This is a genomic window from uncultured Arthrobacter sp. (assembly GCF_947495145.1).
In the GTDB taxonomy this organism is placed as follows: domain Bacteria; phylum Actinomycetota; class Actinomycetes; order Actinomycetales; family Micrococcaceae; genus Arthrobacter_D.
Window position 1 is genome coordinate 1 of sequence record NZ_CANLXP010000011.1, and the last position, 57671, is coordinate 57671.

The 57671-nt window shown below is 64.0% G+C and carries 54 protein-coding genes (1 of these 54 running past the window's edge); 30 read left to right on the plus strand and 24 right to left on the minus strand.

Annotated features, from left to right (window positions below):
* Positions 1-279: 279 nt before the first annotated feature.
* Positions 280-1191, plus strand: a complete 912-nt coding sequence (locus Q0877_RS09935) for a phosphodiesterase (RefSeq protein ID WP_299167350.1) — start codon at positions 280-282, stop codon at positions 1189-1191.
* A gap of 10 nt (positions 1192-1201) precedes the next feature.
* On the opposite strand, the gene Q0877_RS09940 is transcribed toward Q0877_RS09935, so the two are convergent.
* Complete coding sequence (locus Q0877_RS09940) at positions 1202-2770, minus strand: stealth conserved region 3 domain-containing protein (RefSeq protein ID WP_299167464.1); 1569 nt, start codon at positions 2768-2770, stop codon at positions 1202-1204.
* 194 nt (positions 2771-2964) lie between these two features.
* Here Q0877_RS09940 and Q0877_RS09945 point away from each other — a divergent pair, with 194 nt between their 5' ends.
* Together Q0877_RS09945 and Q0877_RS09950 are read left to right on the plus strand one after the other, a co-directional pair.
* Positions 2965-3495 carry a ferritin gene (locus tag Q0877_RS09945; RefSeq protein ID WP_299167351.1) on the plus strand — a complete coding sequence of 177 codons (531 nt, stop codon included), beginning with the start codon at positions 2965-2967 and terminating at the stop codon, positions 3493-3495.
* Positions 3492-4202: a PIG-L deacetylase family protein gene (locus Q0877_RS09950; protein WP_299167352.1), complete on the plus strand. Its 711-nt coding sequence runs from the start codon at positions 3492-3494 to the stop codon at positions 4200-4202. The genes Q0877_RS09945 and Q0877_RS09950 overlap by 4 nt, the downstream gene beginning before the upstream one ends.
* Here the strand turns inward: Q0877_RS09950 and Q0877_RS09955 are convergent.
* The 3 genes from Q0877_RS09955 to Q0877_RS09965 form a co-directional block, all read right to left on the minus strand.
* Entirely contained in the window at positions 4199-5035 is an 837-nt protein-coding gene (locus Q0877_RS09955) for an MSMEG_6728 family protein (RefSeq protein ID WP_299167353.1), read from the minus strand. The genes Q0877_RS09950 and Q0877_RS09955 overlap by 4 nt on opposite strands.
* A 54-nt stretch (positions 5036-5089) precedes the next feature.
* Entirely contained in the window at positions 5090-6271 is a 1182-nt protein-coding gene (locus Q0877_RS09960) for a glycosyltransferase family 1 protein (protein ID WP_299167354.1), read from the minus strand.
* Positions 6272-6358: 87 nt separating this feature from the next.
* Positions 6359-7003: a DUF1684 domain-containing protein gene (locus Q0877_RS09965; RefSeq protein WP_299167356.1), complete on the minus strand. Its 645-nt coding sequence runs from the start codon at positions 7001-7003 to the stop codon at positions 6359-6361.
* 61 nt (positions 7004-7064) lie between these two features.
* Between Q0877_RS09965 and Q0877_RS09970 the strand changes: the two genes are divergently transcribed.
* Together Q0877_RS09970 and Q0877_RS09975 are read left to right on the plus strand one after the other, a co-directional pair.
* The gene (locus Q0877_RS09970; RefSeq protein ID WP_299167357.1) at positions 7065-7817 is read left to right on the plus strand and encodes a sulfite exporter TauE/SafE family protein; all 753 of its coding nucleotides are present in this window, start codon (positions 7065-7067) and stop codon (positions 7815-7817) included.
* Between the two features lie 91 nt (positions 7818-7908).
* On the plus strand, positions 7909-9165 hold the full coding sequence (locus Q0877_RS09975; protein WP_299167359.1) for a DUF6350 family protein: 1257 nt from the start codon (positions 7909-7911) through the stop codon (positions 9163-9165).
* Positions 9166-9169: 4 nt separating this feature from the next.
* Here Q0877_RS09975 and Q0877_RS09980 read toward each other — a convergent pair whose 3' ends face one another.
* Positions 9170-9613: a hypothetical protein gene (locus Q0877_RS09980; protein ID WP_299167361.1), complete on the minus strand. Its 444-nt coding sequence runs from the start codon at positions 9611-9613 to the stop codon at positions 9170-9172.
* 62 nt (positions 9614-9675) lie between these two features.
* Here Q0877_RS09980 and purN point away from each other — a divergent pair, with 62 nt between their 5' ends.
* Entirely contained in the window at positions 9676-10239 is a 564-nt protein-coding gene (gene purN, locus Q0877_RS09985) for a phosphoribosylglycinamide formyltransferase (RefSeq protein WP_299167362.1), read from the plus strand.
* 125 nt (positions 10240-10364) lie between these two features.
* Here the strand turns inward: purN and Q0877_RS09990 are convergent, their stop codons facing one another.
* Together Q0877_RS09990 and Q0877_RS09995 are read right to left on the minus strand one after the other, a co-directional pair.
* Entirely contained in the window at positions 10365-13079 is a 2715-nt protein-coding gene (locus Q0877_RS09990; RefSeq protein WP_367182161.1) for an alpha-amylase family glycosyl hydrolase, read from the minus strand.
* 61 nt (positions 13080-13140) lie between these two features.
* Entirely contained in the window at positions 13141-14490 is a 1350-nt protein-coding gene (locus Q0877_RS09995) for an MFS transporter (protein ID WP_299167364.1), read from the minus strand.
* 116 nt (positions 14491-14606) lie between these two features.
* Here Q0877_RS09995 and purH point away from each other — a divergent pair, with 116 nt between their 5' ends.
* The 5 genes from purH to Q0877_RS10020 all read left to right on the plus strand — a co-directional run bounded on the left by purH (position 14607) and on the right by Q0877_RS10020 (position 22719).
* A complete protein-coding gene (gene purH / locus Q0877_RS10000; protein WP_299167366.1) occupies positions 14607-16223 on the plus strand; it encodes a bifunctional phosphoribosylaminoimidazolecarboxamide formyltransferase/IMP cyclohydrolase in 1617 nt (538 codons plus the stop codon).
* Positions 16224-16294: 71 nt separating this feature from the next.
* Complete coding sequence (locus tag Q0877_RS10005; protein WP_299167367.1) at positions 16295-18514, plus strand: NADP-dependent isocitrate dehydrogenase; 2220 nt, start codon at positions 16295-16297, stop codon at positions 18512-18514.
* A gap of 156 nt (positions 18515-18670) precedes the next feature.
* Positions 18671-19825, plus strand: coding sequence for a hypothetical protein (locus Q0877_RS10010; protein ID WP_299167368.1), 1155 nt, complete (start codon positions 18671-18673; stop codon positions 19823-19825).
* 87 nt (positions 19826-19912) lie between these two features.
* A complete protein-coding gene (locus Q0877_RS10015; protein WP_299167369.1) occupies positions 19913-21601 on the plus strand; it encodes an LPXTG cell wall anchor domain-containing protein in 1689 nt (562 codons plus the stop codon).
* A gap of 125 nt (positions 21602-21726) precedes the next feature.
* The gene (locus Q0877_RS10020; RefSeq protein ID WP_299167371.1) at positions 21727-22719 is read left to right on the plus strand and encodes a bile acid:sodium symporter family protein; all 993 of its coding nucleotides are present in this window, start codon (positions 21727-21729) and stop codon (positions 22717-22719) included.
* Between the two features lie 82 nt (positions 22720-22801).
* On the opposite strand, the gene Q0877_RS10025 is transcribed toward Q0877_RS10020, so the two are convergent.
* The 9 genes from Q0877_RS10025 to Q0877_RS10065 all read right to left on the minus strand — a co-directional run bounded on the left by Q0877_RS10025 (position 22802) and on the right by Q0877_RS10065 (position 31848).
* Positions 22802-23878 (minus strand): Gfo/Idh/MocA family protein, encoded by a 1077-nt coding sequence (locus Q0877_RS10025; protein WP_299167372.1) that lies wholly within the window; start codon positions 23876-23878, stop codon positions 22802-22804.
* Positions 23879-23917: 39 nt separating this feature from the next.
* A complete protein-coding gene (locus Q0877_RS10030) occupies positions 23918-24142 on the minus strand; it encodes a hypothetical protein (RefSeq protein WP_299167373.1) in 225 nt (74 codons plus the stop codon).
* Between the two features lie 15 nt (positions 24143-24157).
* On the minus strand, positions 24158-25153 hold the full coding sequence (locus Q0877_RS10035; protein ID WP_299167374.1) for an MFS transporter: 996 nt from the start codon (positions 25151-25153) through the stop codon (positions 24158-24160).
* The gene (locus Q0877_RS10040) at positions 25150-25881 is read right to left on the minus strand and encodes a helix-turn-helix domain-containing protein (RefSeq protein WP_299167375.1); all 732 of its coding nucleotides are present in this window, start codon (positions 25879-25881) and stop codon (positions 25150-25152) included. Before Q0877_RS10040 ends, Q0877_RS10035 begins: the two co-directional genes overlap by 4 nt.
* Before the next feature lie 116 nt (positions 25882-25997).
* A complete protein-coding gene (locus Q0877_RS10045; protein WP_299167376.1) occupies positions 25998-27083 on the minus strand; it encodes a sugar-binding protein in 1086 nt (361 codons plus the stop codon).
* Positions 27084-27126: 43 nt separating this feature from the next.
* Positions 27127-28398, minus strand: a complete 1272-nt coding sequence (mmsB, locus tag Q0877_RS10050; RefSeq protein ID WP_299167377.1) for a multiple monosaccharide ABC transporter permease — start codon at positions 28396-28398, stop codon at positions 27127-27129.
* Positions 28399-28416: 18 nt separating this feature from the next.
* Complete coding sequence (gene mmsA / locus Q0877_RS10055) at positions 28417-29955, minus strand: multiple monosaccharide ABC transporter ATP-binding protein (RefSeq protein ID WP_299167378.1); 1539 nt, start codon at positions 29953-29955, stop codon at positions 28417-28419.
* 130 nt (positions 29956-30085) lie between these two features.
* The gene (locus Q0877_RS10060) at positions 30086-31294 is read right to left on the minus strand and encodes an ROK family transcriptional regulator (RefSeq protein ID WP_299167379.1); all 1209 of its coding nucleotides are present in this window, start codon (positions 31292-31294) and stop codon (positions 30086-30088) included.
* 32 nt (positions 31295-31326) lie between these two features.
* Entirely contained in the window at positions 31327-31848 is a 522-nt protein-coding gene (locus tag Q0877_RS10065; RefSeq protein WP_299167381.1) for a gamma carbonic anhydrase family protein, read from the minus strand.
* 468 nt (positions 31849-32316) lie between these two features.
* Between Q0877_RS10065 and Q0877_RS10070 the strand changes: the two genes are divergently transcribed.
* The gene (locus Q0877_RS10070) at positions 32317-33093 is read left to right on the plus strand and encodes a hypothetical protein (protein WP_299167382.1); all 777 of its coding nucleotides are present in this window, start codon (positions 32317-32319) and stop codon (positions 33091-33093) included.
* 237 nt (positions 33094-33330) lie between these two features.
* Here Q0877_RS10070 and Q0877_RS10075 read toward each other — a convergent pair whose 3' ends face one another.
* Both Q0877_RS10075 and purU read right to left on the minus strand, forming a co-directional pair.
* Positions 33331-33504, minus strand: coding sequence for a DUF1737 domain-containing protein (locus Q0877_RS10075; RefSeq protein WP_299167383.1), 174 nt, complete (start codon positions 33502-33504; stop codon positions 33331-33333).
* Positions 33505-33523: 19 nt separating this feature from the next.
* Positions 33524-34405: a formyltetrahydrofolate deformylase gene (gene purU / locus Q0877_RS10080; RefSeq protein WP_299167384.1), complete on the minus strand. Its 882-nt coding sequence runs from the start codon at positions 34403-34405 to the stop codon at positions 33524-33526.
* 152 nt (positions 34406-34557) lie between these two features.
* On the opposite strand from purU, the gene glyA reads away from it, so the two are divergent.
* The 7 genes from glyA to map all read left to right on the plus strand — a co-directional run bounded on the left by glyA (position 34558) and on the right by map (position 40956).
* A complete protein-coding gene (gene glyA / locus Q0877_RS10085) occupies positions 34558-35853 on the plus strand; it encodes a serine hydroxymethyltransferase (RefSeq protein WP_299167385.1) in 1296 nt (431 codons plus the stop codon).
* A gap of 158 nt (positions 35854-36011) precedes the next feature.
* Positions 36012-36893, plus strand: a complete 882-nt coding sequence (locus tag Q0877_RS10090; protein WP_299167386.1) for a bifunctional methylenetetrahydrofolate dehydrogenase/methenyltetrahydrofolate cyclohydrolase — start codon at positions 36012-36014, stop codon at positions 36891-36893.
* Between the two features lie 95 nt (positions 36894-36988).
* Positions 36989-37930, plus strand: coding sequence for an ABC transporter ATP-binding protein (locus Q0877_RS10095; protein WP_299167387.1), 942 nt, complete (start codon positions 36989-36991; stop codon positions 37928-37930).
* Between the two features lie 115 nt (positions 37931-38045).
* Entirely contained in the window at positions 38046-38846 is an 801-nt protein-coding gene (locus Q0877_RS10100; protein WP_299167468.1) for an ABC transporter permease, read from the plus strand.
* 5 nt (positions 38847-38851) lie between these two features.
* The gene (locus tag Q0877_RS10105) at positions 38852-39676 is read left to right on the plus strand and encodes an ABC transporter permease (RefSeq protein ID WP_299167470.1); all 825 of its coding nucleotides are present in this window, start codon (positions 38852-38854) and stop codon (positions 39674-39676) included.
* A gap of 69 nt (positions 39677-39745) precedes the next feature.
* Positions 39746-40105: a VOC family protein gene (locus Q0877_RS10110; protein ID WP_299167388.1), complete on the plus strand. Its 360-nt coding sequence runs from the start codon at positions 39746-39748 to the stop codon at positions 40103-40105.
* 77 nt (positions 40106-40182) lie between these two features.
* On the plus strand, positions 40183-40956 hold the full coding sequence (gene map, locus Q0877_RS10115) for a type I methionyl aminopeptidase (RefSeq protein ID WP_299167389.1): 774 nt from the start codon (positions 40183-40185) through the stop codon (positions 40954-40956).
* Between the two features lie 56 nt (positions 40957-41012).
* Here the strand turns inward: map and Q0877_RS10120 are convergent, their stop codons facing one another.
* Both Q0877_RS10120 and Q0877_RS10125 read right to left on the minus strand, forming a co-directional pair.
* Complete coding sequence (locus tag Q0877_RS10120; RefSeq protein ID WP_299167390.1) at positions 41013-41696, minus strand: class F sortase; 684 nt, start codon at positions 41694-41696, stop codon at positions 41013-41015.
* Positions 41697-41712: 16 nt separating this feature from the next.
* Complete coding sequence (locus Q0877_RS10125; RefSeq protein WP_299167391.1) at positions 41713-42486, minus strand: CHRD domain-containing protein; 774 nt, start codon at positions 42484-42486, stop codon at positions 41713-41715.
* Positions 42487-42677: 191 nt separating this feature from the next.
* On the opposite strand from Q0877_RS10125, the gene Q0877_RS10130 reads away from it, so the two are divergent.
* The 5 genes from Q0877_RS10130 to Q0877_RS10150 are packed head-to-tail and all read left to right on the plus strand — an operon-like array spanning position 42678 to position 46772.
* On the plus strand, positions 42678-43169 hold the full coding sequence (locus tag Q0877_RS10130) for a hypothetical protein (RefSeq protein WP_299167392.1): 492 nt from the start codon (positions 42678-42680) through the stop codon (positions 43167-43169).
* 39 nt (positions 43170-43208) lie between these two features.
* Positions 43209-44042, plus strand: coding sequence for an exodeoxyribonuclease III (locus tag Q0877_RS10135; protein ID WP_299167472.1), 834 nt, complete (start codon positions 43209-43211; stop codon positions 44040-44042).
* Position 44043: 1 nt separating this feature from the next.
* The gene (gene trpS / locus Q0877_RS10140) at positions 44044-45087 is read left to right on the plus strand and encodes a tryptophan--tRNA ligase (RefSeq protein ID WP_299167394.1); all 1044 of its coding nucleotides are present in this window, start codon (positions 44044-44046) and stop codon (positions 45085-45087) included.
* Positions 45088-45091: 4 nt separating this feature from the next.
* On the plus strand, positions 45092-45697 hold the full coding sequence (locus Q0877_RS10145) for a 2'-5' RNA ligase family protein (protein WP_299167395.1): 606 nt from the start codon (positions 45092-45094) through the stop codon (positions 45695-45697).
* 22 nt (positions 45698-45719) lie between these two features.
* Complete coding sequence (locus Q0877_RS10150; protein WP_299167396.1) at positions 45720-46772, plus strand: YihY/virulence factor BrkB family protein; 1053 nt, start codon at positions 45720-45722, stop codon at positions 46770-46772.
* A gap of 124 nt (positions 46773-46896) precedes the next feature.
* Here the strand turns inward: Q0877_RS10150 and Q0877_RS10155 are convergent, their stop codons facing one another.
* From Q0877_RS10155 to sdhC, 4 genes are all read right to left on the minus strand, one after another.
* Positions 46897-47685: a succinate dehydrogenase iron-sulfur subunit gene (locus Q0877_RS10155; RefSeq protein WP_299167397.1), complete on the minus strand. Its 789-nt coding sequence runs from the start codon at positions 47683-47685 to the stop codon at positions 46897-46899.
* On the minus strand, positions 47685-49463 hold the full coding sequence (gene sdhA, locus Q0877_RS10160) for a succinate dehydrogenase flavoprotein subunit (RefSeq protein ID WP_299167399.1): 1779 nt from the start codon (positions 49461-49463) through the stop codon (positions 47685-47687). The genes Q0877_RS10155 and sdhA overlap by 1 nt, the downstream gene beginning before the upstream one ends.
* Positions 49464-49551: 88 nt before the next feature.
* Positions 49552-50019, minus strand: coding sequence for a succinate dehydrogenase hydrophobic membrane anchor subunit (locus Q0877_RS10165; RefSeq protein WP_299167400.1), 468 nt, complete (start codon positions 50017-50019; stop codon positions 49552-49554).
* A 3-nt stretch (positions 50020-50022) separates the two neighbouring features.
* The gene (sdhC, locus tag Q0877_RS10170) at positions 50023-50403 is read right to left on the minus strand and encodes a succinate dehydrogenase, cytochrome b556 subunit (RefSeq protein ID WP_299167401.1); all 381 of its coding nucleotides are present in this window, start codon (positions 50401-50403) and stop codon (positions 50023-50025) included.
* 203 nt (positions 50404-50606) lie between these two features.
* Between sdhC and Q0877_RS10175 the strand changes: the two genes are divergently transcribed.
* The 6 genes from Q0877_RS10175 to Q0877_RS10200 form a co-directional block, all read left to right on the plus strand.
* Positions 50607-51728: a mannose-1-phosphate guanylyltransferase gene (locus tag Q0877_RS10175; protein WP_299167402.1), complete on the plus strand. Its 1122-nt coding sequence runs from the start codon at positions 50607-50609 to the stop codon at positions 51726-51728.
* Positions 51729-51825: 97 nt separating this feature from the next.
* The gene (locus tag Q0877_RS10180; protein WP_299167404.1) at positions 51826-53031 is read left to right on the plus strand and encodes an amidohydrolase; all 1206 of its coding nucleotides are present in this window, start codon (positions 51826-51828) and stop codon (positions 53029-53031) included.
* A gap of 39 nt (positions 53032-53070) precedes the next feature.
* Positions 53071-54129, plus strand: coding sequence for an LLM class flavin-dependent oxidoreductase (locus Q0877_RS10185; RefSeq protein WP_299167406.1), 1059 nt, complete (start codon positions 53071-53073; stop codon positions 54127-54129).
* Between the two features lie 232 nt (positions 54130-54361).
* Positions 54362-55474 (plus strand): BMP family protein, encoded by a 1113-nt coding sequence (locus Q0877_RS10190; RefSeq protein ID WP_299167407.1) that lies wholly within the window; start codon positions 54362-54364, stop codon positions 55472-55474.
* 178 nt (positions 55475-55652) lie between these two features.
* A complete protein-coding gene (locus Q0877_RS10195; RefSeq protein ID WP_299167409.1) occupies positions 55653-57239 on the plus strand; it encodes an ABC transporter ATP-binding protein in 1587 nt (528 codons plus the stop codon).
* Positions 57236-57671: the 5' end (the start) of an ABC transporter permease gene (locus Q0877_RS10200; RefSeq protein ID WP_299167410.1), read on the plus strand. The gene runs 878 nt beyond the window's last position; 436 of the gene's 1314 nt are visible here — the first part of the coding sequence; it begins with the start codon at positions 57236-57238; the stop codon falls past the right edge of the window. Before Q0877_RS10195 ends, Q0877_RS10200 begins: the two co-directional genes overlap by 4 nt.

A 57671-nucleotide genomic window follows, 5' to 3' on the forward strand; every position in this document is an offset into this window, starting at 1 on the left:
CGCGCATTCACAGGAAACAACTTGACCATCAAACGCTCCATCAATCAGAGCGTTGCTTCGACCATATGACTTTGCCCGGTGCATAAGGGGCGCGTCCTGCCAACTCGACGGGGTGAGGGGGAGCAATCCTTCAAGGCACCGGGTCCGAATGCCTCTCACCACGGACGGGAAAGTATTAACGGACTCGCCGTGTGACGTTCATCCCTTGGCAGGAATGCCTCTGCTTTGATGAAGGTTAAATGAAGTGAAAGCTATTCGAGCTCTATCGAGAAGGCGATCATGAACTTCCGGACGGCCGAGCACCCACGGCCGCAACACTTTGTCCTGCACATGAGCGACACCCACCTGGTGGGTGGCCCGGAACCCCTGTACGGGTCGGTGGACAGCGAGGCACGCCTCCGTCAGATCTTCACCGACCTGGAAGCCTCAGGATCCCGGCCGGAGGCAATCGTCTTCACCGGCGACCTGGCTGACAAGGGTGAGGCGGAGGCATACGCGAAACTCCGCAACATCGTTGAACCCGCCGCCCACAAGCTGGGCGCCGAGGTCATCTGGGCGATGGGCAACCACGACGACCGCGCCACCCTCCGCAGCGAACTCCTGAATGAGCCCGCCGACACCGCCCCGCTTGACCGCAGCTATCTGATCAACGGCCTGCGGATCATCACTCTGGACTCCACGGTGCCCGGCCACCACTACGGCGAGATCAGCCACGAGCAGCTCGTCTGGCTGGCCAACGAACTCCTCACGCCGGCTCCCTACGGAACCATTCTCGCCCTCCACCACCCGCCGGTTCCGTGCATTCAGGACCTGTCGGTTTTGGTGGAGCTACGCGACCAAAGCCGGCTTGCCGACGTCGTTCGCGGCACGGATGTTCGCGCGATCCTGGCGGGCCACCTGCATTACTCAACCAGCGCGCTGTTCGCAGGCATCCCGGTGTCGGTGGCGTCCGCCACCTGCTACACGCAGGACCTCACGTACGACGACGGCGGCACCCGCGGTCGCGACGGAGCCCAGGCCTACAACCTGGTCCACGTGTACGAAGACACCGTGGTGCACTCAGTGGTGCCCATCGGCACCCATACGGCGGTGGGCGAGACCGTTCCCCGTGAGGAGACCCGCCGCCGGCTGGAGGCAGCCGGTGTGCAGATCGCTGAAGCAGCACCTGTGAGGGCTCTCACCGCCGTCTGATCTGTCCCGCCTACTTCTCCCAGGGCGCCTTGACGGGGAAGTACTTCTCCAGGAAGTCGGTCACTGCGCGGGCGCGTTCTTCCGCCGGAATCTCCGGGAAGCTGCCGTCATTGAGGCAGAACAGATCCATGTTGCGCTTGTCCAGCAGCTTGTGAAGCTTGCGCAGCCCGGAGCGCATGGTGGTGTCGATGTACTTCACCCTCGCGGACTCCTGCGTCACCGCGCGGCCGGTCAGCAGCGCGTAGTAGTGATACAGCGAGTTGGTAACGGAGATGTTGTCCTTGGCGCGGAACTTCGATGCTGCCGTCGCCGCGAACTCCTCCGCAAACTCGTTCTCCATCTCCTCCATGACGCTCTTGCGCAGCGGCGCCGCCGTGTGCTCGAGGTGGCGGGTGGTGATGCGGCCGAAGCGCTCGTGAAGAAGGCGGCGGTTCACTCGAGCGGCATTTTCGAAGCCGCTGCGTTCCGCATCGTTCTCACCGAGCCCGATGCGCGTGTCCGCCTGAATGAACTTCGTGATCCCACCGGGCGAGAAGAACATGTCCGGTCCCACCGGTCGGCCGAAGAACATGTCGTCATTCGAATAGAGGAAGTACTCGGAAAGGTCGGGAATGTGGTGCAGCTGGCACTCGACGGCCTGCGAGTTGTAGGTCGGCAGCACGGACGGGTCCTTGAAGTGCTCCTCGGAGCGAACCAGGGTGACCGACGGATGATCGGCCAGCCACTCGGGACGTTCAGAGTCGGTGGCGATGAAGATGCGGCGGATCCACGGCGCAAACATGTAGACGGAGCGCAATGCGTACTTCAGCTCGTCAATCTGGCGGTACCGGGCCTCATGGTCGTCGCCCTCGCCGATGACGACGTTCTTCATGCGTGCAGCCCGGGCTGCCAGGTACTCCGGCGAGCTTCCGTCCACCCAGGTGAAGACCAGGTCGATTTCGAAGTCGATGTCCGTTGCGTGGTCCGCAAACATGTTGTCGATGGTCGGCCACACCAGGCCATGGCGGGTGACGGAGCCACGTACCACTTCATTCGACGGGAGAGTCCGCCTGGTCAGTGAGTTCTCCATCGGGAGCTCAATGCGGTCGCCATCAAGTGACCACAGCTCGATCTGCACACCGGCTGAGGGGCCGAACGTCAGCCCACCGATCGGTTCGATACGGGGGCGGAACAACCGGAAGATCCGCGCTTTCTCACTGGGGGAGAGGGCGCCGTCGGCCACCAGCAGCGTAGTCCGCCGTTTGGTGTCCACCGTCCGGGAGTAGAACGGCTCATTGCGGCACGCTTCGACCAGCGCCTCGCGCAGCTGCTCCCGATACTTCAAATCGACCGCGACGACGGGACGCTCATCATTGCCGCGGACCAGCAGATACTCGATACCGGCAAGCTCAAGCGCCTCGCGGATGAACAACAGATCCTCCACCATTGCCTGGTGCGGTGTCGTATCGGTATTGATCAGGGCGAACCGACGCTTGACCGTGGTGATGTCATCGCGGTCGTTCAGTCTGGCAACGGCGGCACTGGACGCGGACTCGAGCAGTTCGGTGTCGTTCTCCACTTCGGGTGCGCCGAAGTACACATCATGCTGGGCGGCAGTATCTGTAATGGGATCCTCCAACGGTTGCTCGAAAAGACGGTGTGGCCGGTGCGCTCGCAGATTGCTTGCACGGCTGCTGCTCCAATGATAAGCCTGCCTACAAGCAGCCCCGCCGGATGCGCTCCCGGCCGACGGCAACGCGTACAGGGACGGCACGCATCAAGGGAAGGGACACTATGGCCGAGAGAAGCTTCACCGGTCTGTTGAGCCGACAGGTTGGAAACGAACTCGCAGCCTCGCAGCAGTATCTGGCGATCGCCGTGTGGTTCGACAGCCAGGATCTGCCCCGCCTCGCTGCCCACTTCTACCGGCAGTCGCTCGAGGAGCGAAACCATGGCCTGATGATGGTCCAGTACATGCTTGACCGGGGACACAGGGTGCAGATCCCCGGCGTCGAACCGGTGCGGAACGACTTCACCGCGGTGGTGGAGCCGGTGTCCCTCGCTCTCACCCAGGAGAAGCAGGTCACGGCGGATATCGAGGCGATGTTCGCCCAGGCCAGGGTGGAGAACGACGCGCTCGGCGAACAGTTCATGCTGTGGTTTCTGAAGGAACAGGTGGAGGAAGTCGCGTCCATGTCCACGCTCCTCACCATTGTAGAACGTGCCGACAACCTGTTCGACGTCGAGAACTTCCTTGCGCGTGAGGCCGTTGGCGACGCCGGCAGCGACCCCAACATGCCGGCCACCGCAGGAGGTGCACTGTGACGCTTGAGTCGTTTCCGACTGACTGGCAGCGTGTGCTGGTACTCATGGCGCACCCGGATGATCCTGAGTACGGCACATCCGCTGCGGTGGCCGAGTGGATCGCGCAGGGCAAGGAGGTCCACTACGTGCTGGCTACGCGTGGCGAAGCCGGGATTGCTGGGCTCCCGCCGCAGGAAAGCGGCCCACTGCGTGAGGGTGAGCAGCGGGCCGCCTGCGACCGGGTGGGCGTCGACGTACTTGAGTTCCTCGGCTACCCCGACGGCCGCCTGACGGAATCCCTCGAGTTGCGCCGCGACCTGGCGGCGACAATTCGCAGGCACCAGCCCGACGGCGTCGTGACATTGAATCACGGTGACACCTGGGGCCCGGGCAGATGGAACTCGGAGGATCACCGGGCACTGGGCCGGTCGGTGCTGAACGCGGTGGCCGACGCCGCCAATGAATGGATTTTCCCGGACCTGGAGGGCCCCCGTCACCAGGTGAAGTGGACCGCGATCCTTAGCATGAACCCCACGCATGCTGTGGCGGTCAGCGAGGAAAGTGTCGAAAAGGCCATTCTCTCCCTCGCCGCGCATTCGAAGTATCTACAGGCGCTGGACAGCAGACCGGTGGAGGAACAGGCAACCGAACAGGTTCGTTGGGCCACCAGCCGGAACTCCGGGGGCGATTCAAGCTCAGCGGTCGGGTTCGAGCTGTACGGGCTCTAGGACAGTGCGCCGGGCGCTTCCACGGCATAGAACCGCCGCGGATCCTGCAGCAGTGCCGGATACTCGAAATCGCTGCGGCGAAGCCAGCCCGAGAGTGAGATGGGGCGTCGCGCAACGCCCGGCGCGTCGTCGTCGTGAGTGTCTTTTTCGATGGTCAGCGCGCCAAGCGTGCCCCGCTGCAGCCGGGCACCGCCATCCCTGACGACGGCGGCAGCATCACCTTCGCGCGCCAGTTCGGTGAACGCGGCGTATTGCCGGGACCACTTGGGCACGGCCCGGCCAGCCGGCGGATGCCCGGGGAGGAGCAGCGCGTCGCCGTCGTCGGTATCCACCGGGCCGTGCCAGACCCAGAGCCGTTCGCCCACGGGCTCGACCGGTATGAGCTCCAGCTCCGGCTCCGGCCAGGAGTACGGGAGGTCCTCCGGCGTGCCGGGGAATCGGTCCCGGTAGAACTCCGGTGCCTTCTGGATGAGGTTCGACTGGTGGCTGACGTGGACTTCCGGGTTCCCCAGCCACGGCGGCATTGCGGGTTCCGGCCCGGCGCCCGTTTCGAACGCCACAGCGGAGTCGGGCGCGAATTCACTGAGCAGCGGCGCGGTGCTGTCAGCGTGCCCGCGCGATACCCATTCACGGACCATCGCCAACCCATAGACGGTAAGCGCGGGCACGTGACCCATCCACATCCGGGTCGCCGGGTGACTGCGCCAGCCGTAGTCGGGCAGAACCAGTGCGCGCAGGATCTGCAGTGTCTCAACCCGCTGCTTGCCAAGCCGTGCCTGATCGAGCACGGCGGCGCTGGCTGCGAAGTCAGGATAGGGCAGGAAGGTCTGCATGCGGCCAGTGTGCCACATCTACTCAGCAGGCTTCCTGTTCCGCAGAGGCGGTGCTCAATGAGCCGACGTGGTGCCGCTACGGCTGACAGGTGCGGATTGATGCATCCCGATCGCCTCGGCGTAGAAGGACACGAGCTGCTCACACAGCACCGGCCAGGTGCGCCCCTGAACCGCGGCATACGCTGCCCGGCCGAATGCCCGGCGCTTGGTGTCATCGCCAAGGAGGTCCATCACTCCCGCGTGCAGCTGACCCAGCTCACCCGGCGGGTACAGCCATCCGGTGCGCGAGGAATCTACGAGGTCAAGCGGGCCGCCGCGGCCGACGGCGACAACGGGCACTCCCGAGGCCATTGCCTCCTGGATGGTTTGGCAGAACGTTTCGGATTCACCCGGATGCACAAAGACGTCGAACGACGCCATGGTCCGCGCCAAGTCTTCACCGGTCTGGAACCCAGCAAAATGCGCACCGGGGAGTTTCTGCTGCAGCGACTCCTTCGCCGGCCCGGAGCCCACAATCACCAGCTTCGTGCCGGGGATGGCATCGAGGCCGGCGAGGTCCTCGACCTGCTTTTCAGCCGCCAGGCGGCCGACATACCCGATCACCTTCGAACCGGGCGGAGCAACCGAACTGCGCCAGTCGCCGTCGCGCTTTGCGGGTGAGAAGCGTGCGGTGTCGACGCCGCGGCGCCAGAGCCGCAACCGTGGAATGCCATGCGAATCGAGCTGCTTCAGTGCAAACGACGACGGGGCGAGGGTCAGCGTCGACCCCTGGTGGATGTTCTCGACCCGTTGCCACAACATGTTCTCGGCCCACGGAATCCCGTAGCGGGCGGCATAGGCAGGAATCTCCGTCTGGTACACGGATACGGTGGGCAGGCCCAGCTGAGAGGCCGCCTGCACTGCCCGCCAGCCCAGCACGAAAGGCGAAGCCACGTGAACCACGTCCGGCGCGAAGTCGGCGAGGATCCGACGCACCCTCGCCACCGTGCCGGCCGCCAACCGGACATTCGGATACCCGGACAACGGGACAGATGGCAGCGTGACAACCGGGTAGCCCTCCACGAAAGCGGGCGCCTCACCGCTGACTCGGGAAGCCCTGTCCAACCACGACGACGACGGCGCAATCACCAGGGCGTCATCACCCCGGCTGCGAAGGTGGGCGAGCACCTTCAGCAGCGAGTGGGTCACCCCGTTCATGTGCGGAAGGAACGATTCGGCGACCACTGCAACTCTCACGCTCCCGATACTGGCAGCGTGGTCTGTGCACCCGGCGAGCAGGAGGTTGCAGCCGGATGAACTCTGGCTCAGTACGCGGTGTACAACTCAGTACGCGGTGTACAGCTCTCCGACGGATACAGGGACATCCAGCCGGTTGTCCGGCCCAGGGAGCGGGCATGCCCACGCCTCGTCATAGGCGCAGGAGGGATTGTAGGCGAAGTTCAGGTCCACGATCAGGCGCCCTTCGCGCTCGCCGAGGTGCGCGCCCTTGACGGTGTCCAGTACGTAGCGTCCGCCGCCGTAGCTCCCGCCGTCTGCGCCGGACGAGCCGTCCCGCAGCGGAAGGAAGAGCCCGCCGCCATAGGATTTCAGCCGCCACAGCGCGAGGCGCCCGACGCCGTCGGACGCCCCGCCGTCAAGGGCAACAGTGCCCACCCGCTCGAACGGCACCACCCCGTCAGTACCGGTCGGTACCTCCATCAGCTGGCCCGCGCCGTCGTCGTCAATTGCAGCTTCAAAACGGAAACCCGGGTCATAGGGCGCGATGTTCAGCCCGGCGAAGTCCTGCCGGGCGGAGGACGAAAGGGGCGACGCCGGGTGGCCGGCGAACAGCCTGTCGCGGCCGGTGCGCCAGTGGGCATGCGCGAGCGCGGGGGAGCCGGCAGCAGCAGCGTCGCGGACCTCGGCATAGAGGGCGAAGACTTCCCGGCGCCAGTCGGCGATGTTCAGGGCGGTCGCTGCAGGCGTCATGTTGCCAGCATAACTCCGCCTAACACAGGCATGACTGTTGCCTCGGCGTACTGTATCTAGGGTGACAATCGCGCTATTCATCCTCGTTCTAGGCCTCATTGTCGTGGGCGCCATCGCCCAGCGCATCGCCGGGCTGGGCTTCGCGCTGCTCGTTTCGCCGTTCCTCGTATTGATCCTCGGCCCGCACGAAGGCGTGCTCCTGATCAACATCTGCGGCGTGGTGTCCTCCACACTGATTGTTCCCCGCGTGTGGAAGGACATCGACTGGGGCATGTTCCGCTGGCTGACCATTCCGGCGGTCTTCGGCTCGGTCGGAGGGTCGATTGCCGCCGTGGGTCTGCCCAGTGCGCCGCTTGCGGTGACGGTGGCCGCCGTCGTGCTGGCGGGGCTCACTGCCTCCCTTGTGCTGCAGCGCTCCTCGGTGATGGTGACGGGGAACCGTTCCAAGGCCGTTGCCGGTTTCTCGGCGGGGCTGACCAACTCCATGGCGGGCGTGGGCGGGCCCGCAGTGAGCGCCTACGCGCTGCTCGCGCGGTGGCCGCAACGCCCGTTCGCCGCCACGCTGCAGCCGTTCTTCGCGGTGATTGGATCAGTTACGGTGCTCGTGAAGCTCCTCATCGATCCCGGGCAGGTACCTCCACTGGAAACCTGGATGTGGGTCCTCATCCCCGTGTCGATCATTCTCGGTATCTTCACCGGGGAGCGGCTCGCCCGGTACATCCATGACCGGCACGCACGGTTCGCCGTCATCGTCATCGCCTTCCTCGGCGCGGCAACGGCGCTCATCAAAGGCATCGCCGACCTGCTCGCCTGAAGCTTGCGGCGCTCGCCGGACTCTGTGAGGGTGAGCTACCTCGCCGAGTCGTTCAGCGGCTGATGCCGCCGCCGGTGGCACCATGGAGGGGATGAAACTCCCCACAAAGCCCCGAGCGCTGCCCATGCCACTATGGCTGCAGGGCGCCTTCGAGCTTGGACAGGCTGCGGTGATTTCCGCGCTGATCGTCCTGGTGCCACTCGGAGCCGTCTGGCTGACGGGCGGGTTCGCCGGGCGCGAGGCGTTCGGAACACTCCAGCTCGCTGCGCAAGCGTGGCTGGTGCTGCACGGTGTGCCGCTTGAGTTCGGACTTCCCGACGGCGGCACCGGCCTGCTCTGGGCGGTTCCGCTCGCGCTGACCCTTCTCCCGTTCCTCCTCGCGTGGCGGGCGGGGCGCCGGTTGGCGCGCGCCTCCTATACGGATCAGTTGTGGCAGGCACTTCTCGGCGCGCTGGTCGTCTATGCCGCCCTTGGTCTCGGCGCTGCCTACCTGGCCGACGACGGCGCCACCTCGGCATCGCTTGTAGCCGGCGCCAGTGTGCCGCTCATTGCAGCCGGTGCGGGAATGATCATCGGCGCATACCGGGAGGCTGGGTCCTGGGGACGCCTGATCGGTGTAGACCTCGCAGAATGGATTGCCACCTCCAGTCAGCACTCCCGCTGGGCAGGATCATATGCGTGGTCTGCCGGGCGTGCGGCATTCCTTGCGGTGGTTTCGGCGCTCGGCCTGTCCGCCATCCTGCTCGCCGTCACGCTTGCGATCCACTGGGCGGCAGTCGCCACAATCTACGAGCGGCTCGATGCGGGGATCGTTGGCGGGGCTGTCGTCACCATTGGCCAGCTCGGGTTCCTTCCCAATCTCGCGGTCTGGACCCTTGCCTGGTCCTCCGGCTCAGGCTTTGCCCTGGGAACGGGAAGCTCCATCAGCCCGCTCGCCACCACAGCCGGTCCGCTGCCGGCGCTACCCATCCTCGGCGCCGTCCCTTCAGGGCAGCTGGAGTACGGGATGGCCGCACTTGCCCTGCCGGTTCTCGCGGGCATCCTGGCCGGCTGGTGGTTCTTCCGGGAAGGGGAAAACCACTTCGATGAGTGGCTGCAGCTTAAAGTGGAAGCCCGCTGGGTCACGGCAGCTGCGTCGACTCTCGCCCTCGGGCTGCTCGTCGGCGTGCTGGCCGGAGCGGGCACGGCTGTGGTCGCGCTGCTTTCCCGTGCGTCAGTAGGGGTCGGTCGCTTCGTTGAGATCGGTCCTGACCCGTTGTGGACGGGATTGTTCGTGGCAGCGGAAGTGGCGGTCGGCGTCGTCATTGGCTATGCGGTCAGTCCGCTGCTGGAGCGGGAGTCAAGGTAGGGCATTAGCGCGGGTCCAACAGGCCGCCCAGGTTGCGTAGGTCTTCCTCGCATTGCCGCTGCGCCTTGGACGTGAGCGCGGTTGCCATGCATTCCTCGTACTGCGCTGTGACGGGCCAGAGCAGCACGGCTGCACCCGTGCCCATGGTGAGGAAGAGTGAGGCCACCAGGCCGATCGTCGTCGAAATGCGCGACAGGGTTGGTGCCTTCTGCCGGACCAGGCCGACGAGCGCGATGATGCCGACCGTGAGCGCGGCCAATCCGAAGACAATGCCCAGCACCTTCCACGGCAGGGGGAAACTTGCGCCCAGAAGTGTCGCGAGGAGGAGCAGCATGAACAGGCGCAGTTGGGCGCGCGTCGATGCAATCTCCTTATCCGACGGCTGCGGCGACTGCCGGGGTGGCTTCGCGGGCCGGGCTGCCGGGTCGGAAGGCGCGGGTTTCTTCATGCTTCAACCCTAGGACACCCGGGAACGCATCTGCGCGGGCCCCGGCCAGTACGCTTGAACCCATGCGCATCGTTGTCCTCGTTTCCGGTACAGGGTCCAATCTGCAGGCGGTGATCGATGCGGTGCAGGCCAAAGACCTTCCCGTGGAGATCGCCGCAGTCGGCGCAGACCGCCCCGGCACCTACGGCGTTGAACGTGCCGCGGCGGTGGGTATCCCGACGTTCGTGGTGGACTTCAAGCAGTACGGCAAACGCGCGGACTGGAACGCTGAGCTCACGGAGCGCACGGCCGCCTTCGAACCGGACTACGTCATCTCCTCCGGGTTCATGCGCATTGTCGACCAGCGGTTCCTCGACCGTTTCCCCAACCGGTACCTCAACACGCACCCGGCCCTTCTTCCCAGCTTTCCCGGAGCGCACGGAGTCCGGGACGCACTTGCCTACGGGGTCAAGGTCACCGGCTGCACGGTGATGATTGCCGACGCCGGGATCGACACCGGGCCCATCCTCTCCCAGGCAGCGGTGCCGGTTCTCGAAGACGACACCGAGGAGAGCCTCCACGAACGCATCAAGATCCAGGAGCGCGCACTCCTCATCGAGACCCTCCGAGACCTCGCCCTAACCTGAGTCGAGGTCTTAACAGAGTCGAGCGGGCGGAAATAGCGGGTCACTGCTTAAGATCCCGTTATTTCCGCCCGCTCGATCAGAGTGGCTCCGCGTCTAACCGCCTACTCCGTGTTCACTCCGCGTGTTTACTCCGCGGTGATGAGGTGCGTCCGGTGGTCGTACGTGAAGGTCACTGGACCGCCGTCGTGCGCGAGGGGTATGTTGGGGCCGTTCGGTGCCCCGCCGGCTCCGTAGTTTTCGGGCCAATCCTTATCGATCGCTGCCTTGTACTCGTAGTCACCGGCCGGGAGGTCCACCGCAAGCCGCCACAGGCCGTCGTCGCCAAGAGTCATCTGCGCCTGGTCACACGCCGGATCCCAGTCGCCCGGGCACCCCATCTCGGAGTTGAGGCTTCCTGGCACTGACACGTTCGCCGGCTGGACCACCACCGGGTCTCCGATGGTGACCGTCCGCACGTTGCTCACAGACTCTCCAAGCACCGCCCGATACTGCAGCTGCGTGTCATCAGGCAGGCCGAGAGCCGAGATGTCGTCCGTGAGGGTATACGCCGGTGAGGAGCTATCCGCGCCGATCTCCTCCCACTCGCCGCCGTTCACGCTGCGCTCGAAGGACACCACATGGGTTGCCTTTTCAGGATCCGCCACCGCGCTGAGCTCGACGGCGTCCCGTACCCAGGTGTTCTCCTCAGGAGCCTGAAGCGCCACGATCGGCGCAGGCGCCTCGGCGCCCACCACACCGCTGCCGGCTGTGTGGCCCTTGTTGTCCAGGACCACCGCACGGTATTCGAGTGGGGTTCCGGGATCGAGCGCGGCAACGTCGTGGAAGACGCGATACGGTGCGTTGTCATCCGTTCCGATCGGAGTCCAGTCGCCGCCGGCTGTGCGTGCTTCAAAGGACACCTGGTAGAAGGAGGAACCGTCGACGTCGGCCTCAACGAGCATGCGTCCGTTGTCAGCTTCCGCCGGCGCCGGCTGGGCGAGACTGATCGCCGGAGCCGACTTTGAGGCGGGGATGCGTCCGGCCGCTTCGTAGACAACCGCGGAGAGCGGGGGAACCGTGACTGTGAGGCTTCCGTCGCGTGCAGACTTCACACGGTCCTCGCCCTCGCCGTACACAGACTTGAAGGTCCGTGACGGCATGTAGGTCGGGATCTCGGCGGTCTGGGCTTCTTCGCTGTTGTTCAGGGCAACGACGTACTCGCGCTGCCGTTCGGTGTCGATCCGGGAAAAGGCGTAGATGCCGGCTCCTTCGGAGGCGTAACGGTGCTGATGGGCTCCGTTCCGCAACGCCGGGTGCTCCTCGGTGACCTCGGCGAGGGTGCCGATGGACTGGTACAGCGGATGCTCGGTGTTGAAGTTGTCCTGTGCATGGGTTGCCTCAGTACCCAGGAGGTCATCATCAAGGTAATCCGCCACCTGGCTCGCGAAGAGCGTCTGCCGGGCGTCCTGGTCGCCGCCGGGGCCGGTGAAGCCCTGCTCGTCGCCGTAGTAGATGACCGGGTTTCCGCGCGAGAAGTACATCAGCTCATGTGCGAGCTCATCGCGGGCCAGCAATTCGTCCTCACCGGCGTCCGGGTTGTCAGCGGCGACGAAACCGCCGATACGGCCCATGTCATGGTTGCCCAGGAACGTGGGCAGGCTGTAGGCGTTGGAATCCGCGTCGGTGTACCAGTCGTCGCCAATGAAGAACTGCTCAAGCTGCTGTGCGTCTGCACCGCGGGAGGCGAAGCTGCGGGCTGCCTCCTGGAACGGGAAGTCGAGCACGGCCTGCATCGAATTTCGGGTCGTGTACTGGGAGGTGAAGTCCTTGGTGGTGTCGAACACCTCGCCGAACATGAAGAACTCGTCCTTGCCCTGGTCACGGGCGAACTCAAGGACGTCCGGGCCGAACTCCTGCCAGAACCCGTCATCGACGTGCTTCATGGTGTCAATGCGGAATCCGTCCACACCGAAATCGGCAATCCAGGTCTGGTAGATCTCCTTCATGCCGTCAACCACAACAGGGTGCTCGGTGAACAGATCGTCCAGGCCGAAGAAGTCGCCGTAGTAGGAGTCCTCCCCAGCGAAGGTGGTGTCGCCGCGGTTGTGGTAGAGCGTCGGATCGTTGAGCCAGGCGGGTACCTTGAGGTTCTCCTCGCCGGGTCCGAGGACCGGCGCGTAGGGGAAGGAGGTTTTCGCGGCGAGCTCAGGGAAGTCCTCGCTGCCCGCCACATCCCGGTCATCGAACGGCACCCCGTCTGCGGTCCGGTAGGGCACCTCGTCCTTGGAAACGTACGGCAGCCGGTCACCGTCCTCGTAACCGATGACGTCCGCGGTGTGGTTGGTGATGATGTCGAAGTAGACCTTCATGCCGCGGGAGTGCGCCTCGTCGATGAGGGCTTTCAGGTCTTCGTTGGAGCCCAGGTGCGGGTCGATCTGCGTGAAGTCGGTAATCCAGTAGCCGTGGTAGCCCGCCGAGTTGTCTGCCGACTGCACCGCCTTGTTCTTGAAGCTCGGGGTCAACCAGATGGACGTCGTGCCCAGACCCTCGATGTAGTCGAGCCGGTCGAGCAGCCCCTTGAGGTCGCCGCCGTTGTAGAAGCCCTTCCGGGTGGGATCGAAGCCGGACACCATCGGATTGGGACCGAGCCCGCCGTCGTCGTTCGCTGTAGTGCCGTTGGCAAAACGGTCAGCCATCACGAAGTAGAAGTTTTCGTCGGTCACCGGCGCGCGTAGCGACTGTTGTGCTTCCGCGGTGCTGGCTTCATTGGGTCCGGCGGGCTTGGCCTGCGCGGGTAGGGCTGTGCCGGTGGCGGCGAGCAGGGATGCAAGCACGACGGCAGTGGCGTTGCGGGCAATCATGAGACCTCCAGGAGTGGGAAGAACCACCATAGCGTGGCGCAGGTCACATTCGATGGTCAAGTCAGATGCGGGCTCCGCGGGTCTCCGGTGCGTTGAAGGCCATCCACAACACCGCCACCAGCACCAGCACGCCGGTTACCGCAAAGGTCAGCGGGAGTCCGAGGTACGGCCACAACAGGGATCCGAAGATCAGCGGCACCAGTCCGGCTCCCACCCGCGACACCGTGGACGCCCAGCCGAATCCCGAGCCACGCAGTTCAGTCGGATACAGCTCCGACACATACGTGTAGAGGACCGGAATTGCCACCTGGATGGTGAAACCGAACGCCAGTAACCAGCCGGTGGCTGCCGCCGGCAGCTCAACGGTGAGGGCAAAAATCACCAGTACGACGGCGGACAGCGGGCCTGATACGGCGAGGATCCACTTCCGGCCCACTCGCTCGACCAGCAGTGCGGCCGCAACAACACCGAGAAATCCGATGCCGGTCATGCCCGCAGTGGTCAGGAATGCCACCGACTGGCGGTACCCGGAGGCAATGAGGATCTGCGGCATCCACGTCAGTGCTCCGTAGTAGACCAGCAGGATGGACAGAAAGAGACCCCAGGCGGCGAGCGTGATCCGCCAGTTGAAACGCCACAGGGCCGTGAACTGGCCGGATAAGCCGCCGAGCGTCAGGCGCGGGTCGTCTCCTGCCGCAGGCAGCCGCCACTCCCGGACTACGCCGCCGGTGCTTTTCACCAGCTGGTCGATCACGGCTTTGGCTTCGGCGGCACGTCCGCGTTGCACGAGGTAGAGCGGTGATTCGGGAACGGAGCGGCGTACCCAGAACACCAGGAGCGCGGGCAGCACCATGACCAGCATCAGATACCGCCAGTCGCCGAACGCCGCGATCAGGATGGCGGACACCACGCCGCACAGCGCTGCGCCGATGGGCCACCATCCGTCCATCGCGGTGAGAACACGGCCGCGGTGCTTCCGGGGGGTGAACTCACCGACCAACGCGTAGTCCACCGGAATGCAGCCGCCCAGTCCGAAGCCGGCGAGGAACCGGAAGATGCAGAACCAGACAAGGTCACCGGATAACGCACCGAAGACCGTGAAGAGGGAGAAGATAAGCAGGGTGGCAGTGAACGCCTTCTTGCGGCCGATGATGTCCGCGATGGAACCCCAGGCAAACGCGCCTACCGCCATGCCGATCAGATTCGACGTGCCGACCCACGCCGCATCACCGGGGGTCAGTCCCCATTCTTCGGACAACAGCGGTATGAGGTAGCCGTTGAGTGTGACGTCCCACGCATCGAACATGAAGCCGAGGCCGCCGATGAGGAAAATCCTGCCCTGCACGCGCCAACGCCACGGCAGGTCCTGGACCACCTGGTCGCCGGTGGGGAGATGCGTAGAAGTGCTCACGTGAATCACGATACCGCCGGGGTCTGACAGTCCTCGTTGCGTAGCTGAAAGGCAGGTCCCGCCGGTGTTTTAGACTGGGGACGATCCCACAGCACTCATTCCCCCTGGAGACCTGCGTGACATTGACCAACCTTGACCGTGTTCCGATCCGCCGCGCGCTGATTTCCGTCTATGACAAGACCGGGCTGGAGGAACTCGCTCAGGGGCTGCACAGCGCCGGCGTGCGCATCGTGTCCACCGGCTCAACGGCCAAGACCATCGCGGCAGCCGGCATTCCCGTGCAGCAGGTCGAGGAAGTGACGGGTTCGCCCGAGATGCTCGATGGCCGGGTAAAGACCCTCCACCCCCGCGTGCACGGCGGAATCCTCGCGGACCGCCGCGTCGCCACGCATATGGACACGCTCGCCGAGATGGAGATCGAAGCCTTCGACCTCGTGGTGGTCAACCTCTACCCGTTCGTCGAGACAGCGAAGTCGGGCGCTTCAGCCGACGACGTCGTCGAGCAGATCGACATCGGCGGTCCGGCAATGGTGCGTTCAGCCGCGAAGAACCACGCAGCCGTAAGTATCGTGGTTGACCCTTCGTTCTACGGCAGCGTTGTCCGCGCCGCCGGTGAGGGCGGGTTTGACCTGAAGACCCGGCAGCGTCTGGCTGCCCGCGCCTTCGCCCACACCGCCGCCTATGACAACGCGGTAGCCACCTGGACGGCAACGCAGTTCCAGGACGAGGACGACGACGGCCTGATCGACTGGCCTGCCTACGCCGGCCTCGCGCTCGAGCGCTCCGAGGTGCTGCGCTACGGCGAGAACCCGCACCAGCAGGCAGCGCTCTACGTCGACAAGGCCGCACCGGTTGGAATTGCACAGGCCGACCAGCTGCATGGCAAGGCGATGAGCTACAACAACTTCGTCGACGCCGATGCCGCGCTGCGTGCCGCCTACGATTTCAGCGAGCCGGCGGTTGCCATCATCAAGCACGCCAATCCCTGCGGTGTCGCTGTCGGTTCAGCGGACGCCGCTGATGCCATCGCCGACGCCCATGCCAAGGCGCACGCGTGTGATCCGGTGTCCGCGTTCGGCGGTGTCATTGCAGCCAACCGCACAGTAACGGCAGGAATGGCCAAGACGGTGAAAGACATCTTCACCGAGGTTGTCATCGCGCCCGGTTTCGAACCCGAAGCGGTGGAAATTCTTTCCCAAAAGAAGAACATCCGACTGCTGGCCTTGCCTGAGGGTTACGACCGCTACCCGACGGAGATCCGCCAGGTCTCCGGCGGCGTCCTCATCCAGGTCACCGACGCGGTAAACGCCGACGGCGACAATCCAGAAAACTGGACACTCGCCGCGGGGGAGGCAGAGGATCCTGAAACCCTCGCGGACCTCGCCTTCGCCTGGACCGCCTGCCGGGCGGCAAAATCCAACGCAATCCTGCTCGCACGCGATGGTGCCGCCGTCGGCGTCGGAATGGGACAGGTGAACCGGCTGGATTCCTGCAAGCTCGCGGTGGAGCGTGCCAACTCGCTGGCAGGCGAAGGCGACGAGCGTGCGCGTGGCGCAGTGGCGGCGTCGGACGCTTTCTTCCCGTTTGCGGACGGTTTGCAGATCCTGGTCGACGCCGGTGTGCGCGCGGTCGTGCAGCCAGGAGGATCAGTGCGCGATCAGGAAGTCATTGACGCGGCGAACGCGGCCGGCATCACCATGTACTTCACCGGAGCACGTCACTTCTTCCACTAAACCGGTACGTTAGACGAAGTTGTTGTACCAACAGATTCAGCACGAGAAGAGCCCTCAGGAGACGCCTCACCATGGCTAAAATCATCTATACCCACACCGACGAAGCGCCGATGCTCGCCACGTATTCGTTCCTGCCGATCATCGAGGCCTTTGCGTCGACCGCCGGTGTTGAGGTGGAAACCCGCGATATTTCGCTGGCCGGGCGCATCATTGCGACCTTCGGCGACTACCTGACTGAGGAACAGCGCATCGGTGACGCGCTGGCCGAGCTGGGGGAGCTGGCCACCAAGCCTGAAGCCAACATCATCAAGCTGCCGAACATCAGCGCTTCGGTACCGCAGCTGAAGGCTGCCATTACAGAGCTTCAGGGGCAGGGCTACGCGCTGCCGGACTACCCGGACAGCCCCTCCAGCGACGAGGAATCCGACGTCCGTGCCCGGTACGACAAGATCAAGGGTTCAGCGGTCAACCCGGTGCTCCGTGAAGGCAACTCGGACCGCCGCGCGCCCCAGTCGGTGAAGAACTATGCCCGCAAGAACCCGCACACCATGGGCGCCTGGTCAGCCGATTCGAAGACCAACGTGGCGACCATGAGCGACGGAGATTTCCGGTCGAATGAGAAGTCGGTTGTCATGTCCCTTGACGACTCGCTGACCATTCAGCACGTTGCGCAGGACGGCACGGTGAACGTCCTGAAGAAGGCGTTCCCGGTCCTCGCCGGCGAGGTTATCGACGGAACCGTCATGCGTGCCGCCGCCCTGGACGAGTTCCTTGCCGCGCAGGTTGAGCGGGCGAAGAACGAAGGCGTGCTGTTCTCCGCACACCTGAAGGCCACCATGATGAAGGTGTCCGACCCAATCATCTTCGGGCACATCGTCCGCGCGTTCCTGCCCGAGGTGTTCGCCTCTTACGGCGACCAGCTGCAAGCGGCCGGTCTGAGCCCCAACAACGGGCTTGGTTCGATCCTGAGCGGCCTCGAAAAGCTGCCGTCCGGCACCCGCGAAGAGGTGGATGCCGCTGTCCGCAAGGGCATTGAGAACGGCCCGAAGCTGGCGATGGTGGATTCCGACAAGGGGATCACCAACCTGCACGTTCCGAGCGACGTCATCGTTGACGCTTCGATGCCCGCGATGATCCGGACCTCCGGCCACATGTGGGGTCCGGATGGCGAAGAGGCAGACACCCTCGCAGTACTGCCGGACAGCTCCTACGCGGGCATCTACCAGGTCGTGATTGATGACTGCCGCGCCAACGGTGCCTACGATCCCACCACCATGGGCACTGTCCCGAACGTCGGCCTCATGGCTCAGGCGGCTGAGGAATACGGCAGCCACAACAAGACCTTCGAGATCGAGACCGCCGGTACGGTTCAGATTATCGACGGCTCGGGCAACGTCGTCCTCGAGCACGAGGTCGAGCCTGGCGACATCTGGCGCGCCTGCCAGACCAAGGACATCGCTATCCGCGACTGGGTCAAGCTCGCTGTCACGCGTGCCCGTGCCTCAGCAACACCGGCAGTGTTCTGGCTGGATGAAGAGCGCGCCCACGACGCCAACCTGATCGCCAAGGTCAACGAGTACCTCAAGGAGCACGACACCGAGGGCCTCCAGCTGGAGATCCTTTCGCCGGTCAAGGCAACCGCATTCACCCTTGAGCGCATCCGCAAGGGCGAGGACACCATCTCGGTCACCGGCAACGTCCTGCGCGACTACCTCACCGACCTGTTCCCCATTCTGGAACTGGGCACCAGCGCCAAGATGCTCTCCATCGTTCCGCTGATTAACGGCGGTGGCCTGTTTGAGACAGGCGCCGGCGGCTCAGCACCCAAGCACGTGCAGCAGCTCGTCCGCGAGAACCACCTGCGTTGGGACAGCCTCGGTGAATTCCTTGCTCTGGCCGTCAGCTTCGAGCACCTGGCCACAACGGCAGGAAATGCCCGCGCGCAGATCCTAGCGGACACGCTGGACCGCGCAACGGCCACCTTCCTGCTGGAGAACAAGTCGCCGAGCCGCAAGGTCGGCGAGATCGATAACCGTGGGAGCCACTTCTTCCTGGCGCAGTTCTGGGCCAAGGAGCTTGCGGCACAGAGTGAGGATGCTGAACTGGCGTCGGCGTTCTCCACAGTGGCGGAGCAGCTTACGTCCAACGAAGACACCATCCTGACGGAACTGCTCGCAGTGCAGGGTTCGCCGGTGGACATCGGCGGTTACTACCACCCCGACATCACCAAGGTGGTGGCCGCGATGCGGCCGTCGCAGAAGTTCACCGAGGTGCTTTCCGCCCTGGGCTAGATCTCCGTGCAAAGCCCCGCATCTGCGCCGAATCGGCGCGGAAGCGGGGCTTTTACGTTGCTGCAGATGCCCCGAAGATTCTTGACTGGACGGTTTACACGGCAATAGGAAGCATGCTTTCCTTGAAGTCCAGTAGCTGACCGTGGGGGTGATGGCATGAGCAGGCGTATCCGCCAATCATTCGCCTCCACTGCGCGTATTTCTCTTCTCAGCGCTGCTGGGGCTCTGGGGCTGCTGGCTCTTTCGGCCGGTGCAGCGAATGCCGACGACGACGGTAAGCAAGGTCTTCTGGGATCAGTCACCTCTGTGGTTGAGTCGGTTTCGACTCCCGTGGAGGCGGTGGTTGAGGAGGTTTCAGAACCACTCGACACTGCAATGAAAGTGATCGCGCCGGCTTCTGCAACTCCGGACGCGAAGGCTCCCGGCATCTCGGCTGTGGTACAGGGTGCACCTGAGATCATCGCCGACATCGGCGTCGTCAACACAGTTGCGCCGGTTACTGATCTGGTGGACCGCGTCGTAGCCAAGGTGCCCATCGTCAACGCGGTTGTCCCGCAGGGAACAACCACGGCTGTCACTCAACCCGTGTTGGAGGTAGTTGATGTTGCGGCCGCACCGGTGCTGCCGTCGGTCCAGGAAGTTGTGACGCCGGTCGTCGAGGTACTCGTTCCTGTTACTGAAACAGTCGATCCGGTGGTCGAGGTCGTTCGCCCGGTGGTCGATCCGGTGGTTGACCCGGTGGTTGAGGTTGTTGAGCCCGTGGCCGATCCGGTGGTTGAGGTAGTGCAGCCCGTTACGCCGGTAGCACCAGTTGTGCCGATTCCTGACCTTGTAGATGTCGTCGAGCCGGTGGAGCTTGTTGCTCCCGTGGACCCGATGCCGGTTGATCCTAAGACCTCCGTGGACGAGGAACGGGCCTCCGTGCCGGCAACCGTAGGCGCTGCGACGGATGCATCACCTCTTGCCCAGGGGGCTGCAGGGGCATCGGCTCCGTCGCAATCCTTGACCGCGGTGGAAGCCTTCGGCTCACACACGGCGCCTTCGCCGCAGGGCGCGGTGTACGCACTTCAGGGGCTTCCGGATCTCGCGATGTCCGATCATCAGCAAGCGGACACTCCTCTGGGCATTGGCGCCGGTAGTGCCGCTTCCGGTGCAGCCGCTACCGGGTCAGCAGGAGCGGGCAGTTCCTACGCCGCCGTGGATCCTTTCTCCTTCGACTTCAATCTTTCCTCCGTAAGCTCCTCGCAGACCGGCTACGCTGCCGCGCTTCCTTCAACCCCTACTCTCGACCCCGGTTCAACACCTGATTGATGAGCCGTCAGCTGCCCTTCCATAGGCAGCAGACGGCCATTGTGGCGCCTCAATGCGCCACCCAAACATCAACTCAGGAGATACATCATGCATACCTGCATACAACGAGGAATCAAGGTATTCCTTCTCACCGGGGGCATTCTCGTTCTCGGTGCCGGGGCGGCATCAGCCGATGACACCGGCATAGCAGTATTGGGCGACGTCGTAGCGCCCGTGAATGTTGGCGGAAACTCCGTCTCGGTGATTGGAGACGCTTCCTCTGAGGGGTCGGCGTCGTCATCGGACGGAACAACCGTCAACAGCAGCGATCCTGCTGGGACGACCGGGTCCGACGGAACACTATTGGGCGGGGTGACTGCCGTTGTTGAGGCAGCTGTGCCGGTCAATGTGAGTGGAAATGCAGTATCGGTGATTGGTGATTCGTCGACCACCGGCTCTGCTTCCTCGGCTACTGGCGCATCCAGCAGCGACGGAATGGCAACCTCATCGGGTGAAAGCCTGGTCGGCGATGTCGTTGCTGATGTTGCAGCTGTCGCTCCTGTGAATGTTGGCGGGAACGCGGTTTCGGTGATTGGTGATTCGTCGACGAGTGGTTCTGCTTCCTCGGCTACTGGCGCATCCAGCGGCGACGGAATTGCAGCCTCATCGGGTGAAAGCGTGGTCGGTGATGTGATTGCTGATGTTGCAGCTGTCGCTCCGGTGAATGTTGGCGGGAACGCGGTTTCGGTGATTGGTGATTCGTCGACGAGCGGTTCTGAGTCAGGTGCCGAGGGTTCCAGCTCCGGTGATGTTGCTACTGGCGGTGCCGCTGGAACGTCTGATGACGGTCTGCTTGGTGATGTGGTTGCTGATGTTGCAGCTGTCGTTCCGGTGAATGTTGGCGGGAACGCGGTTTCGGTGATTGGTGATTCGTCGACGAGTGGTTCTGAGTCTGCTGCTGATGGTTCGACGTCGGGCGTTACCGGGAACGGTGGTTCCGAGGGGACCACCGACGATGGCCTGCTCGGCGACATTGTCGGTGATGTTGATGCGGTTGTGCCGGTGAATGTCGGCGGGAACGCGGTTTCGGTGATTGGTGATTCGTCGACGAGTGGTTCTGATTCAAGTGCCGAGGGTTCCAGCTCCGGTGATGTCGCTACTGGCGGTGCCGCTGGAACGTCTGATGACGGTCTCCTTGGTGATGTGGTTGCCGATGTTGATGCGGTTGTGCCGGTGAATGTTGGCGGGACCGCGGTGTCGGTGATTGGTGATTCGTCGACTGAGGGTTCGGACTCTTCAGCTGGCGGTCCTGCAACTCCCGCAAACCCGACTGATCCTGACCCGGTGACCCCTGAGGATCCGATTGATCCTGAAACGCCTGTGAATCCGGAAAACCCGGGTACTCCTGCCGAGCCAGGCTTCCCCGCTACACCTGGTGACGAGGTCGTAGAGACACCGGGCGATGAGGTGACGCCAGGTGATGAGGATGCTCCCGCTACCGGTGGCCCTGCTGTTCCCAGCGATGACAGTGGTACTCCCGGCAATGGCGCTCAAGGCAACACTGCCTCGGACAGCGGCATGACCACCGAATCCACGGTGGTTCTGGCAAGCACCGGCGTCATGGCCAGTGCTGGCTCAAGCGCCGCCGCTGACACTAAGGCTGCCACAGCCAACTCGGCCCGTGACGGCCTCGCCCAGACCGGAGCAGATTCATCGGTGTTGCTCCTGATGGGAGGCCTGCTTCTCGGAACCGGGATCGCCCTGGTATCTCGGCGGACCCGAACCGTTAACAGCTAGCCGAACGTGACGATTGGCCGGAGTCCTGACCCTCCGGCCAATCGTCACGCCTACATTAGGTGCCTCCCGTAACAATTCCGCGCTGGATGCGACGGCGATGAAACGCTCGTGTTACTTCTGAAGGCATGAAATCGCAACACCCGGCTGCATCCGCTGAGGAACGCAACGCCCGCATCGCTGTCACCATCTTTCCGCTGCTCGTTCTGGGCGGCGGTGCCATCGCACTGATGGTCCCGACGGCGTTCACCGGCCTCGCTCCGGCGATCAACCCGCTTCTCGGAGTGATCATGTTCGGTATGGGTCTGACGCTGACGCCGCCCGACTTCGCCCTGATTGCCAAACGGCCAATTCCGGTAGTGATCGGCGTCGTCGCCCAATTTGTGGTGATGCCGTTGCTGGGCCTGCTTGTCGCCTCGGTCCTCGGACTTCCGGCGGCTCTTGCTGCCGGCGTGATCCTGGTGGGCTGCTGTCCCGGCGGTACGGCGTCGAACGTCGTGTCGTATCTGGCCAAGGGCGATGTGGCCCTGTCCGTCGCCATGACCACTGTCTCTACATTGCTTGCTCCGCTCCTGACCCCGTTGCTGACCCTCTGGCTGGCCGGTCAATACCTTCCGGTCGACGCCGGTGCGATGGCCTGGTCTATCGTCCAAATTGTGCTGATTCCCGTGGCGCTGGGGCTGGCAGCACGGCTGCTTCTCCCGCGGCTGGTGGCAGCGGCGCTCCCTGTGCTGCCCTGGATCTCGGTCGCCGCAATCACACTGGTGGTCATGGCTGTAGTCGGCCTCAGCGCCGACGCGATCTTCTCCGCAGGCCTGCTCGTACTGGTGGCGGTCGTCCTTCATAACGGCCTTGGCTACGGGCTCGGCTATGGAGCGGCACGGCTGTTCAAGCTGCCGATCCCCGCCCGGCGCACCACTGCGATTGAGGTCGGGATGCAGAACTCGGGCCTCGCCGCAGGCCTGGCACGCACACACATGACCCCTGAATCAGCCCTTCCGGCGGCTATCTTCTCGGTCTGGCACAACGTCTCCGGTGCGCTTCTGGCGGCCTACTGGCGACGCCGCGGCGTGGCCGATGACAGGAACCAGCCAGCACCCGAAATGAACGTCGCCAGCTGATCTCTTCGTTGATTCCGCAGGACACACCCCTTATCCCGCGGGATAAGGGGTGTGTCCTGCCAATTCACGGTGGCTGGCCGGGCTACCGGTCGTCGTTGGCATACCGGAGGCCGAGCTGCGCCCGCACGCCGTCGAACATCCGCATGGTGTCGAGCGTATGCTGCAGCGGCATGGTGGGGCTTTCGAACAGTCCCTCCTGGATACAGCGGGTCGTTTCACGCAACTCGTAGGCGTATCCGTTGCCTGCCTGTTCGAACTTCTCGACCCGCGCCTCGCCGCCGTGCGGATGCACATATAGCTCGCGCGGATTGTGAAGCGGAGTGGACGTGCGCAGCCAGCCCTTGCTGCCGGCGACGGTGGCCTGGCCGGGACCCGAAGCCACCAACGACGACGACAGTTGCGCCTGCGCACCGCTCGCGTAGGTGAGAGTCAGCGCGTTCTGGGCGTCGACGCCGTCGTCATTCAGGGTGCCTTCAGCTGAGACGGACGTGGGGAAGCCCAGCGAGCCCAACGCCCACGTGGTCGGGTAAACGGTGAGATCCAGCAGCGCGCCGCCTCCTGCGAGCGGATCCCATAAACGCGCCTGCGGATCGTACGCCGCAGGGAAGCCGAGGTCCGCCTGCACCCAGCGGATATCGCCGAGCTCTCCGGAATGGATGATGTCCCACGCCCGGTTCACGCTAGGGAGGAAACGCGTCCACACGGCTTCCATGAGGAAGACGCCCTTCTTGCGGGCCAAATTGATGAGCTCCTCCGCCTCGCGCGCATTGACCGTGAAGGCCTTCTCGCAGAGGACATGCTTGCCTGCAGAGAGGAGAGCCTTGCACACCTCGTAGTGCTGGCCATGCGGAGTCGCTACATACACGACGTCGACGTTGGGATCCTCAGCCAGCCGTTCGAAACCGCGGGAGTCGCCGTCGTCGTAATGCACTGTTGCAAAGCCGTGCGTGTCAGCGAAAGCGCGCGCCCGCTCCTCCAGACGCGAACTCACCGCCTGCAGCACCGCGTCCTCCAGCCGGGCAATATCCTCGGTCACCTTGCGTGCAATACCGCCCGTGGCAACCACGCCCCAGCGCAGCGGCGTCCCGGTGGCGGCGAAAGGGGAGGGCGCGTCCGGCGCGACGCACGGGGGCACGGGGAAGCGGAGGTTCGTTGTCATCCCTTCATACTTCCCAATGCAGGAGGACCAGTCCACCCGTTACGCCACCGGTGCCTCCGCAACGCGGCTTCGAAGGACCAGTGGCACCACGCTCACCAGGCACAGCGCCGTCATCGCGGAGATCAGCACCCGGTAGTCGACCAGGCCCAGCAGCGCGGCGGCCAGCATCGATGCGCCGACCTGGGGAAGGTTGATCATCATGTTGGTGGCGGCTGAGGTGCGTCCCTGCATTGACGGCGGTGTTTCCTGTTGCCGCAGGGTCACGAACGCGATGATCGCCTACGGCACTCCGAGCCCCAGCAGCACCGACGAGCCGAGAACCACCCCGAGCACGGTTGACGCTGAGCCAAGTACCGCCACTCCAAGGAGCAGGATGCCGACGACGACGGTCCGCCGGATGCCCAGCCGCCGGATCACAGCACTGGCGGTCAGTCCACCAACTACCGACATGACGCCCTGACAACTGACCAGCACGCTGAGGAACTCCGGCGGCAGGCCGAGACCCTGATCGACGGTCGCGAAGATTGTGACGTTCAGGACGCCGGTAGCACCGACGGCGATCACCAGCGTCAGCAGCGCGGGGCGCAGCAGCGGATGGTTGAGCAGGAAGCGGAAGCCCGCCGTACTGGTCGCCCAGAACGACTCGGCCTCGAAGGGGTGCACTGATTCGCTCATGCGCAGGCGGCTGAGGATCAGCGCAGCGGTGAGGAAGGACAGGCAGGTCATCGCGACCACCCAGTGCATTCCCCACAGACCCAGAATCCCGGCGCCGACCAACGGTGACACGATGCGAAGACCCTGGTCGACGCTGCTCAGCAGTCCGTTGGCGGGAGCGAGCAACCGGTCTTCGAGCAGATCCCGGAGGACGCCGGACTGCGCCGCCGAGGTCACATAGGACGCGTTCGCATAGACGAAAATGACCAGGTAGATCAGCCACACCTGGTCCGCTGAGCGCACCAGCAGCAGTGCCAGCACGACGACGGCGGCAGCCGCGTTGGTCGCGGTCAGTACCGGAATGCGTCGGAACCGGTCGGCCAACTGTCCGGTCAGAGGGGCCAGCAGGGCGGGCAAACCGAGGGCGGCGAAGACCAGTCCGGCAGCGGCATCACTGCCGGTAAGCTGCTTCACCCAGATGGCCGCCGTGAGGTAGAGCGCGGAGTCACCGAAGTTGGAGAAAACCCACGCGAGGGCAAGGCGACGGAAAGCGGGAAGCCGGAGCACGTCCCGGTTGGTGCCGACTGCCGGACCTTGCCGGTCCGTGGTTCCGGCGCTCACTGGTCGCTCTCGACAGGCGGGCGGGACGAGCCGGTTCCCTGTGCTGTTGTGGCGCCGGGTGCTTCTGCAACGCCAGGTGCTTCTGGGGCACCGGTTGATTTTGCCGGCCCGCCGCGGTCGGGGTCGATGTTGAGCACCGCAAAGAGCTGGACTGGAACCGACCCGTCGGGACGTTGCTCGGGGTGCTGCCAGCGCCCGTCGAAGCGGCGGCTGAGTTCCAGGAGGTCATCCCGGAACTTTCGAAGTTCCTCGTGGGTGGCGTAGAAGCTTGAGCCCATGACGGACGAGACATCGATATCATCCACGGGTAGCTGCGGGGCTCGCTGCAGCCAGGACTGGATGCGGTCAGCCTGGCGATGAACATGGATGCCGGCCATCGCTGATACTGCGTGGACCGATCCCGCGGCGTTCCGGTCGATCACCTGCGAACGACTGGAGGAGACCGTCTTCCACGGCTTCTCGCGGCCTGGCCGGTCAACCTGCTCAATGTATCCATGCTTCGCGAGCATCCGCAGATGGTAGGAACAGCTGGCAACTGATTCCCCTATCGCCGCAGCGCACTCGGTTGCGGTCACCTCACCCCGGTCGTCAAGGACGTCGAGCAGCTCGAGCCGGATCGGGTGGGCGAGTGCACGGATCCGGGTTGGGTCGCTGGTGACCTGCTCGTCCGCGGGGCCGCGATAGGTGACCCTAGCTGCTGAGGCGGCGGCGCCGTCGTCGTCGGTCATGGAAACAGTGTTTCATCCTAAAGAAAGCTTTAGCAACAACCCTTTAGGAATTTGGGTATCAAAAACAAGATCCCCGGCCGCAGGAGTGCGGCCGGGGATCTTGAAGAGGTGCGTCTTTACTTGGTCAGTTCAGACAGCGTCGGATCGTTGGCGTAGGCATCCGCCGCGTTTTCCTGGGTCACGATCTGGGGTTCCAGCAGGTAGGCCGGAACAACCTTCACGCCGTTGTCGTAGGACTCGGTGTCATTGACCTCGAGTTCTTCACCGGCAGCAAGGCCTTCGACCATGCCAATGGCGTGATCCACGAGTGCGCGGGTGTCCTTGTTGATGGTGGAGTACTGCTCGCCGGCCATGATCGACTTGACGGACTCAACCTCGGAATCCTGTCCGGTGACAACCGGCAGGTCCTTGCCTGCAGCCTTGACCGAGGTCAGGATTGCGCGGGCCAGGGTGTCGTTGGGGGAGAGGACGCCGTGCAGTTCGGTGTCGGAGTAGTTTCCGCTGAGCAGCGTGTCCATGCGGGTCTGCGCGTTGCCGGCTTCCCAGCCCTGGGTAACGGCCTGGTTGAACTCGGTCTGGCCTGAGACAACGTTCAGGTTCCCTGCCTCGATCTCCGGCTGGAGAACGCTCATGGCGCCGTCGAAGAAGACCTGGGCGTTGGCGTCGTCAGGGGAGCCCGCGAAGAGCTCGATGTTGTACGGGCCCTCGCCCTGCTCCGCCATGCCGTCCAGCAGTGCCTGGCCCTGGAGCTCACCCACCTGGAAGTTGTCGTATGCCACGTAGTAGTCGACGTTCTCGGTATTGGTCAGGAGGCGGTCATAGGCGATGACGGTGATGCCGGCATCCTTGGCCTGCTGCAGCTGGGTGCCGAGCTGGGCGCCGTCGATAGCACCGACGATCAGGACCTCAACACCGTTGGTGATCATGGAGCTGATCTGGTTCTGCTGTTCGGAGACGCCGCCGTTGGCGAACTGCACGTCCGGCTCGTAGCCGGCTTCAGCCAGCCCGTCATTGAACAGGCCTTCTGCCAGCACCCAGTTTTCCGAGGTCTTCTGGGGAAGGGCCACGCCGATGGCTGAGCCCTCCTCGAAGCCTGCAGCAGCTTCGCCGCCGCCGGGGGTTTCCTCGGCCCTGCCGCAGCCGCTCAGCGCCAGCGCCGAGATTGCCGCAACGGCCGCCAGTGAGGTGGTTAACTTGCGCATTCCGTTTTCTCTTTCTCTATGAGGGGATCGTGTGGAGCTTTTGTCAGGACACGGTTGCGTCGTGGGAGATGACCTTCTTGGTGTCCGTGGGAACTTCGGGTTTGGCCTGGTTGCCGAAGTTCTTCATGAGCAGGCCGGTGATTGACCGCTTGCCCTGGCTCTTGTTGTAGACGTCAAAGGCAACGGCAACGAGAAGCACGAGGCCCTTGATGATCTGGGTCATGTCGGCGCCGATGCCAAGCAGCTGCAGACCGTTGTTCAGCACAGCCATGACAAGGCCACCGATGATCGAGCCGACCACTGTGCCAACGCCGCCCGTAACAGCTGCGCCGCCGATGAAGACTGCGGCGATTGCGTCGAGTTCCCAGCCGACGCCGTCGAACGGTCCGGAAGCGGTGGAGCGCCCGACGAAGATCATTCCGGCCAGGGCGGCCAGGATGGACATGTTCATCAACACCAGGAAGTCGACCTTCTTGCTCTGCACGCCGGTGAGTTCGGCTGCGTGGCGGTTGCCACCCACAGCGTAGACGTGGCGTCCGACGATGGTCTTGCTGGAGACGAAGGCGTAGATGATTACCAGGACGCCCAGGATCAGCCCCGGCACGGGGAAGGAGGTGCCGCGGTTGCCGGTCGCGAAGAGGTAGGTGGCGTAGAGGATGGCGGCGCACAGCAGGCCGATCTTCACAATGGAAACCCACTGGGCGGGGGGCTGGGCGCCGACCTTCTCAAAGCGGCGGCGCTTGCGCATCTCAAGGTAAATCACTGCGCCGCAGAGGGCCAGGCCGAGCAGGACGGTCAGGTTGTTATATCCCGTGACAGGACCAACTTCGGGAAGGTAGCCGGCACCGAGGTAGCGGAACTCCTGGGGGACCGGAACGGTGGTGGACTGGCCCACGTACTGGTTGAAACCACGGAACAGCAGCATGCCTGCGAGCGTGACAATGAACGCGGGTATGCCCACATACGCAACCCAGAAACCCTGCCACGCACCGATCAGCGCTCCGAGCAGCAGCCCGACGACGACCCCCATGTACCAGGGCAGGTTCCAGTCGCGCATCACCACCGCAACCACAATCCCGGCGAACGCGGCGACGGAACCCACCGAGAGGTCAATGTGACCGGCGATGATCACCAGCACCATGCCGATAGCGAGGATCAGGATGTAGGAGTTGCCGTTGAACAGGTTCATCATGTTGGTGGGCGTCAGCGTTTTGCCGCCAGTCATGATCTGGAAAAAGACAACCAGTGCAATCAGCGCAAAGATCATCCCGAATTGGCGGGTGTCTCCGCCGAAGAGCTGTTTAAGGGAGGTCATGGTTTCCTTGGATCCGGGTTAGGCAGTTTTTCTGCTGGCGGTCATAAGCTTCATCAGGTTCTCCTGATCCGCGTCCCCGCGTTTCAGCTCACCCGTGATGGCGCCTTCGAAGATGGTGTAAATACGGTCAGACAGGCCGAGCAGCTCCGGGAGCTCCGACGAGATCACGATGACGCCCTTGCCCTGGTTGGCCAGGCGCTGGATGATGCCGTAAATCTCGAACTTGGCTCCGACGTCGATGCCGCGGGTCGGTTCGTCGAGGATCAACAGGTCAGGGTCGGTAAACATCCACTTCGCCAGGACCACCTTCTGCTGGTTTCCGCCGGACAGCTTCGACACTCCCTCGTTGACTGACGGAGTCTTCGTCCGCAGGGTGCGGCGGTATTCGTCCGCCACGAGGAACTCCTGGTCCTCGTCCACCACCAGGCCGTTGGTGATCTTCTTCAGATTCGCTGCCACGGTGGTCGACTTGATGTCATCGAGGAGGTTCAGGCCAAGGGACTTGCGGTCTTCGGTGACGTAGGCGAGTCCGTGGTCAATGGCCTGCGGGACGTTGCGAAGGTGGATCTCCTTGCCGTCCTTGAAGATCTGGCCGGACTTGAAGTTGCCGTAGGAACGGCCAAAGATCGAGCGGGCGAGTTCGGTCCGTCCGGCGCCCATGAGCCCCGCGAATCCGACGACCTCGCCGCGCTTGACTGTGAAGCTCGCGTTCTTGCAGACCAGCCGGTCGGCGACGCGAGGGTGGGCTACGGTCCAGTTCCGTACCTCGAAGAACACCTCGCCGATGTCGGGAGTGTGCTCCGGGAATCGGGATTCGAGGGAACGCCCCACCATGCCGCGGATGATGCGGTCCTCATCAACGCCGTCGTTCTTTACGTGGAGGGTCTCGATCGCCTTGCCGTCGCGGATGATGGTGATCGAGTCGGCGATCTGCTCAATCTCGTTGAGTTTGTGGGAGATCATGATGCAGGAGATTCCCTTGGAACGCAGCCCGGACATCAGGTCCAGCAGGTGCTGGGAATCCGACTCGTTCAGCGCCGCGGTGGGCTCGTCGAGGATGAGCAGCTTCACCGACTTGCTGAGCGCCTTGGCAATCTCGACCAACTGCTGCTTGCCGACGCCGATGTCCTTGATCTTCGTGATCGGGTCTTCGTTCAGGCCGACCCGCGCCAGGAGTTCCTGGGTGCTTGCGTTCACCCGGTCCCAGTCAATAACGCCGAAGCGGGTGGGCTCATTGCCGAGGAAGATGTTCTCGGCGATGGACAACTCAGGGATCAGCGCCAGTTCCTGGTGGATGATGACAATGCCGGCGGCTTCGCTGGAGCGGATGTCCTTGAACTGGACCTCCTGGCCCTGGAAGACAATCCGTCCGTTGTACGTTCCGTGCGGGTAGACCCCGGAGAGAACCTTCATCAGGGTGGACTTGCCCGCGCCGTTCTCCCCACAGATAGCGTGGATTTCGCCGGCCGTTACGGAGAGGGAGACGTTGTCCAGTGCTTTCACACCGGGGAATTCCTTGGTGATTGACTGCATCTCGAGGATGGTGTGGTTATCCATGGAGGCCTTCCCGCAACTGACTGCGTTGTCTTCAGGCCGTGAATGGCCCGCCAAGAAAGTAAACTCTTAGTTGGGTGTTGTCGTCAAGCCTTGAACGCAAAATTGAACAGACGTGTTGGAAATCCAGAACCTAGCTTGAGCTGAGGCTGGGCTGGGAAAGGACGACGGCGGCGCCTCCGAGCGCTTCCGCCCGGTCTCCCAGCGAGCCCATGCAGACGGTCGTTGACTCGCCGACCACAGGCACAGCGTGTCGAAGCAAACCACGGCGGATCGGGTCGAGAAGGATGTCGCCGATTCCGGTCAGCGAGCCGCCGAGAACGATCAGCTCCGGGTTGATCAGGTTCGCAACATGGGCGATGGCGCGTCCGATGGCGAGGCCGGCGTCGTCAATGACGCGGAGCGTTGCGGTATCACCGCGCAGCGCCTGCTGCACAATGTCCTGCGCCGTGAGCGGGAGGTGGCTGGTGCGCTCCAGCAGGGCGATCATCGTCACGGTGGAGGCGACTGTTTCGAGGCAGCCGCGGTTACCGCATCGGCAGACGAGGCCGTGCTCGTCGATGGTGGTGTGGCCCAGCTCGCCGGTGATTCCCACGTTGCCGTAGTACAGGGAGCCGTTGAGGATCAGCCCGGCGCCGATACCGGACCCGACCTTCACAAAGATGAGATTGTCCACCGAACTGTGCGGGCCCCAGGTGACCTGCGCCAAGGCTCCCAGATTCGCGTCGTTGTCAATGAACACGGGGATTCTGAGCCGCTCGCTGAACGTCTCAAGAATGTTGATGCCCACCCACTCCGGAAGGATGGCTCCCTGCACGACGGTGCCGGTTCGTCTGTCGATGGGTCCGGGAATCCCGATGCCGGCGCCCAGCACCGCGCTTCGGGGAGTACCCGATTCGCTCAGCAGCCGGTCGAGGAGTTCCGCTGCGGCGTCGAGTCCTTCCTCTGCCGTGTGGCCCGGCGTCAGCGCGATTGCCTCCTCGGAGAGCACCCGGTAATCCAAGCCGGCAAGGACCACCCGGACATGGCGGCGCCCGATGTCGATGCCGACAGCAACCGAGCCGTTGTCATTGAGCGCGACGGACAGGGCCCTGCGCCCGGAGCTCGTCGTTGGGCGGGTTGTCACCGTGCCGGAGTCGGCCATGCCGCGGACGATGTTGGAGACCGTCGCCGTCGAAAGCCCTGTCTGGCGTGCGAGCTCAGCCTGGGTCTGTGGACCGCCGGTGGCGAGAGCCTGGATGATGCGCTGCTCGTTGAGCTGCCGAAGTGCTGACTGCGAACCGGGTTTATGGCCGCCCCGGTTGGGGACGGGCCGCGACGGCGCGGCTGACTCGACGGACATGCCTACACATTCCTACACGCAGCCAGTTGCCGTCAAGAAGTTAACGCAACCCGATGCTGTGCGGCCAACTCCTGATAGTGGGAAGCGTTGTCGCGAACACTCTGTAGTTCCTCGTCGCTGAGCTCCCGGCGCACCTTCGCGGGGACTCCGGCGACCAGCGAGTGCGGCGGCACCTGTGTTCCTTCGAGTACGACGGCGCCGGCCGCCACGAGGGAGCCCTCGCCGATCGTTGCTCCGTTCATGACGGTGGCGCTCATGCCGATGAGGCAGTCGTCCTCGATGGTGCAGCCGTGAATGACGGCGCTGTGCCCAACGCTCACGCGGGCGCCGACGGTGGCCGGGAACCCGGGATCCGCGTGCACAACGACGTTGTCCTGCAAGTTGGTTCCTTCACCGATGCTGATGGTCTCGGTGTCTGCGCGCACGCTCACGCCGTAGAAGGCGCTTGAGTTCTCCGCGAGCGTTGCGTTGCCGATGATGGACGCCGTGGGTGCGATGAACACCGACTCCGCGATCGAGGGAGCATGGCCGTCGAACTTGATGATGTGTCCCATCCGCTCAGCCTAACCCCGCCGTGTTTCTCCGGACGTTGGGGAAGCAATCCGGACACGGCGTGGAGCAACCCGGACACGGCGTGGAGCAACCCGGACGTGGCGGGGAGCAGCCCGGACGCAACGTGGAGCAATGCGGATCGATGTGAGGGAAATGCTGCGCACTTTTGTCCGGGTTGCTCCAGTCGATGCTCTCGCTCCGGGCCAGCAGCTAGTGCGTGGGCCTTATCCACATAGCCGATTCTTCTTCCGAGTCCGGGCTCCCGATGAGATTTGCTGGAGACCATGGACGATTTCCCACTTCGAATTCGCACCAGCGCTGACAAACCGTACGACGAGGCATGGCCACGCGAGCTTTCCCGACGTGCCAAAAGCGGCGAGCTGCTGAGGATCAGGCAAGGCTGCTACGTGGATGCGAGAAGTTGGGGGCAACTAGAGGACGAGCCGCGGTATCGCGGAATGCTGTCTGCGATGATCCTTACCGCACGTCGAACCCCACTGTTCGGCGCGGAGACAGCAGGAGTGCTGTGGGGTTTGCCCCGGCCGGACCTGCCGCGGGACATCCAGGTGATGGTGCCGGTTGAAAGCGGACGCAAGAGCAGCAACGGAGTCCGGCGCATCACTCGAACGTCATCCGAGCTCACCGTCGTCAAGATCGGTGACGGGTTGTTGGTTACGGGCAAGATCCAGACGGCCATCGATCTTGCGCTGATCTATGACTTTCCGTGGGCAGTTGCTGTGATGGACAGGCTGCTCAACACCAAGCCCCTGCCGGCAGAGAGCCGAAGCTGCCCAGTGACCAAGACTGAGGTCGAGGATCTTGTCGCGCTGCTTCCGTCAGGAGCCAAACGACGAAAGGTCCGTAGAGTCCTGGACTTCGCCGATGGTCAGGCGATGTATCCGGGAGAATCCCTGAGCCGCGTGTACATGGTTGAGCTCGGCTTTCCGGCGCCCGAGTTGCAGTACAGAGTGATCGACGAACAGGGACTGGTTGCCGTTGTTGACTTCTACTGGAAGGACCACGCGCTGGTCGGAGAGTTCGACGGTCGGGGTAAGTACCAGAAGCCCGAGTACACGCACGGGAAAACGCCTGCCCAGGTGGTGATCGAGGAGAAGAACCGGGAGAACCGCATACGATCCACCGGTAAGAACGTGGTGAGGTGGGAGTGGGCGGAAGCGACACACTCGCAGCTTCTGGCGCGAGAGCTGACCAAGGCGGGACTGCCACGGATCAGTCGGCATCCGTGAGGAGCTTGCGTAGCTTCGAGGAGCAATCCGGACACAGAGCCGAGCGATCCGGACACAAAACCGAGCATCCTGGACCGATGTGAGGGAAATGCCGAATGCTGCTCACTTTGGTCCGGTTTGCTCCCGATGGCGAAACGGCGATGGCGAAACGGCGACGGCGACGGCGAAACGGCGACGGCGACGCGGAAGTCACGAAGCGCGAGCTGAGCGGCCGCGCGCGTTGGCGAAGGCCCGGTTTCAGTCCTCGAGCACTACGGCCTGTGCCACAATCACGCGCTCGCCGTTGAACGTCACGGACGGGGAACCGTGCAGGCGGTACCCGCTCTCCAAAGCCTCACTCACCCGGGCGCAGAAGGCGCGGTCGTCGGGGCCGGTCAGCACTCGGTAGCGCAGGGGTGCTTCGTCATTCATGAATTTCTCCTGGTGGAACCTAGTTGAAGACGACTGTCCGCGTGCCGTCGAGCAGGACGCGGTGTTCGGCGTGCCACTTTACGGCCTGCGCCAGTGTGCGGCTTTCGACGTCGGCGCCCATCGCAACGAGCTGGGGCGCGGTCCGCGCGTGGTCCACCCGAATCACTTCCTGCTCGATGATGGGCCCCTCGTCCAACGCGGGCGTCACGTAGTGGGCAGTCGCGCCGATCAGTTTCACGCCGCGGGCATGCGCCTGATGGTAGGGGCGAGCGCCCTTGAACGACGGCAGGAACGAGTGATGAATGTTGATCGCCCGTCCCACGAGCTGTGAACACAGGGTGTCGCTGAGCACCTGCATGTACCGGGCCAGCACCACGAGTTCGATCCGGTGCTCCTCCACCAGTTCGAGGAGCCGTTCCTCCGCGGCAGCTTTCCCGTCGCCGGTCACGGGAACGTGGTGAAAGGGAACGCCGTAGAACGCGGCAAGATCGGCCAGGTCTGTGTGGTTCGAGACAATCACGGGCACCTCGATCGGCAGCATTCCGGCGCGCTGCTGGAACAGCAGGTCGTTCAGGCAGTGGGCGGATTTGGACGCCATGATGAGCGTTCTCGCCGGAGTGCCCTCGGTGTACAGACCCCACGTCATCCCGAACGCCTCGGCCACCGGCGCGAGGTGCGCTTCAACGGCGCTCCGCTCCGACAGGGTGGTGATGGCTACGCGCATGAAGAAGGTTCCGGAATCCGGGCTGCCGTACTGCTGCGATTCGGTGATGTTGCAGTCGGCAGCGACCAGCGCACCGGAGACGGCATGGACGATCCCGGGCCGGTCATCACACGAAAGAGTCAAAATGAACGACGACGGCGCGTTGCCGGGGACACCGGCCTGGACAGCTTCAATCACGGTCCAAGGGTACCGGGCAGGACGGCGGCACAGTCGCGCTGCGAGTCACCGTCCGAAACAGTTCGGGCCCAGTGCGTCCGGAACTTCGGGTGCACCCGGGTCAACAGGTAGCCTGACCTGTAGAACGCTCACCCCTTCACCAGGAGCCTCCCGTGACTTCATCCCCTCCCTCTGTGACCCAATCCGTCACCAACGCGCCGCTGTCTGAGGTGGACCCGGAAATTGCCGCGGTCCTCAACAATGAGCTTGCCCGCCAGCGCGACACCCTCGAGATGATCGCCTCTGAGAACTTCGCACCGCGCTCGGTCCTCGAAGCGCAGGGCTCGGTCCTCACCAACAAGTATGCCGAGGGTTACCCGGGCCGCCGCTACTATGGCGGCTGCGAGCACGTGGACGTTGCGGAGAGCCTGGCTATCGAGCGCGTCAAGGCCCTCTTCGGCGCTGAGTACGCCAACGTCCAGCCGCACTCGGGTGCGCAGGCAAACGCTGCAGCCCTCGCCGCAATGATCAAGCCGGGCGAAAAGATCATGGGCCTCTCGCTGGCTCACGGCGGCCACCTGACCCACGGCATGAAGCTGAACTTCTCGGGCAAGCTCTATGAAGTCGCCGCCTACGGCGTGGAGAACGACACCCACCGCCTCGACATGGACCGGGTCCGCGAGCAGGCCATTGCCGAAAAGCCGCAGGTCATCATCGCCGGCTGGTCCGCCTACCCCCGTCACCTGGACTTCGCAGCGTTCCGGTCCATCGCAGACGAGGTGGGCGCCCTGCTCTGGACCGACATGGCCCACTTCGCCGGTCTCGTGGCCGCAGACCTACACCCGAGCCCCGTCCCGCATTCCGACGTCGTCACCTCCACCGTGCACAAGACCCTCTCGGGTCCGCGCTCGGGCGTGATCCTCGCCAAGCAGGAGTGGGCGAAGAAGCTGAACTCGAACGTCTTCCCGGGCCAGCAGGGCGGCCCGCTCATGCACGTCATCGCCGCCAAGGCCACTGCCTTCAAGATTGCCGGCTCGGAAGAGTTCAAGGAGCGCCAGGAGCGCGTTCTCGAGGGTGCCCGCATCATCGCCGAGCGCCTCATGGGCAACGACGTCACCGAGCACGGCGTGTCCGTCCTGACCGGCGGTACCGACGTGCACCTCGTGCTCGTCGACCTCCGCAACTCGGAGCTCGACGGCCAGCAGGCGGAAGACCTCCTGCACTCGGTCGGCATCACCGTCAACCGCAACGCTGTTCCGAACGACCCCCGCCCGCCGATGGTCACCTCCGGCCTGCGCATCGGCACGCCGGCACTGGCCACCCGCGGCTTCGGCGCCACCGAGTTCATCGAGGTGGGCGAGATCATCGCCGCCGTGCTCAAGCCCGGAGCCGACGTCGAATCCCTGCGTGCCCGTGTATCACGCCTCGCTGCCGATTTCCCGCTCTACCCCGGACACGAGGAATGGTAGAAGACCTCCCACCGGGCGCGTTGGAGTCGGCGGCAGCCCGCTCGGACGATTACGAAATCCCCACGGCCGAGTGCTGTTTCACAGGGTGCTGTGAGCGCGGCAAGGCGTTTTTGCTCGAGGAGCTGGACAAAGAACAGCTCAACAAAGGAGCCGCTTAGATGAGCGCACAGATTCTTGACGGCAAGGTAACCGCCGCCGCAATCCGCAGCGAGTTGACTGAGCGCGTCAGCGCCCTGAAGACCCAGGGCATCACCCCCGGGCTCGGTACTGTGCTGGTGGGTGACGATCCCGGGAGCCGGTCCTACGTTGCCGGGAAGCACCGAGACTGCGAGCAGGTGGGCATCAATTCGATCCGCCGCGACCTCCCGGGAGACATCACCCAGGAGGACCTGGAAAAGGTCATTGATGAGCTGAACGACGACGACGCCACCACCGGCTACATCGTCCAGTTGCCACTTCCTGCCCACATCGACGCGCACTCCATCCTCGAACGGATGGCACCAGAGAAGGATGCCGACGGGCTGCACCCGACAAACCTCGGAAAGCTCGTCCTGAATGTCAACGCCCGCATGGATTCGCCCCTGCCGTGTACTCCGCACGGCATTGTCGAGTTGCTGCTGCGCCATGACATCCACCTCAAGGGCAAGAACGTGCTCGTGGTGGGACGCGGCGTGACGGTGGGCCGGCCGCTCGGGCTGCTGCTCACCCGCCGTGCGATCAACGCGACGGTCACACTGGCCCATACCGGCACAGCAGACCTGCCACGGCACCTCAGCGAGGCCGACGTCGTTATTGCAGCCGTAGGCATGCCCGGCATGATCACGGCGGAGCACCTCAAGCCGGGCGCCATTGTCCTCGACGTCGGCGTGACCCGCGTTATCGATCCGGACACCGGCAAGGCCACCCTGCGCGGTGATGTCGCCAAGGACGCTGCCGACGTCGCGGGCTGGCTTTCGCCCAACCCGGGAGGAGTGGGACCCATGACCCGGGCAATGCTCCTGGCCAATGTGGTCGAGGCCGCGGAGCGCCAGGCGGGCTGATCGCGGAGCGCCAGGCAGGCTGATGCGGACAGGAAGTGTCCTCGACACGCACTGATTGTCTTTTGCCAATCAGACAGTTCCTCTAGGCTGTTCTGGTGCCCAACCAAACTATCCCGAACTACGTCATCTCTGCTGACCGGCTGACCAAGCACTACGGGAACTTCGCCGCCGTCGACGGCATTTCCTTCGACGTACCCGCAGGTGAATCCTTCGGCCTGCTCGGTCCCAACGGCGCCGGCAAGTCGACCACCATGAGGATGATCGGCGGCGTCTCCCAGCGCACCTCGGGGAAGCTCACCATCATGGGACTCGATCCAGAGCAGTATGGCCCGGAAGTCCGCGCGCACCTCGGCGTGGTGCCGCAGCAGGACAACCTGGACGAGGAACTGCGCGTACGCGACAACCTACTGGTCTACGGCCGCTACTTCGGGCTGCCCATGAGCTACCTCAAACCGAAAGCGGATGAGCTGCTCGAATTCGCGCAGCTCACAGACAAGGCGAAGGCAAAGGTCGATTCGCTGTCCGGCGGCATGAAGCGGCGCCTGACCATCGCGCGCTCGCTGATCAACGAGCCGAAGATCCTCCTCCTCGACGAGCCCACCACCGGGCTCGATCCACAGGCCCGGCACATCCTCTGGGACCGCCTGTTCCGTCTGAAGGAGTCCGGCGTTACCCTGATCCTCACGACCCATTACATGGACGAGGCGGAACAGCTCTGCGACCGCCTCGTCGTCGTCGACAAGGGACAGATCATGGCCGAGGGTTCCCCCGCCAGCCTCATCCGCGAGCACTCAACCCGCGAAGTGCTTGAACTCCGCTTCGGCTCCGAAAGAAACACCACCGTTGCAGCGGATCTGGCCGGGATCGGCGACCGCCTGGAACCCCTGCCTGATCGGGTGCTGATCTACACGCACGACGGCGAGTCCGCCCTTGAGAAGGTCACCGCCCGCGGTCTGCACCCCATCACGTCCCTCGTGCGCCGATCCTCCCTCGAGGACGTCTTCCTGCGCCTGACCGGCAGGAGCCTCGTTGACTAGCCAGCACACCGGCACCCCGGATCAACCCGCACCGGGCCAGAAAGCGGCGGCGCAGCCGGCGACAGCACAAACGACGACGACGGCGCCTCCCGTCCCCGCTGCCCACTCGCCAAAGATTTCGGCTGAGCGCGCCCGCAAGTTCGGATCCTGGTACTACGCCGAGCATGCACTCAAGGTGATGAACGGCTATCGCTGGACGCTGCTGGCCTACAGCGTGGGCAACCCGGTGATGTACCTGTTCGCGATGGGGGTGGGCCTGGCCACGCTGGTGGACAGCAACAGCGCCCAAAGCGCGTTCGGCGGAGTCAGCTACCTGGCTTTCATTGCGCCCGCGCTCCTGTCTTCGGCGACCATCATGGCGGCTGCCACCGAGTTCACGTACCCCGTGATGGACGGGTTCAAATGGCGGCGCGTGTACTACGGGCCGCATGCATCCCCGCTGGGCGTCCACCAGATCGTCAACGGCTACATCATTGCCATTGCCATCCGGCTGTTTTTGATGTCCGTCATCTACTTCGGGATCGTCGCGCTGTTTGGAGCATCGCCCTCGGCCTGGGGTTCGTTGGCCATTCTCGTTGCGGTTGTGTGCGGGCTCTCCTTCGGTCTCCCGCTGATGGCCTATTCGGCAAGCATCACCGAAGACAAAGGACAGTTCGCCCTGGTCATGCGCTTCATCGTGACGCCGCTGTTCCTGTTCTCGGGCACCTTCTTCCCGCTCGAGACACTCCCCGTTTTCCTGCGCTGGATCGGTTGGATTTCGCCGCTGTGGCACGGCACCGAGCTCGGACGGCTGCTGACCTACGGATACGCCGAACCGCTTTGGCTCACCGCGATTCACGTCCTCTATCTCGTGGGGCTGGCACTGCTCGGCTGGGTCCTGGCCCGCCGCGTCTACGAACGGAGGCTGGGCAAGTGAGCAACATACTGACCGAAGAGGACTACCGGGTCCAGGTTAAGGACCGCCCGTTCAGCGCGCTGTACGCGCGGAATGCGAAAGCCGTCATCGCCCGCGGCCTGCGCGCAACCAAGAGCAGCAACTGGCTGATCATGGTGTCCGGTTTCTTCGAGCCGGTGCTCTACCTCATCTCGATGGGTGTGGGCCTCGGCGCCCTGGTGGGCACCGTCGTCGGCCCCGGCGGAGGTGAGATCAGCTACGCCGCCTATATTGCGCCGGCGCTTCTCGCGGTCTCCGCGATGAACGGCGCGGTCTACGACTCCACCTGGAACGTGTTCTTCAAGATGAACTTCGCGAAGCTGTACCAGGGCATGCTCTACACCTCGCTGGGCCCGTTGGATGTTGCGATTGGCGAGATCTTCCTCGCGTTGCTGCGCGGAGCCCTGTACGCGACGGGCTTCACTGCGGTGATGGGGATGATGGGGCTGATCACCACGCCGTGGGCGCTGCTGATGGTGCCCGCGTCGGTGCTGATCGCCTTCGGGTTCGCCTCGTTCGGCATGGGCATCACCAGCTACATGAAGACCTTCCAGCAGATGGACTGGATCAACTTCGTCATGCTGCCCATGTTCCTGTTCTCCGCCACTTTCTACCCGTTGAGCGTGTACCCGCAGGGCATCCAGTGGTTCATTCAGGCGCTTCCGCTCTGGCACGGGGTTGAGCTGCTCCGCCAGCTCAGCGTGGGAATCTTCACTCCGGCGACCGCAATCCACATCATCTACTACCTGGTCATGATCCTCGTCGGCATGGTGCTGACCACCCTGCGCCTGCGGAAGCTGTTCCTGAAGTAGGAACGGGCAAGGACAGAAGATGTCCGCGAATGCCTACCGCCGGGGCGAGCTTCGGCAGATACTTGAGCAATGATCGGGAAATGGCACGCAACCGTCTTCGACTGCTCAAATACAGACCAGCTGGCGTCCTTCTATGAGGACCTGCTGGGCATGATCCGCGTCCAGCATGATGACAACGGGTGGATCACCATTGGGGACGCTCCGGACCGTCCGGCGCTGGCCTTCCAGCAGGTCGAGGGGTACACGCCGCCCAAATGGCCGGGTCAGGACCTGCCGCAGCAGGTGCACCTGGATGTCCGGGTGGATGATCTCGACGTGGCGGAGGAGCAGGTGCTGGCGCTCGGAGCAACAGGCATGAACTCCGGAACAGGAACGTTTAGGGTGTATCTGGACCCCGCAGGGCACCCGTTCTGCCTCGTGTCCTGGTGACATCTGCCGGGGACGGGGACGGGTGAGGTCTCCTGGCGGCGTCTCGTCCTGAAGCATTCCCTGAACCGAAGGCATTGATGATCGAAATTCTCACGGCCCGCGAAATCGAGGCTGCCCGGCCGGCGGGCCGGCTGGTGGCGCGGGTGCTGCAGTCGCTGAAGCAACGCACCGTACCCGGCACCAACCTGCTGGAGCTCGACACCTGGGCATGGGCGTTGATCGAAGAGGCCGGAGCACGTTCCTGCTACGTCGACTACGCGCCCTCTTTTGGTCGCGGACCCTTCGGCAAAGTTATCTGCACGTCGGTGAATGACGCGGTGCTGCACGGCCTGCCACACGACTATGCGCTCCGGGAAGGTGACCTGCTCACCCTCGACTTCGCTGTGGAACGGGGCGGCTGGGTAGCCGACGCGGCTATCAGCTTCATCGTGGGGCGTCCGGTCACTGAGCAGGACCAGCACCTGATTGATACCACGACGGCGGCGCTGTCGGCCGGGATTGAGGCAGCACAGCCGGGCAACAAGATCGGTGACATCTCCTACGCCATCGGGTCGGTCCTCACCGATGCCGGCTACGAGGTCAACACCGAGTTCGGTGGGCACGGCGTGGGCAGCACGATGCACCAGGACCCGCACATCTCAAACATCGGCCGGCCAGGCAGGGGCTACACGCTCCGGCCCGGCTTGCTGCTGGCGATTGAACCGTGGGCGATGGTCGGCACCAAACAGCTGGTCATCGATCCGGACGGCTGGACGCTGCGCAGTGCAAATGGCGGCCGCACCGCCCACGCCGAACACACGGTGGCAATCACCGAAACGGGCCCGGAAATCCTGACGGGATCGCAGCCCTAGCGAGGACCGCATGCTCGACGGCATCGGGGGAGGACTTCCGCCAGAATAGCCACGAGTCAGACGACGAGTTTCGCGAAGACCACGTAGTTGTCGTCGAAGAGCCCGGTTGCCGGATCGTAGCCGTCGCAGGTGATGAGGCGAAGTTCGGCGCCGGGCGTGTATCCGTAGACGGTAGCGGTGGGGAAGTTGTCTTTCGGATACTGCTCCCCGCGCTCCACCTCGAAAGTGGCCGTTGATCCATCGGCCCGCTGCACCTCTATCCGGTCACCGGCCTTCAGGCTGCGCAGGTCAGCGAACACTCCGGGCCCGCCGCCGGTTGCGTTGACGTGACCGAGCAGGACAGCCGGTCCGCGTTCGCCGGGACTGGGGGACTGGTTGTACCAGCTGGCGGGTGCGCCCGGCCCGTCGGGCGGTACCTCGAGGGAGCCGTTCTCCCGAAGACCGAGCGAGAGCAGTTCTGAACCGGCGCCGATCGACGGAATCGAGAAGGAGAGCGGTTCGGAGGCTTCGAGCACCGGCGGGAGCGAAGCAGCGGGAGTAGGTTCCGCGGCGGGCGGAGTTGAGGCGCCTGCTCCGGGGGACGCTCTCGGTGACGCCGGCGCTGAGGCGGAGGGCGCCGTCGTCGTGGGTGGCTGCGCTGTCTGGCCGGGGCCGGAGGTGCCGCAACCGGTCAGTATCAGCAGGGCGGCCGCCGCAGAAGCTGCAAGGCTTCTGCGGCGGCCGGAGTTGGAGCTGATCATGGGATCAGATCAGTCCCTACTTGGTGGTCGAGCGACGGACAGCGTAGGTGCCGCCGGCAGCTGCAGCCAGAACGAGGCCACCACCGAGGGCGATCATGCCCAGGTTGGAGCCGGTCTGCTGCTCAACACCGGTATCAGCGCCACCCTCAGGCATAGCGCCCATTTGGGAAGCAACCAGGGTGCCACACAGTGCCGGTGAGGTTGCGCCCAACGGCAGATCCGGGTTCAGGTCACTCGGGGAGTTGAACACCTCTTCGCTGACGCCTGCGGTGGCGGGGTCAAGACCGTGGACAACGACGACGGCGGTGCCGGCATCAAGCGCGTCCTGGGTTTCCTGGTTCAGTTCGAACGTCCGGGAAATGGTGTAGGAGCCGCCCTGGCCGCCGAGGGCAAGATCAAGACCGGCAGCGGGGCTGGTGTCGCCGCTGGTCGAGAGGGTGGTCTGGATCGCGCCGTAGCGGTCGGCTCCTTCGGTGACGCTGACGATGCCGTCGCCGTTCTCATCATCGGCCGGGGTGGGGCAGGTGCCCATTGCGAGGCCGTGGAGGTGCTGAACGTGCGGGTAGGGTCCGCCCATGAAGGTCTCAGCCAGGCCGGAAACCTCAAGGTTCACAGTTGCCTGTGTGCCCTTCACATCAACTGTGATGCTGCCGGTACCAGTGGTGCCGTTCAGCTGACCGAGGGTCGAGGAGTAGTAGCCGGTCGCGTGGTCAGCCATGGCGGGAGCGCCGCTCATTGCGAGCAAACCCATAGCGAGCGTGGGGATTGCGAAAAGAGCTTTCTTGTTCATGATTCCTCCATAGTGCGAATGGGGCGCGCACCGGAAAGGGTACGCATGATCCTAGTTCGGGGTGGTTTGCGTCACGGATGGGTGTGAGTCAGACTATTTTTTCCGACGCCCGGTCAGCAGGCCGTTGAAGTGCCTTTTCGCCGGTGGTGGAAGCAGCCGTGACCGCACTCCGGGTTTGCGACAATGGGTGTATGCAACCACTGGGAACTTCTGGAAAAACCGCGGGCAAGGGCCTGAGCCTGCGCATGGGCGGCGTGGGGATGGCCATCATGTTGGTGGTGTTCCTCGTGGCCGTGGTCTTCGCGGCCAATGAGAACGACGTCGTCGGCTGGCTTGTCGTCATCATCTCCCTTGGCTGGCTGCTGGTTTTCAGCTTTGTGGTCTTCACGGTGCGCTCCGCGGCTCGGAAGGCCAGCGCCCGGATCGACGAGTTCAACAGGACTGCCGGCGGCGGCATGGCAGGCAGGGGGCCGGCCGGCACCAGCTCCGCCATGCGGGATGAAAAGCTGGACCACAGCTTCAAGATCGTCCAGGTTCAGGCGCGCGTCATTCGCGATCATCTGGGCAAGGACCAGGGCGTGGTGGACCGCGCCATCGAAACCATCGAGATCACCTCGCACAATGCGCGCAGCATGATGAAAAACAACGACGACGGCCCCGTCGAGGGCACCGTCGTAGACTAGCGCTCCGGTAAGGTTGATCGGGTGAATTCGGTACCAACCCTGACAAGCAGCAAACACCCCGAAGCACTTCGTATTGCCACCGTGAACGTGAACGGAATCCGTGCCGCGTACCGGCGGGGGATGCAGGAGTGGCTCGAGGGCAGGGAGATCGACATTCTGTGCCTTCAGGAAGTGCGGGCGCCGGATACGGTGGTACGCGATCTCCTTGGCGACTCATGGCACATCCTGCACGCCGAGGCAGCGGCAAAGGGCCGTGCAGGCGTCGCCGTTGCATCACGCCTTGAGCCAACTGAAACGCGCGAGCACATCGGCGACGAATACTTCGCCGCCGCCGGCCGCTGGGTTGAAGCCGATTTCGATCTGGACGGGACCACGCTCAGCGTCGTAAGTGCCTATGTGCATTCGGGGGAGGCCGACTCGCCGCAGCAGCAGGACAAGTACCGGTTCCTCGACCTGATGTCCGCCCGCCTGACGGAGCTGCGCGGTACACGTGACCATGCGCTGGTGGTTGGAGACCTGAATGTCGGACACACCACCCGTGACATCCGGAACTGGAAGGGCAACCTGAAGAAGGCAGGTTTCCTTCCCGAGGAGCGCGCCTACTTCGACCACTTCTTCAGCGACGCCGTCGGGTGGGTTGACGTCCATCGGGATCTCGCCGGAGAGGTGGACGGCCCCTACACCTGGTGGTCCTGGCGCGGCAAGGCATTCGACAACGACGCCGGCTGGCGCATCGACTACCATCTCGCCACCCCCGAGCTGGCAGCGGCCGCTACAACCGCCGTCGTTGACCGGGCGCACTCATGGGAAGCGCGTTTCTCGGATCACGCACCGCTCGTCGTCGACTACCGGCTCTTACAACCCCAGGACTGATATGACTTCCTCCACTCCAGCCTGCCAGCGGGTACTGTCCGGGATGCAGCCTTCGGGCAGTTCCCTCCACCTCGGGAACTACCTCGGTGCCCTCGTGCAATGGGTGCAGATGCAGGACTCCTATGACGCGATCTACTTCATCCCGGATCTGCACGCGATTACCGTGCCGCAGGATCCTGCGGAGCTCGCGGCACGTACGCGGCTGACAGCCGCCCAGTACATCGCCGGCGGCGTGGACGTGGACAGGTGCACGCTCTTCGTGCAGTCCCAGGTACCGGAGCACGCGCAGCTGGCCTGGGTGCTGAACTGCATCACCGGCTTCGGCGAGGCTTCGCGCATGACCCAGTTCAAGGACAAGTCGCTGAAGCAGGGCGCCGATTCCACGTCCGTTGGCCTGTTCACCTACCCGATCCTGCAGGCTGCGGACATCCTGCTGTACCAGCCGGAAGGTGTGCCTGTCGGGGAGGATCAGCGCCAGCACATCGAGCTGAGCCGGGATCTCGCGCAGCGGTTCAACACGCGCTTCGGTGAGACGTTCGTAGTGCCAAAGCCGTTCATTCAGAAGGAATCCGCCAAGATCTACGATCTGCAGAATCCAACGGCCAAAATGTCGAAGTCGGCGAGCTCCGCGGCCGGCCTCATCAACATCATGGACGAGCCGAAAGTCACCGCGAAGCGCATCAAGTCTGCGGTCACGGACGACGGCACGGAGATCCGCTTCGACCGCGAGGAGAAGCCGGGCGTCTCCAATCTGCTCTCCATCTACTCACTGCTGACCGGAAAGAGCCTGGAAGACGCCGTCGGTCACTTTGAGGGCCGCATGTACGGGCACCTGAAGGTCGAGCTGGCGGATGTCGTGGTCGAGAGCCTGGCGCCCGTTCGGGAACGGGCGCTGGAGCTGCTCAATGATCCGGCAGAGCTGGACCGGCTGTTGGCCGTAGGCGCGGAAAAGGCACGGGAAATCGCGTCGGTTACGCTGGCAGATGTGTACTCCAAAGTAGGTTTCCTTCCAGCGCGCAGCAGCGGACCGGCCGGTGCCTTCTAGGATCATGAGCCACCCCGTCAGCGATACCGAGCAGCGCCAACCGACCTACGTAGTGGGCCGGCGTGCTGTTGAGGGCAAGCTCGTGGGAGTGGTCATCGCCATCCCGGAGCCCATCGCCGGTGAACTGGAACGCTGGCGTGCCTCCTTCGGTGACCCGATGGCTGCTCTTGTCCCACCGCACATCACGCTGATCACCACCACCCCCGCAACCGACTGGCCGTCGACCATTGCGCACGTGCGCGAAGTCGCCGCTGCGCAATGTTCCTTCACGGTGACGCTGAAAAGCACCGGCACGTTCCGTCCGCTCACCCCTGTGGTCTTCGTCAACGTGACCGAGGGCTTCGATTCCTGTGTGGAACTGCACCGGCGGCTGCAGGCCGGCCCACTCGCACGGAACCTTGAGTTCCCGTTCCACCCGCACGTCACGGTCGCCCACGATGTCAGCGAAGCGAACATGGACTCGGCCGAAGCGCAGCTCGGCGACTTCGAGGCGTCCTTCACTGTACGTACCATGGGACTGTACGAGCACGACGTCACGGGTGTCTGGAAACTACGGGAAGAACTCACTTTTGGTCAGAACGCTGCCGCAGGCGAAGAACCAGGCGCCTGATCCACCGTTACCCACGGAGCGGATGAAGCTCAAGCTCGCAGTCCTGCACGCCCGCCGCGACCTCGGCCGGACCCGGCGGGAGAAGGGCGGCGGAGTACCCGTTCTCCTGGCTACACTCCAGTATCTGCTGGCCAAGCTAAACGCTTTCCGTCCAATGCGCGCCTTCCAGCTCTACACCCAGCGGCATGGACCGCTCATGGCCGCGGGCATTGCCTACAACATGTTCTTCGCCGTCGCTGCCCTGCTCGTGGTGGGGTTCTCGACATTGGGCCTGATCATTGCGGGGGATACCCGGCTGCAGGAACTCATTGTGCGTGCTGTCGACTCCACTACCCCCGGCCTGATCGACACGGACGGAGAAGACGGCACTGCCACGGGGTTCGCTACTGCCGACCAGCTGTTCAACATCGAGACTGGCCTGGGAATCGCGCTGGTCATTTCGTCAGTCGCAATGCTGCTGACCGCGCTCGGTTGGATCGGTGGCGTGCGTGAAGGGATGCGCGGCATCTTCGATTTGCCGGCCGTGCAGGGCAACCCCATCCTGATCAAGCTCAAGGACCTTGGAATCCTGCTAGTCCTCGCGGTGGCGCTGGTGGTCACCACAGTGGTAGGGCTGGTCGCCAATACCGTCCTTGACTTGGCGCTCCAGTTCCTTGGCCTGAGCGACGCAGCGCGGCCCCTCACCCAGATCGCAGGGATTGCGGTCACCCTGCTGCTGGACACCGTCGTCGCCGTAATTCTTTTCCGTTCGGCGTCGGCCATCCAGATGCCGCGTACAGTTCTGCTTCAGTCCGCGCTCATCGCAGGAGTGGGAAGCACCGTCCTGCGCACTTTCAGCACCCTGCTGCTGGGCGGCGTCGACCGTAACCCGTTGCTTGCACCCTTCGCGGTCATCCTCGGCCTGTTCGTCTGGTTCTTCCTGCTGAGCCAGGTCTACCTGGTGGCGACGGCGTGGGGGGCTATCGGTGCGGCCGATGCCCAATCCGCCCGTTCCAGGACCCGAGGCGGCCGTGCCCGTTCCCTGCGCCAGCGCAGCAGGGCGGCGGCGAAGACCTCGGAACTTTCGGGCACCTGACGCGGGTTCGCCAGCAGGTGGACCCGTCTCAGCTGCGCAAACCTTCCCAAAACGACGACGGCGCGCGGCTCCCAATCGGTAGCCGCGCGCCGTGTTACTGCGCCGAAGAAATCTCCCGGTACTGCTAGACCTTGCGCGACAGAATGGCCTGCTTGACCTCGGCGATCGCCTGGGTCACCTGTATGCCGCGCGGGCACGCCTCGGTGCAGTTGAAGGTGGTGCGGCAGCGCCACACGCCCTCTTTGTCGTTGAGGATTTCGAGGCGCATGTCTCCGGCGTCATCGCGTGAGTCGAAAATGAAGCGGTGCGCGTTGACGATCGCTGCCGGTCCGAAGTACTGGCCGTCGGTCCAGAAGACCGGGCAGGACGAGGTGCACGCAGCGCACAGGATGCACTTGGTGGTGTCATCGAACCGCTCACGCTCCTCAGCGGACTGCAGTCGCTCGCGAGTGGGCTCATGGCCGCGGCTCACGAGGAACGGCATGATCTCGCGGTACGACTGGAAGAACGGCTCCATGTCGACGATGAGGTCCTTCTCCACCGGCAAGCCCTTGATGGGTTCAACCAGGATGGGCTTGGAGGTATCGAGGTCTTTCAACAGGGTCTTGCAGGCAAGCCGGTTGCGGCCGTTGATACGCATGGCGTCGGAGCCGCACACTCCGTGGGCGCAGGAGCGGCGGAACGACACAGTGCCGTCGTGCTCCCACTTCACCTTATGCAGGGCGTCCAGCACTCGGTCTGTGCCGTACATGGTGAGTTTCCACTCGTCCCAGTGCGCCTCATCGGAGACCTCGGGGTTGTAGCGCCGCACCTTCAGGGTGACATCGAAGGTGGGAATCTCACCGCCGCCGCCGACGCCGGGTGCGAGGTCGACCTTCGAGGCCGGTTCTTTTTCGACTGTTGGGGTGCTCATCAGTACTTACGCTCCATGGGCTGGTAACGGGTGAAGACTACCGGTTTGGTCTCAAGGCGCACGCCGCTGGTTTCAGTAGCGGAGGGATCCTTGTAGGCCATGGAATGGGTCATGAAATTCTCGTCGTCACGCTCGGGGTAGTCCTCGCGGAAGTGGCCGCCGCGTGACTCCTTGCGGTGCAGCGCGGCAGCAGTCATGACCTTCGCCATGTCCAGCAGGAAGCCGAGTTCAACGGCTTCCAGCAGGTCCAGGTTGAACCGCTTGCCCTTGTCCTGGACAGTGACGCGGGTGTAGCGCTCCTCGAGCTTGTCGATCACCTCAAGGGCTTCCTTCAGGGTCTGCTCGGTGCGGAACACCTGGACGTTGGCGTCCATGACGTCCTGCAGCTCCTGTCGGATCTGGGCGACACGCTCGCCGCCTTCCGAGCTGCGCATGGTGTCCAGGAGGCGCTCGGTTTCCACCAGCGGGTTGTCCGGAATCTCGACGAACTCGGCGGTGGCGGCGTACTCCGCCGCCGCGATTCCGGCACGCTTGCCGAACACGTTGATGTCCAGCAGCGAGTTGGTTCCGAGACGGTTGGAGCCGTGCACGGATACACAGGCCACCTCGCCGGCGGCGTACAGGCCGGGAACAACGGTGTTGTTGTCCTGCAGTACCTCAGCCTTGATGTTGGTGGGGATTCCGCCCATCGCGTAGTGCGCCGTCGGGAACACGGGTACCGGCTCGGTATACGGCTCCACACCCAGGTAGGTGCGGGCAAACTCGGTGATGTCCGGCAGCTTCGCGTCGATGTGCGCGGGCTCGAGGTGGGTCAGGTCCAGCAGGACGTAGTCCTTGTTGGGCCCTGCACCGCGGCCTTCACGTACTTCATTGGCCATGGACCGCGCCACGATGTCGCGGGGAGCGAGGTCCTTGATGGTGGGAGCGTACCGCTCCATGAAGCGCTCGCCCTCGGAGTTGCGCAGGATCGCGCCCTCACCGCGGGCTGCCTCGGAGAGCAGGATCCCCAGCCCGGCCAGGCCGGTGGGATGGAACTGGAAGAACTCCATGTCCTCGAGGGGGATACCGCGGCGGAAGGCGATGCCCATACCGTCGCCGGTCAGGGTGTGCGCGTTGGATGTGGTCTTGAAGACCTTGCCGACGCCGCCGGAAGCGAATACGACGGACTTGGCTTGGAACACGTGCAGTTCACCGGTAGCGAGGTCATAGGAGACGACGCCGGCAACGCGCTTCTGGATGCGGGTTACCCCGTCGACGGTCACTTCCTCATCGACCGTCAGCATGTCGAGGACGTAGTACTCGTTGTAGAACTCGACGTTGTGCTTGACGCAGTTCTGGTACAGCGTCTGGAGGATCATGTGACCGGTGCGGTCTGCCGCGTAGCAGGCCCGGCGTACCGGAGCCTTGCCGTGGTCCCGGGTGTGACCGCCGAACCGGCGCTGATCGATGCGGCCCTCGGGCGTGCGGTTGAACGGCAGGCCCATCTTTTCGAGGTCCAGCACGGCGTCGATTGCTTCCTTCGCCATGACCTCGGCGGCGTCCTGGTCAACCAGGTAGTCGCCGCCCTTCACGGTGTCGAAGGTGTGCCATTCCCAGTTGTCTTCCTCGACGTTGGCGAGTGCGGCGCACATGCCGCCCTGCGCCGCACCCGTGTGTGAACGGGTGGGGTAGAGCTTGGTCAGTACAGCCGTCCTTGCGCGCTGGCCGGATTCGATCGCGGCGCGCATGCCGGCGCCACCTGCGCCCACAATAACGACGTCGTACTTATGGACCTGCATACTGTGCTCTTTCTGTTGGAACTAGCGATGTTTCTAGCCGAATCGGTTACCTGCGCGGCTAGTCGCCTGGTAGCTGGGGCGCCGGAATCTACGGCGCCGGGCAGTAGTCGGCGACGTGCGGAACGCCGTTGACCACCGGGCAGGGGTCGAAGGTGAAGATCACCAGGGTGCCGAGTACAACGATCACGACCGTGGAAACGTACAGGACGCTCTTGAACCAGAACCGGGTGGAATCCTTCTCCGCGTAGTCATTGATGATGACGCGGACACCGTTGGTTCCGTGCAGCATGGCGAGCCAGAGCATCACGAGGTCCCAGACCTGCCAGAGCGGGTCCGCCCACTTGCCCGCGACGAAACCGAAGTCAACGCCTTCGATGCCCTCGCCGTCGATCAGGTTCATGTACAGATGGACGAAGATGAGCACCACCAGGACAACGCCGGAGAGCCGCATGAAAAGCCAAGCGAACATTTCGAAGTTGCCTCTGGATCCTCCGCTGCGACGGTACTGCGGCGAAATGCGACCGGAGCGGGGAGATTCGACGATGGGAGCAGCCATGGTTTAGTGACCTCCGAAAACAACAGAGAGATGGCGGATGGAGAAGGCGATCATGACTACGGCCCAGAGCCCGACGACGCCCCACAGCATTTGCCGCTGGTACTTGGGACCCTTTTTCCAGAAGTCCACGAGGACGACGCGGAGGCCGTTGAAGGCGTGAAAGACGATTGCGCCTACCAGTCCGAGCTCCCCGAGACCCATGATGGGGTTCTTGTAGGACTCGATGACAGCGTCATATGCCTCGGGAGATACCCGCACCAGCGAGGTGTCGAGCACATGCACCAGTAGGAAGAAAAAGATCACGACGCCGGTAATACGATGCGCAACCCAGGACCACTGGCCTTCGCGGCCGCGGTAGAGGGTGCCTGCTGGTGTCTTCGACACTGAAAAACCTCCCTGTGTCGCGGAGGCGTTAGCGCGTCTTCCACGCTGGAATGTCGCCCCGCGAGAGCACTCTTTCCACAAGACTAATCTAGGCTCGGCCGTCGGGGTGTTCAATTTAGGACGCCCTACGCTGTGACCTTGTTAACAGTGAGCTGATACGGGCCGTTGTTGCCCTGCGTTCCTGCTGGGTTAATGTGGGAGCGATGAGTACTCATGAGCCTAGCCCCCTGGACCGCTTCTACGGTGTGATTCCCGCAGGCGGAACCGGCACGCGCCTCTGGCCGCTGTCCCGTGCAGCTGCCCCGAAGTTCCTGCATGACCTGACCGGCTCCGGCAGCACCCTGATCCGTGCCACCTACGAACGGCTGCAGCCGCTGAGCGGCAAGCGGATCATGGTGGTCACGGGCAAGGCGCACCGTCTCGCCGTGCTGTCCCAGCTTGGCGAGTTGAAGGACTCGGACCTGGTTCTCGAGAGCGAACCGAAAGATTCCGGCGCGGCGATCGGCCTCGCCGCCGCGATCCTGTACCACCGGGATCCGGACATCATCATGGGGTCGTTCGCAGCGGATCACGTCATCGCGCCCGTTGAGAATTTCCAGGCGGCCGTCCGCGAGGCCGTTCACACCGCCGCCGAAGGTTACATCGTGACCATCGGCATCCTTCCGACGCACCCGTCAACCGGCTTCGGTTATATCCGCGCAGGGGACGCGCTGAATGTCGCCGATGCTCCCAACGCCCACTCGGTCATCGAGTTTGTGGAGAAGCCTTCCGTAGCAGTCGCCCGCGAGTACATCGACAGCGGAAAGTACAGCTGGAACGCAGGCATGTTCGTGGCGCCGGTCGCGCTGATGCTCAAGCACCTCGAAGCGAATGAGCCCCTGCTCTATGCCGGGCTCATGGAGATCGCTGCAGCGTGGGACACCCGGTCCCGCAACGAGGTCGCCCGGCGCGTGTGGCCCACCCTGCCGAAGATCGCGATCGACTATGCGGTCGCCGAGCCGGCTGCCGCCGCCGGCGACGTGGCCATGATCCCCGGCAACTTCAGCTGGGACGACGTCGGTGACTTCGCCGCCATCGGCCGTCTGAACCCTGCCATGGAGAACAGCGAACTCACCGTCATGGGGGAGGGCGCCCGCGTCTTCTCTGAGAATGCCTCAGGGATCGTGGTGTCCGATACCAAGCGTGTGATTGCGCTGATCGGAATTGACGACGTCGTCATTGTGGACACTCCCGACGCGCTTCTGGTGACCACCAAGGAACATGCCCAGGAAGTGAAGAAGGCAGTGGACTCGCTGCGCGCCAGCGGAGACGTCGACGTCCTCTAAGCGCCGACGTCCTCTCTACGCTTACAACTTGGGCCTCGCGCGTCGCTCAATGACGCAGGTTTCGGGCGGCCGCCTGCAGGTTCGTTACGCTGGTGCAGTGCAGAAAACTCCTCCCGAAGCTCCCGTGGTCCCACAGATCGGCGTGTGGGCCGCTCCGCTGCTGGATGAGCTGACGAGGTTTCGCCGTGATCTTCACGCCCACCCGGAGCTGTCCCACAAGGAGTACCGCACCACCGACCAACTCGTCGAGCGGTTGGAAGCGGCCGGACTGAAGCCGAAGCGGCTTCAGGACACCGGGCTCTTCGTGGACGTCGGTGAGGGCGACATCCGGATCGGTCTCCGGGCTGATATCGACGCGTTGCCGATTCTCGAGGAGACCGGCCTGCCTTACGCTTCCACCTCGACGGGCATTGCTCACGCGTGCGGCCATGACATCCATACCAGCGTGATGCTGGGCGTTGCGCTGGTACTGGCCAAGATCGACGCCGAAACTCCGCTCAACGGTCGAGTACGGGTCATCTTCCAGCCGGCAGAGGAGACGATGCCCGGCGGAGCGCTGGATGTGATTTCCCAGGGTGTACTGAACGAGGTGCCCCGCATCCTCGCCCTGCACTGCGATCCGCGCATCGACGTCGGCCTCGTTGGCACCCGCATCGGTGCCATCACCTCCGCCTCGGACACCGTTCGGGTCGAGCTGAGCGGACGCGGCGGGCATACCTCCCGCCCGCACCTCACCGAGGACCTGGTGTTCGCGATGGCCCACATCGCGGCCAACGTGCCCGCGGTCCTGTCGCGCCGCATCGACGTGCGCAGTGCCGTCTCCGTGGTGTGGGGCCAGATGCACGCTGGGTCTGCCCCCAATGCCATCCCCGCGCACGGCTTCCTGTCCGGCACCATGCGCTGCCTCGACGGCGAGGCATGGGAAGCAGCCGGTGACCTGATGGATGAAACCGTGCGGCAGCTTGCGGCCCCGTTCGGTGTGGACGTGAAGATCGAGCACATCCGGGGAGTACCTCCGGTAGTGAACACCGAACTCGAGACAGGCCTGATCGAGGCTGCAGCCCGGGCGGAACTGGGCCCTGACTCGGTTGTTCTCACCCCGCAGTCCATGGGCGGTGAGGATTTCGCCTGGATGACCCAGAAGGTCTCCGGTGCCATGATGCGGCTCGGCACGCGCACTCCCGGCGGTGAGACCTACGACCTGCACCGCGGCGACTACCGCCCGGACGAGCAGGCCATCGGGTGCGGCGTCCGGGTGATGGCGGCGGCTGCCATGCGTGCCGTCCTCGGACTGCGCCACTAGCTCGGGAATGTACGGGGGCACCTGTCGGTTGCCAAATGCGTGAGCAGCTCAAGTAATTTCCGCGTACCCCTGTCCGTCCTCGATCTGGCCACCGTCGGATCAGGCCGCACCAGTTCCGATGCCCTCGCCGACAGCACCCGGCTGGCCCAGGCAGCAGACTCCCTTGGATTCACCCGCTTCTGGGTCGCAGAGCACCACAACATGCCCTCCGTCGCATCCACCAGCCCCTCGGTGCTGATCGCGCATCTTGCGGCGCAGACCCAGCACATCCGCGTCGGCTCCGGCGGGGTGATGCTTCCGAACCACGCGCCCTTCGTCGTCGCGGAGCAGTTCGCCCTGCTTGAGGCGCTGCATCCGAGCCGGATAGACGTCGGTATCGGCCGGGCGCCCGGCACGGACCAGATGACCGCGCTCGCCCTGCGCCGGCAGACCGACGGACTCGGCGTAGAGGAATTCCCTCAGCACGTCCTTGAGGTGCTCGCACTGTTGGGAGATAACCGGACCCCGGACCGGGTGATGCGGCTGGCAGCCACGCCGGCGCCGTCGTCGTTCCCTGATGTGTGGCTGCTCGGCTCAAGCGGCTACTCGGCGCAGCTGGCCGGGATGCTCGGTCTTCGGTACAGCTACGCCCACCACTTCGGTAACGAGGACCCGGCCGCGGTTCTGCGCCTCTACCGTTCCAACTTCCAGCCGTCACCCGCCCTCGCCGAGCCGTACGCGATGCTGGCCACCTCCGCCCTGACAGCGGCCACCGAAGAGGAAGCCGAGTACCTCGCGGGGCCCGCGAAGGTGATGGCACTGTCGCTGCGGTCCGGCCGGCCGGCGCCGATCGTGTCGCCCGAGGAGGCAGCGCAGCGGATACTCACCGACCAGGAACAGCTGATGCTTGAGCACCTGCCCGCCATCAAGGCGGTCGGGACACCGGAACAGGTGATCGCGCGGCTTGAGGAGCTGGTTGAGACCACCGGCGCCCAGGAGCTCATGATCACGGGAACAACGTACGACGTCGGCTCCCGGATTGATTCCCTGTCCCACCTCGCGCAGGCGTGGGAGGGTTCGCAGGTGCAGCAGCACGCTCCGGCATCAGCAGTCCCGTAGGTCAACTACCGATTGGTAACAAAACTTGAACAATGTGGGAACCGGGCGGCGCTTTGGTAGTGTGCCCGGTCACTCCGGCGTTAGAGTAAGCTTCATCATCGAGTCCCGAATTTGAGGCGGGACCGGCGCTACGAACATCAATGAAAACAGAGCTTGTATCCCCGCTTCAGGGCAGTGCAGACGGACACTCATTGATCTCTTGTTCGTGGGCTTACTTCTTATCGGAGGAACATTGAAGAATTCACGGAGCTTGATTCAGCGCCGCACGGGCATGTCCGTTGCTGCACTGGGGGCTGCGGCCCTTCTCCTCGCCGGTTGCGGTGCGCCGCCGGCGGAGACGGAAGGCGGCGGATCCGATCCCGCGGCTGAAGGTACCGACTACACCGGTTGCATCGTTTCCGATTCGGGCGGATTCGATGACCAGTCATTCAACCAGTCCAGCTACGAGGGCATCCAGGCCGCCGAAGAGTCGCTCGGCATCGAGGTTCAGCAGGCAGAGTCACAGGCGGAGACTGACTTCACCCCCAACGTGAACTCCATGGTCACCTCGGGTTGCGACATGATCGTCACCGTCGGGTTCCTGCTCTCCGCCACCACGGCCGAAGCAGCGGAAGCCAATCCGGACACCAACTTCGCGATTGTTGACGACAACCAGATCGATCTGCCGAACGTCAAGCCGATCATCTATGACACCGCGCAGGCAGCGTTCATGGCGGGCTACCTGGCCGCCGGTACTTCCGAGACCGGCAAGGTCGCCACCTACGGTGGCATCCAGATCCCAACCGTAACCATCTTCATGGACGGTTTCGCTGACGGTGTTGCCTACTACAACGAGCAGAAGGACGCCGACGTCCAGCTCCTCGGCTGGGACAAGGAAGCAAAGACCGGTACCTTCATCGGTGACTTCTCCAACCAGGCTGCAGGCAAGACCAACACCGAAAACTTCATCAACGAGGGCGCCGACATCATCATGCCGGTAGCCGGACCCGTGGGCCTCGGCACCATTGAGGCCGTTGAAGAAGCCAATGCGGATGGCGGCAGCAACAAAGTGATCTGGGTTGATTCGGACGGCTTCGAGACCGTTGAAAGCGGTACCGAGTACATCCTCAGCTCCGTCATGAAGCTCATGGGCGAAGCAGTGGAGCAGGTCATCACCGAAGACGTCGAAGGCAACTTCAGCAACGAGCCGTACGTCGGCACCCTGGAGAACGGCGGCGTAGCACTTGCCCCGTTCCACGATCAGGAGGAAGCAGTCTCCGACGAGATGCAGGCCGAACTTGAGGAAATCAAGGCAGGCATCATCTCCGGCGAGATCACGGTCGAGTCTGAGTCAAGCCCCCAGTAACACCTTCAACGAACGCGCCGCCCGCTCCCAGGATGGTTCCAAGGTCCTGCACGGAGCGGGCGGCGTGTTCGCGTTACGGTTGATTGAATCTGTATTCGCTGAGCAAGCATGAACGGGCGGGTAAAACCTGCCCGCGAGTGCATGCCCGGCTCCCACAAAGGACAGGTTGGTTGGGGTTGTGAAGCTCGAACTACAGGGAATCACCAAACGGTTTGGTTCCCTTGTTGCCAATGACAATATCGATCTGGTGGTAAACCCCGGTCAGGTGCACTGCCTCCTCGGCGAGAACGGTGCCGGCAAGTCGACGCTCATGAACGTCCTCTACGGACTGTATGAGCCGAGCGATGGGCGCATCCTGGTTGACGGAAAGCCGGTCACCTTCCGCGGCCCCGGGGACGCGATGGCGGCGGGAATCGGAATGGTGCACCAGCACTTCATGCTGATTCCGGTGTTCACCGTCGCGGAAAACGTGGCGCTCGGCGACGAGCACACCAAAGCCGGCGGAATTCTGGATCTCGACAAGACCCGGGCACGCATCCGCGAAATCTCCGATCGCTACGGGTTCGACGTGGATCCCGATGCCCTCGTGGAGGACCTACCAGTCGGCGTGCAGCAGCGCGTGGAGATCATCAAGGCGCTGGTCCGCAAGGCTGAGGTGCTGATCCTGGATGAGCCCACCGCAGTGCTCACGCCGCAGGAGACCGATGAGCTGATCCAGATCATCGAAGAGCTGAAGGCGGGCGGCACAGCCATTGTCTTCATCTCGCACAAACTGCGCGAAGTAAAAGCAGTGTCCGACGTCATCACGGTAATCCGCAGGGGCGCCGTCGTCGGAACCGTCGAACCGATCGCGAGCACCGGCGAGCTGGCGTCCATGATGGTTGGCCGGCAGGTCAGCCTCAGTCTCAACAAGGCACCGGCCACGCCCGGCGAGACCACCTTCACGGTCCGCAATCTCACCGTGCCGGGGCCCGGCGGGCAGAACCTCGTGGACAACATCAGCTTCGACATCGCGAAGGGGGAGATTCTCGCCGTCGCCGGTGTCCAGGGCAACGGCCAGACCGAGCTCACCGAAGCCATCCTGGGGCTGCACCCGCATGCTTCCGGATCAGTACAGCTGAACGGCAAGGAACTGCTCGGGATGAAGGTCAAGGACATCATCCGCGAGGGCGTGGGTTTTGTCCCCGAAGACCGCAAGGTGGATGGCCTGGTGGGCAGTTTCTCGATCGCCGAGAACATGATCCTGAACTGGTACAACGAGCCGCCCTTCGCCAAGGGACTCGCCATGAAACCGGCAGTGGTGCTCAAAAACGCCAAGGAGAAGGTCGCCGAGTTCGACGTGCGGACCCAGAGCGCTGAGGCGCCGGTGAGCACGCTCTCCGGCGGCAACCAGCAGAAGGTGGTCCTGGCCCGCGAACTCTCGCGTCCCCTGAACCTCTTCATCGCTTCGCAGCCCACCCGCGGCGTGGACGTCGGATCGATCGAGTTCCTGCACAAGCGCATCATTGCAGAGCGCGACGCAGGAACGCCGGTCATGATCGTCTCCACCGAACTCGATGAAATCAGTGAACTATCGGACCGCATCGCGGTCCTGCACGGAGGAGAGCTCATGGGCGTGGTGCCCGGTGACACATCCCGCGACGTGCTCGGCCTCATGATGGCGGGCATGACAGCCGAGGAAGCGCTGGGACAGGATGCTTCCGTTCCAGGAGAGCGCAGCTCAGCCACTGACGGGCGCCGGGCTGCCGGGGAGGAAGAACGATGAGCGCCGCCAACAGGGGCACTAACGCTGACGCGGCGTCCGAAGACACTGCCGCTCCGCCGCCGGCTCCCGGGACCGGGGACACCACCCCGGCCCCCAATGATTCAGAGGACCGCGGCCGCGGCATTTTGAAGAGCATTGTCACCGGCTCATCGCTCGTGGCGATCCTCGCCGTCGTGCTTTCGATCATTCTCGGCGGGATCCTCATCGCGCTGACGGACGAGGACGTCGCTGCAGCCGCCTCCTACTTCTTCACCCGGCCGGGTGACACCCTTGCGGCGGCCTGGGAAGCGGCCAGCAGCGCCTACGTGGCACTCTTCCAGGGCGCGGTGTTCAACCCGCGCGCGGACTCCCTTGCCCTGATGTTCCGCCCGCTGACCGAAACGCTGACCGTCGCCACCCCGCTGATCCTCGCGGGACTTGGCGTAGCGGTGG

Excerpts from the sequence above, each read along its gene's own strand:
- sdhA (WP_299167399.1), bottom strand. The coding sequence starts at position 49,463 with ATGCAGGTCCATAAGTACGACGTCGTTATTGTGGGCGCAGGTGGCGCC.
- Q0877_RS10070 (WP_299167382.1), top strand. The coding sequence starts at position 32,317 with ATGATCCTTACCGCACGTCGAACCCCACTGTTCGGCGCGGAGACAGCA.
- Q0877_RS10145 (WP_299167395.1), top strand. The coding sequence starts at position 45,092 with ATGAGCCACCCCGTCAGCGATACCGAGCAGCGCCAACCGACCTACGTA.
- Q0877_RS10120 (WP_299167390.1), bottom strand. The coding sequence starts at position 41,696 with ATGATCAGCTCCAACTCCGGCCGCCGCAGAAGCCTTGCAGCTTCTGCG.
- Q0877_RS10010 (WP_299167368.1), top strand. The coding sequence starts at position 18,671 with ATGAGCAGGCGTATCCGCCAATCATTCGCCTCCACTGCGCGTATTTCT.
- purN (WP_299167362.1), top strand. The coding sequence starts at position 9,676 with ATGCGCATCGTTGTCCTCGTTTCCGGTACAGGGTCCAATCTGCAGGCG.
- Q0877_RS09935 (WP_299167350.1), top strand. The coding sequence starts at position 280 with ATGAACTTCCGGACGGCCGAGCACCCACGGCCGCAACACTTTGTCCTG.
- map (WP_299167389.1), top strand. The coding sequence starts at position 40,183 with ATGATCGAAATTCTCACGGCCCGCGAAATCGAGGCTGCCCGGCCGGCG.
- Q0877_RS10090 (WP_299167386.1), top strand. The coding sequence starts at position 36,012 with ATGAGCGCACAGATTCTTGACGGCAAGGTAACCGCCGCCGCAATCCGC.
- Q0877_RS10155 (WP_299167397.1), bottom strand. The coding sequence starts at position 47,685 with ATGAGCACCCCAACAGTCGAAAAAGAACCGGCCTCGAAGGTCGACCTC.
- Q0877_RS10005 (WP_299167367.1), top strand. The coding sequence starts at position 16,295 with ATGGCTAAAATCATCTATACCCACACCGACGAAGCGCCGATGCTCGCC.
- Q0877_RS10130 (WP_299167392.1), top strand. The coding sequence starts at position 42,678 with ATGCAACCACTGGGAACTTCTGGAAAAACCGCGGGCAAGGGCCTGAGC.
- Q0877_RS10065 (WP_299167381.1), bottom strand. The coding sequence starts at position 31,848 with ATGGGACACATCATCAAGTTCGACGGCCATGCTCCCTCGATCGCGGAG.
- Q0877_RS09990 (WP_367182161.1), bottom strand. The coding sequence starts at position 13,079 with ATGATTGCCCGCAACGCCACTGCCGTCGTGCTTGCATCCCTGCTCGCC.
- Q0877_RS10150 (WP_299167396.1), top strand. The coding sequence starts at position 45,720 with ATGAAGCTCAAGCTCGCAGTCCTGCACGCCCGCCGCGACCTCGGCCGG.
- Q0877_RS10060 (WP_299167379.1), bottom strand. The coding sequence starts at position 31,294 with ATGTCCGTCGAGTCAGCCGCGCCGTCGCGGCCCGTCCCCAACCGGGGC.
- Q0877_RS09980 (WP_299167361.1), bottom strand. The coding sequence starts at position 9,613 with ATGAAGAAACCCGCGCCTTCCGACCCGGCAGCCCGGCCCGCGAAGCCA.
- Q0877_RS10020 (WP_299167371.1), top strand. The coding sequence starts at position 21,727 with ATGAAATCGCAACACCCGGCTGCATCCGCTGAGGAACGCAACGCCCGC.
- Q0877_RS10015 (WP_299167369.1), top strand. The coding sequence starts at position 19,913 with ATGCATACCTGCATACAACGAGGAATCAAGGTATTCCTTCTCACCGGG.
- Q0877_RS09955 (WP_299167353.1), bottom strand. The coding sequence starts at position 5,035 with ATGCAGACCTTCCTGCCCTATCCTGACTTCGCAGCCAGCGCCGCCGTG.
- mmsA (WP_299167378.1), bottom strand. The coding sequence starts at position 29,955 with ATGGATAACCACACCATCCTCGAGATGCAGTCAATCACCAAGGAATTC.
- Q0877_RS09975 (WP_299167359.1), top strand. The coding sequence starts at position 7,909 with ATGAAACTCCCCACAAAGCCCCGAGCGCTGCCCATGCCACTATGGCTG.
- Q0877_RS10075 (WP_299167383.1), bottom strand. The coding sequence starts at position 33,504 with ATGAATGACGAAGCACCCCTGCGCTACCGAGTGCTGACCGGCCCCGAC.
- Q0877_RS10165 (WP_299167400.1), bottom strand. The coding sequence starts at position 50,019 with ATGGCTGCTCCCATCGTCGAATCTCCCCGCTCCGGTCGCATTTCGCCG.
- Q0877_RS10175 (WP_299167402.1), top strand. The coding sequence starts at position 50,607 with ATGAGTACTCATGAGCCTAGCCCCCTGGACCGCTTCTACGGTGTGATT.
- mmsB (WP_299167377.1), bottom strand. The coding sequence starts at position 28,398 with ATGACCTCCCTTAAACAGCTCTTCGGCGGAGACACCCGCCAATTCGGG.
- Q0877_RS10110 (WP_299167388.1), top strand. The coding sequence starts at position 39,746 with ATGATCGGGAAATGGCACGCAACCGTCTTCGACTGCTCAAATACAGAC.
- Q0877_RS10125 (WP_299167391.1), bottom strand. The coding sequence starts at position 42,486 with ATGAACAAGAAAGCTCTTTTCGCAATCCCCACGCTCGCTATGGGTTTG.
- Q0877_RS10025 (WP_299167372.1), bottom strand. The coding sequence starts at position 23,878 with ATGACAACGAACCTCCGCTTCCCCGTGCCCCCGTGCGTCGCGCCGGAC.
- Q0877_RS10045 (WP_299167376.1), bottom strand. The coding sequence starts at position 27,083 with ATGCGCAAGTTAACCACCTCACTGGCGGCCGTTGCGGCAATCTCGGCG.
- Q0877_RS09965 (WP_299167356.1), bottom strand. The coding sequence starts at position 7,003 with ATGACGCCTGCAGCGACCGCCCTGAACATCGCCGACTGGCGCCGGGAA.
- Q0877_RS09945 (WP_299167351.1), top strand. The coding sequence starts at position 2,965 with ATGGCCGAGAGAAGCTTCACCGGTCTGTTGAGCCGACAGGTTGGAAAC.
- Q0877_RS10040 (WP_299167375.1), bottom strand. The coding sequence starts at position 25,881 with ATGACCGACGACGACGGCGCCGCCGCCTCAGCAGCTAGGGTCACCTAT.
- trpS (WP_299167394.1), top strand. The coding sequence starts at position 44,044 with ATGACTTCCTCCACTCCAGCCTGCCAGCGGGTACTGTCCGGGATGCAG.